The 56,090-nt window shown below is 61.4% G+C and carries 56 protein-coding genes and 2 pseudogenes (1 of these 58 running past the window's edge); 25 read left to right on the plus strand and 33 right to left on the minus strand.

The window, feature by feature from the left end; genetic code table 11:
- From EBBID32_RS05155 to EBBID32_RS05215, 14 genes and pseudogenes are all read right to left on the minus strand, one after another.
- Positions 1-256, minus strand: a pseudogene (locus EBBID32_RS05155) (hypothetical protein); the annotation flags it as partial.
- Positions 257-370: 114 nt separating this feature from the next.
- Positions 371-1,072: a hypothetical protein gene (locus EBBID32_RS05160; RefSeq protein WP_006952041.1), complete on the minus strand. Its 702-nt coding sequence runs from the start codon at positions 1,070-1,072 to the stop codon at positions 371-373.
- Positions 1,073-1,161: 89 nt separating this feature from the next.
- Positions 1,162-1,623, minus strand: a complete 462-nt coding sequence (locus tag EBBID32_RS05165; protein WP_006952044.1) for a hypothetical protein — start codon at positions 1,621-1,623, stop codon at positions 1,162-1,164.
- Positions 1,595-1,915, minus strand: coding sequence for a hypothetical protein (locus EBBID32_RS23980; RefSeq protein WP_006952045.1), 321 nt, complete (start codon positions 1,913-1,915; stop codon positions 1,595-1,597). The genes EBBID32_RS05165 and EBBID32_RS23980 overlap by 29 nt, the downstream gene beginning before the upstream one ends.
- The gene (locus tag EBBID32_RS05170; protein WP_006952046.1) at positions 1,915-2,418 is read right to left on the minus strand and encodes a hypothetical protein; all 504 of its coding nucleotides are present in this window, start codon (positions 2,416-2,418) and stop codon (positions 1,915-1,917) included. Before EBBID32_RS05170 ends, EBBID32_RS23980 begins: the two co-directional genes overlap by 1 nt.
- Positions 2,411-2,896 (minus strand): hypothetical protein, encoded by a 486-nt coding sequence (locus tag EBBID32_RS05175; protein ID WP_006952047.1) that lies wholly within the window; start codon positions 2,894-2,896, stop codon positions 2,411-2,413. The genes EBBID32_RS05170 and EBBID32_RS05175 overlap by 8 nt, the downstream gene beginning before the upstream one ends.
- Before the next feature lie 214 nt (positions 2,897-3,110).
- The gene (locus EBBID32_RS05180; protein WP_006952048.1) at positions 3,111-3,413 is read right to left on the minus strand and encodes a hypothetical protein; all 303 of its coding nucleotides are present in this window, start codon (positions 3,411-3,413) and stop codon (positions 3,111-3,113) included.
- A 111-nt stretch (positions 3,414-3,524) separates the two neighbouring features.
- The gene (locus tag EBBID32_RS05185) at positions 3,525-3,920 is read right to left on the minus strand and encodes a hypothetical protein (protein WP_006952056.1); all 396 of its coding nucleotides are present in this window, start codon (positions 3,918-3,920) and stop codon (positions 3,525-3,527) included.
- A 131-nt stretch (positions 3,921-4,051) separates the two neighbouring features.
- On the minus strand, positions 4,052-8,362 hold the full coding sequence (locus tag EBBID32_RS05190) for a strawberry notch family protein (RefSeq protein ID WP_006952057.1): 4,311 nt from the start codon (positions 8,360-8,362) through the stop codon (positions 4,052-4,054).
- Between the two features lie 139 nt (positions 8,363-8,501).
- Entirely contained in the window at positions 8,502-10,559 is a 2,058-nt protein-coding gene (locus tag EBBID32_RS05195) for a ParB/RepB/Spo0J family partition protein (RefSeq protein ID WP_006952060.1), read from the minus strand.
- A gap of 32 nt (positions 10,560-10,591) precedes the next feature.
- Entirely contained in the window at positions 10,592-11,545 is a 954-nt protein-coding gene (locus EBBID32_RS05200; RefSeq protein ID WP_037488944.1) for a DUF7146 domain-containing protein, read from the minus strand.
- Between the two features lie 207 nt (positions 11,546-11,752).
- A complete protein-coding gene (locus EBBID32_RS05205) occupies positions 11,753-13,714 on the minus strand; it encodes a DUF3732 domain-containing protein (RefSeq protein WP_006952064.1) in 1,962 nt (653 codons plus the stop codon).
- Positions 13,714-14,223, minus strand: coding sequence for a three component ABC system middle component (locus EBBID32_RS05210; RefSeq protein WP_006952066.1), 510 nt, complete (start codon positions 14,221-14,223; stop codon positions 13,714-13,716). The genes EBBID32_RS05205 and EBBID32_RS05210 overlap by 1 nt, the downstream gene beginning before the upstream one ends.
- Entirely contained in the window at positions 14,220-15,389 is a 1,170-nt protein-coding gene (locus EBBID32_RS05215; RefSeq protein ID WP_006952069.1) for an ABC-three component system protein, read from the minus strand. The genes EBBID32_RS05210 and EBBID32_RS05215 overlap by 4 nt, the downstream gene beginning before the upstream one ends.
- Before the next feature lie 332 nt (positions 15,390-15,721).
- Between EBBID32_RS05215 and EBBID32_RS05220 the strand changes: the two genes are divergently transcribed.
- From EBBID32_RS05220 to EBBID32_RS05240, 5 genes are read left to right on the plus strand one after another with little or no spacing between them, the layout of a single operon-like run.
- Entirely contained in the window at positions 15,722-16,903 is a 1,182-nt protein-coding gene (locus EBBID32_RS05220) for a Fic family protein (protein WP_081628039.1), read from the plus strand.
- Between the two features lie 13 nt (positions 16,904-16,916).
- On the plus strand, positions 16,917-18,899 hold the full coding sequence (locus tag EBBID32_RS05225) for an ATP-dependent nuclease (protein WP_006952073.1): 1,983 nt from the start codon (positions 16,917-16,919) through the stop codon (positions 18,897-18,899).
- Between the two features lie 2 nt (positions 18,900-18,901).
- Entirely contained in the window at positions 18,902-20,806 is a 1,905-nt protein-coding gene (locus EBBID32_RS05230) for a UvrD-helicase domain-containing protein (protein WP_006952075.1), read from the plus strand.
- Between the two features lie 33 nt (positions 20,807-20,839).
- A complete protein-coding gene (locus EBBID32_RS05235; RefSeq protein WP_037488947.1) occupies positions 20,840-21,085 on the plus strand; it encodes a hypothetical protein in 246 nt (81 codons plus the stop codon).
- Positions 21,078-21,287, plus strand: a complete 210-nt coding sequence (locus EBBID32_RS05240) for a hypothetical protein (RefSeq protein ID WP_037488950.1) — start codon at positions 21,078-21,080, stop codon at positions 21,285-21,287. Before EBBID32_RS05235 ends, EBBID32_RS05240 begins: the two co-directional genes overlap by 8 nt.
- Positions 21,288-21,367: 80 nt before the next feature.
- Here the strand turns inward: EBBID32_RS05240 and EBBID32_RS05245 are convergent, their stop codons facing one another.
- Positions 21,368-22,657, minus strand: a complete 1,290-nt coding sequence (locus tag EBBID32_RS05245) for a tyrosine-type recombinase/integrase (protein WP_156022466.1) — start codon at positions 22,655-22,657, stop codon at positions 21,368-21,370.
- Between the two features lie 430 nt (positions 22,658-23,087).
- Complete coding sequence (locus tag EBBID32_RS05250) at positions 23,088-23,960, minus strand: LysR family transcriptional regulator (RefSeq protein WP_006952083.1); 873 nt, start codon at positions 23,958-23,960, stop codon at positions 23,088-23,090.
- Positions 23,961-24,063: 103 nt separating this feature from the next.
- Between EBBID32_RS05250 and EBBID32_RS05255 the strand changes: the two genes are divergently transcribed.
- The 9 genes from EBBID32_RS05255 (at position 24,064) to EBBID32_RS05295 (ending at position 30,895) form a co-directional block, all read left to right on the plus strand.
- Positions 24,064-24,471 carry a DoxX family protein gene (locus tag EBBID32_RS05255; RefSeq protein ID WP_006952085.1) on the plus strand — a complete coding sequence of 136 codons (408 nt, stop codon included), beginning with the start codon at positions 24,064-24,066 and terminating at the stop codon, positions 24,469-24,471.
- Between the two features lie 5 nt (positions 24,472-24,476).
- On the plus strand, positions 24,477-25,289 hold the full coding sequence (locus tag EBBID32_RS05260) for a DODA-type extradiol aromatic ring-opening family dioxygenase (RefSeq protein ID WP_037488987.1): 813 nt from the start codon (positions 24,477-24,479) through the stop codon (positions 25,287-25,289).
- Complete coding sequence (gene wrbA, locus EBBID32_RS05265) at positions 25,286-25,885, plus strand: NAD(P)H:quinone oxidoreductase (RefSeq protein ID WP_006952089.1); 600 nt, start codon at positions 25,286-25,288, stop codon at positions 25,883-25,885. Before EBBID32_RS05260 ends, wrbA begins: the two co-directional genes overlap by 4 nt.
- Positions 25,886-25,992: 107 nt before the next feature.
- Positions 25,993-26,637 carry a trimeric intracellular cation channel family protein gene (locus EBBID32_RS05270; protein ID WP_006952091.1) on the plus strand — a complete coding sequence of 215 codons (645 nt, stop codon included), beginning with the start codon at positions 25,993-25,995 and terminating at the stop codon, positions 26,635-26,637.
- Positions 26,638-26,697: 60 nt separating this feature from the next.
- Positions 26,698-27,072: a hypothetical protein gene (locus EBBID32_RS24455; protein ID WP_051093273.1), complete on the plus strand. Its 375-nt coding sequence runs from the start codon at positions 26,698-26,700 to the stop codon at positions 27,070-27,072.
- A gap of 11 nt (positions 27,073-27,083) precedes the next feature.
- Complete coding sequence (locus EBBID32_RS05280; RefSeq protein WP_006952092.1) at positions 27,084-28,139, plus strand: efflux RND transporter periplasmic adaptor subunit; 1,056 nt, start codon at positions 27,084-27,086, stop codon at positions 28,137-28,139.
- Position 28,140: 1 nt separating this feature from the next.
- Entirely contained in the window at positions 28,141-29,346 is a 1,206-nt protein-coding gene (locus EBBID32_RS05285; protein WP_006952094.1) for an ABC transporter permease, read from the plus strand.
- The gene (locus tag EBBID32_RS05290) at positions 29,343-30,029 is read left to right on the plus strand and encodes an ABC transporter ATP-binding protein (RefSeq protein ID WP_006952096.1); all 687 of its coding nucleotides are present in this window, start codon (positions 29,343-29,345) and stop codon (positions 30,027-30,029) included. Before EBBID32_RS05285 ends, EBBID32_RS05290 begins: the two co-directional genes overlap by 4 nt.
- A 20-nt stretch (positions 30,030-30,049) precedes the next feature.
- Positions 30,050-30,895 (plus strand): MipA/OmpV family protein, encoded by an 846-nt coding sequence (locus EBBID32_RS05295; protein ID WP_051093274.1) that lies wholly within the window; start codon positions 30,050-30,052, stop codon positions 30,893-30,895.
- A 246-nt stretch (positions 30,896-31,141) separates the two neighbouring features.
- Here the strand turns inward: EBBID32_RS05295 and EBBID32_RS24760 are convergent.
- A pseudogene (locus EBBID32_RS24760) lies at positions 31,142-31,407 on the minus strand (sulfate adenylyltransferase subunit CysD); the annotation flags it as partial.
- 121 nt (positions 31,408-31,528) lie between these two features.
- Between EBBID32_RS24760 and katG the strand changes: the two are divergent.
- Complete coding sequence (gene katG, locus EBBID32_RS05300; protein WP_006952102.1) at positions 31,529-33,748, plus strand: catalase/peroxidase HPI; 2,220 nt, start codon at positions 31,529-31,531, stop codon at positions 33,746-33,748.
- 469 nt (positions 33,749-34,217) lie between these two features.
- Here katG and EBBID32_RS05305 read toward each other — a convergent pair whose 3' ends face one another.
- The 5 genes from EBBID32_RS05305 to EBBID32_RS05325 form a co-directional block, all read right to left on the minus strand.
- Positions 34,218-34,454 (minus strand): hypothetical protein, encoded by a 237-nt coding sequence (locus EBBID32_RS05305; protein ID WP_006952103.1) that lies wholly within the window; start codon positions 34,452-34,454, stop codon positions 34,218-34,220.
- 30 nt (positions 34,455-34,484) lie between these two features.
- Positions 34,485-34,886 carry a DUF302 domain-containing protein gene (locus EBBID32_RS05310; protein ID WP_006952104.1) on the minus strand — a complete coding sequence of 134 codons (402 nt, stop codon included), beginning with the start codon at positions 34,884-34,886 and terminating at the stop codon, positions 34,485-34,487.
- Positions 34,887-34,919: 33 nt separating this feature from the next.
- A complete protein-coding gene (locus EBBID32_RS05315) occupies positions 34,920-35,345 on the minus strand; it encodes an OsmC family protein (protein ID WP_006952106.1) in 426 nt (141 codons plus the stop codon).
- Positions 35,346-35,470: 125 nt separating this feature from the next.
- Positions 35,471-36,127: a DUF924 family protein gene (locus EBBID32_RS05320; protein ID WP_037488956.1), complete on the minus strand. Its 657-nt coding sequence runs from the start codon at positions 36,125-36,127 to the stop codon at positions 35,471-35,473.
- A 20-nt stretch (positions 36,128-36,147) separates the two neighbouring features.
- Positions 36,148-36,474, minus strand: coding sequence for a TraR/DksA family transcriptional regulator (locus tag EBBID32_RS05325; RefSeq protein WP_006952109.1), 327 nt, complete (start codon positions 36,472-36,474; stop codon positions 36,148-36,150).
- Positions 36,475-36,733: 259 nt separating this feature from the next.
- Here EBBID32_RS05325 and EBBID32_RS05330 point away from each other — a divergent pair, with 259 nt between their 5' ends.
- Positions 36,734-36,976 (plus strand): YdcH family protein, encoded by a 243-nt coding sequence (locus EBBID32_RS05330; protein WP_006952110.1) that lies wholly within the window; start codon positions 36,734-36,736, stop codon positions 36,974-36,976.
- Positions 36,977-37,152: 176 nt separating this feature from the next.
- On the opposite strand, the gene EBBID32_RS05335 is transcribed toward EBBID32_RS05330, so the two are convergent.
- On the minus strand, positions 37,153-37,713 hold the full coding sequence (locus EBBID32_RS05335; protein ID WP_006952112.1) for a DUF4126 domain-containing protein: 561 nt from the start codon (positions 37,711-37,713) through the stop codon (positions 37,153-37,155).
- A gap of 230 nt (positions 37,714-37,943) precedes the next feature.
- A complete protein-coding gene (locus EBBID32_RS05340; protein WP_037488959.1) occupies positions 37,944-38,282 on the minus strand; it encodes a hypothetical protein in 339 nt (112 codons plus the stop codon).
- A gap of 397 nt (positions 38,283-38,679) precedes the next feature.
- Between EBBID32_RS05340 and sciP the strand changes: the two genes are divergently transcribed.
- The 3 genes from sciP to EBBID32_RS05355 all read left to right on the plus strand — a co-directional run bounded on the left by sciP (position 38,680) and on the right by EBBID32_RS05355 (position 39,814).
- Entirely contained in the window at positions 38,680-38,979 is a 300-nt protein-coding gene (gene sciP, locus EBBID32_RS05345) for a CtrA inhibitor SciP (protein ID WP_006952114.1), read from the plus strand.
- Between the two features lie 78 nt (positions 38,980-39,057).
- Positions 39,058-39,465, plus strand: a complete 408-nt coding sequence (locus EBBID32_RS05350; protein WP_006952115.1) for a DUF4332 domain-containing protein — start codon at positions 39,058-39,060, stop codon at positions 39,463-39,465.
- A gap of 43 nt (positions 39,466-39,508) precedes the next feature.
- On the plus strand, positions 39,509-39,814 hold the full coding sequence (locus tag EBBID32_RS05355; RefSeq protein WP_006952116.1) for a hypothetical protein: 306 nt from the start codon (positions 39,509-39,511) through the stop codon (positions 39,812-39,814).
- Positions 39,815-39,948: 134 nt separating this feature from the next.
- On the opposite strand, the gene EBBID32_RS05360 is transcribed toward EBBID32_RS05355, so the two are convergent.
- Both EBBID32_RS05360 and EBBID32_RS05365 read right to left on the minus strand, forming a co-directional pair.
- Positions 39,949-40,149, minus strand: a complete 201-nt coding sequence (locus tag EBBID32_RS05360) for a dodecin family protein (RefSeq protein WP_006952117.1) — start codon at positions 40,147-40,149, stop codon at positions 39,949-39,951.
- A 48-nt stretch (positions 40,150-40,197) separates the two neighbouring features.
- Entirely contained in the window at positions 40,198-40,590 is a 393-nt protein-coding gene (locus EBBID32_RS05365) for a DUF3597 domain-containing protein (RefSeq protein WP_006952118.1), read from the minus strand.
- A 149-nt stretch (positions 40,591-40,739) separates the two neighbouring features.
- Between EBBID32_RS05365 and EBBID32_RS05370 the strand changes: the two genes are divergently transcribed.
- Genes EBBID32_RS05370 through EBBID32_RS05380 form a run of 3 tightly spaced genes read left to right on the plus strand, consistent with a single transcriptional unit; the run spans position 40,740 to position 42,421 of the window.
- Positions 40,740-41,327: a DUF937 domain-containing protein gene (locus tag EBBID32_RS05370; protein ID WP_196805593.1), complete on the plus strand. Its 588-nt coding sequence runs from the start codon at positions 40,740-40,742 to the stop codon at positions 41,325-41,327.
- A 58-nt stretch (positions 41,328-41,385) separates the two neighbouring features.
- Positions 41,386-42,141 carry an aquaporin Z gene (aqpZ, locus tag EBBID32_RS05375; protein WP_006952120.1) on the plus strand — a complete coding sequence of 252 codons (756 nt, stop codon included), beginning with the start codon at positions 41,386-41,388 and terminating at the stop codon, positions 42,139-42,141.
- A 13-nt stretch (positions 42,142-42,154) separates the two neighbouring features.
- Positions 42,155-42,421 carry a GlsB/YeaQ/YmgE family stress response membrane protein gene (locus tag EBBID32_RS05380; protein WP_006952121.1) on the plus strand — a complete coding sequence of 89 codons (267 nt, stop codon included), beginning with the start codon at positions 42,155-42,157 and terminating at the stop codon, positions 42,419-42,421.
- A 108-nt stretch (positions 42,422-42,529) separates the two neighbouring features.
- Here the strand turns inward: EBBID32_RS05380 and rnk are convergent, their stop codons facing one another.
- The 3 genes from rnk to EBBID32_RS05395 form a co-directional block, all read right to left on the minus strand.
- Positions 42,530-42,934, minus strand: a complete 405-nt coding sequence (gene rnk, locus EBBID32_RS05385) for a nucleoside diphosphate kinase regulator (protein WP_006952122.1) — start codon at positions 42,932-42,934, stop codon at positions 42,530-42,532.
- A 234-nt stretch (positions 42,935-43,168) separates the two neighbouring features.
- Positions 43,169-44,173, minus strand: a complete 1,005-nt coding sequence (locus EBBID32_RS05390) for a rod shape-determining protein (protein ID WP_006952123.1) — start codon at positions 44,171-44,173, stop codon at positions 43,169-43,171.
- A gap of 201 nt (positions 44,174-44,374) precedes the next feature.
- Positions 44,375-45,859, minus strand: a complete 1,485-nt coding sequence (locus tag EBBID32_RS05395; RefSeq protein WP_006952124.1) for an FMN-binding glutamate synthase family protein — start codon at positions 45,857-45,859, stop codon at positions 44,375-44,377.
- Between the two features lie 233 nt (positions 45,860-46,092).
- Between EBBID32_RS05395 and gdhA the strand changes: the two genes are divergently transcribed.
- Positions 46,093-47,442 carry an NADP-specific glutamate dehydrogenase gene (gene gdhA, locus EBBID32_RS05400; protein ID WP_006952125.1) on the plus strand — a complete coding sequence of 450 codons (1,350 nt, stop codon included), beginning with the start codon at positions 46,093-46,095 and terminating at the stop codon, positions 47,440-47,442.
- 156 nt (positions 47,443-47,598) lie between these two features.
- Positions 47,599-47,955, plus strand: a complete 357-nt coding sequence (locus tag EBBID32_RS25240) for a DUF5655 domain-containing protein (protein ID WP_369384539.1) — start codon at positions 47,599-47,601, stop codon at positions 47,953-47,955.
- A 136-nt stretch (positions 47,956-48,091) separates the two neighbouring features.
- Here EBBID32_RS25240 and EBBID32_RS05405 read toward each other — a convergent pair whose 3' ends face one another.
- The 4 genes from EBBID32_RS05405 to EBBID32_RS05420 all read right to left on the minus strand — a co-directional run bounded on the left by EBBID32_RS05405 (position 48,092) and on the right by EBBID32_RS05420 (position 54,740).
- Positions 48,092-50,677 (minus strand): cation-translocating P-type ATPase, encoded by a 2,586-nt coding sequence (locus EBBID32_RS05405; RefSeq protein ID WP_006952126.1) that lies wholly within the window; start codon positions 50,675-50,677, stop codon positions 48,092-48,094.
- A gap of 66 nt (positions 50,678-50,743) precedes the next feature.
- Positions 50,744-51,445: a VIT1/CCC1 transporter family protein gene (locus EBBID32_RS05410; RefSeq protein WP_006952127.1), complete on the minus strand. Its 702-nt coding sequence runs from the start codon at positions 51,443-51,445 to the stop codon at positions 50,744-50,746.
- 118 nt (positions 51,446-51,563) lie between these two features.
- Positions 51,564-53,126, minus strand: coding sequence for a L,D-transpeptidase family protein (locus EBBID32_RS05415; protein WP_231382107.1), 1,563 nt, complete (start codon positions 53,124-53,126; stop codon positions 51,564-51,566).
- 87 nt (positions 53,127-53,213) lie between these two features.
- A complete protein-coding gene (locus tag EBBID32_RS05420) occupies positions 53,214-54,740 on the minus strand; it encodes an acetyl-CoA hydrolase/transferase family protein (protein ID WP_006952129.1) in 1,527 nt (508 codons plus the stop codon).
- Positions 54,741-55,220: 480 nt separating this feature from the next.
- Between EBBID32_RS05420 and EBBID32_RS23185 the strand changes: the two genes are divergently transcribed.
- A protein-coding gene (locus tag EBBID32_RS23185; protein WP_006952130.1) for a hypothetical protein crosses the window boundary here: on the plus strand, positions 55,221-56,090 show its 5' portion. Its footprint extends 21 nt past the window's final position; the window shows 870 of its 891 coding nt (coding positions 1-870); it begins with the start codon at positions 55,221-55,223; the stop codon falls past the right edge of the window.

Genomic DNA, 56,090 nt, shown 5'->3' on the forward strand with positions numbered 1-56,090 from the left:
CCCGCACCGCCTTGCTTTCGACGATGCGGGTGGTGGCGCGGTCGGCACGCCTGCGGACGCTGTCGTGAAGTTCGGAAAGCGACAGGAAGCGTTCGTCATCGGGCCGGGAGAACCATTCTGACGAGACCCGGCTGACATTGCGGCCACGGGAGATATCGACCCGGTAACCGCCGCTGACGGGGCGATCATGAGATGGATGGGCGTGGGAGGGATGGGCGAGGACGGGTTGGTCGATGACTCGGGCAAGGCTGGCCATGAAGCTGCTCCTGAAGGTTGGAAGAAGGCAAGAGCCGGTGCATCACCGCATCCGTGCTCATCCTTATTCACCCCCTTCCCTCCACCGTCGGCAGGTCGGACGGCACAAAACCACTCAAGCGACGGCAGCTAGCCATTCATAAAGAAGATGGGCATCTGGGTCGCGCTCATGTCCGTTGGCGATCCGCACCAGACGCCCGTCGCAGGCAAAGCCCGATGCACGGGGGAAGTCGAGATAGATCTTGCCCTCAAAGATCAGGTCCGCCGAACGCACCGCCATAACCTTGCGGGTGGTCCCAAGTGCGCGGTGCCCCTCGGGCGCAGCGATGAGCTTCAAACTGTCGCCAGGTTTGAGACGTTTTTTGAAGGCCGCCAGAGAAATCAGCGGATCGACCGGGTTCGCGGGTCCGCGCCGCACCGCAAGTGCAGCCCAATAGGCGCGGCCGATACGCACCTCGTTGTAAAAAGAGCAGTTCATGAAATCCTGATAGAAATTCGAGCGGGTAAAACCAAACCGCTCGATCTGGTCGCCCAGCATGACCTCGAACGCACGCCGGGCGGTTTCGTCCGTGAGATCTGCGGGTGCATCGAGCAGCTCGATAATGACCTTGCGGCCACCGGCGAAGCTTTCGCCCCGAACCGAGAATGCCGCACCGACGACATGTGCGCCAAGATGGTGCTCGATCCGGCCACATAGTGCGGGCAAGGCCTCGCCCTGTTGGAAGAGATCGCCTTCATAGTGGAAATTGCCGCGCTCGTCGTGTTCGGTCTGGCTATAAAGGCGCGCGGATGCCGCCACCGGCAAAGCCTGTGTCATGGTGTTTTCCTTTTTCGTGAAGTTCAGGCGAGGCGCGCAGGATCAAGGCCCTGCGGGACTTTCGCCTCTGGGTTGCAGGCGGAAGCCAATCAGGCAGCTTTGGTGGCGATCTCCGCTTCGCCGACGATCTCGACATGCGCGCGGTGATAGCCATGCTGTTCGAGCCAGGCTTCTGCGGTCGTATGGTCCACAGCGACATGGAGCAGCTCGCGGTGATCGTCCCATGCCTGCACGACCAGAGCGGCTCCCGGTGGCGGGACGCTGGTCACCTCGAAGCCGCGCTGGTCTGTGACGGCGAAGACCCTGGATACTGAGAGAACGACGATGCCATCATTGCCATAGTCCCCTTCGTGCAGGGTGAAGGTCGCCGGACAGGGAAAACTCCCCGTGCCTGCAGGAGATCGCTGGGTAAGCTGCCCTGAGCTGTTGCGGTCTTTCCACGCGCTCAGCTTGCGTTTGAAGCGTTCCGGTGGGCGCGGTGTCCAATCCGTAAAGCGGATATGTGCGCCCAGCGGCGCCTCATCATAAATCGATTGTGCGGTAGTGGTCATAAGACATCTCCAGACGTGAAAAAGGCCCGGCATCGGCCGGGCCTGATGGTGGTGACGGGTAGAAAAATTCACCGGCGCGAGTTGGGATCGGCGGCGGCGGTTGAGCGACCCGGTGCAACACCGTTCCGTGGGGCAGAAGTGAAGCCTGTGTCTGCGCCTCTTCGTCCCGCGCGACGACCCAGGCCCAGTAACCGAGCCTTGTGTCGCTATTGGCGACTTCGGCTTGCCAGTCGGCGACAGGGTGATCGGGATGATCGGCCCATGGATCGTTCATGGGGAGATCAATGCTCATCAGATGATCCCGCCATCAAGCGCGCGGGAGAGGGCTTCGCCGGTAGTCTCAATCTCGATGCGATCGGCGAAAATGGCGCACCATCCGCCAGAAAATTCTCCGATCCTGGCACGTGAACAACTGCACGCCCATTCAAACCCGATCGGCGCCTCGCGTAACGTCGCCTGACAGCAACGTTGGATCAGCCCGGCAAGCGCATCAGGCTGAAAATCGGTCGTGCTGGAGAAGATTACGGTACTGACCATCGGCTGGTCGAGCGTGTTGCCGCCCTCAAAATCGACCCCGAAATTCGGGAAATCGCAATCCGGGAAGATGGCGAGAAAGCCGCTGCATGGATCGTCCGGCGAGGTCGGCGGAAACACCGCCAAAAATTCCGGCGTGAAGTCGGTCGGGGTTCTTTCATCCTGTAGGTCATAGCTCGCCTGGAAGGCTTCCTCGAGAAGCGCCATTTCCGCATGGCTGCAGGTGAAGGCGAAGCTGCCCTGGACATAGGAGTCAGCCATGACACAGCTCGCATGTCCGGACCGAGGACGCTTCGTCCTCGGCAATCGCGAACGGCGGCGGTGTGAACTCGGCGGAAACGAACCAGCGATCCACCGCTTCGGCCGAGCCAAGGGCACGGTATCCGCACCGTGTCAGAACTACCTCATCCTGTTCGGTCAGATCGAATTGAGCCGTGGGGCACTGACCCGTGAAGACCACCCGCTCGGGCCCGAAGGCTCCCGCGCAGCTGCCGGATGACCGCACGAACGGCAGCGCGTGCTGTTCGCAAAAGCTTTCGGTCTCCTGGAAAATTCCGCCAGGCAGTTCATAGGCGAAAGCCTCGAGGGTCTTGCCATCACTGACGCAGGTATCGTCCAGAGCCTCGCCTTCCCAGTCGGCACGGCCACCATCCAGTTCGATGGCGGCGATGAGGCCCGGAATGCAGGATCGCGGGATAGGCCCGCCGATGACGATGGACGCGGTTGCACGATCAGCCATATTCAATCTCCTTGTGAAATGGGTAAGCGCGGCACCTCGCCGCCGCTCCAGCCCCGAACCCCTCCCTCCCCTCCATCTGCACAAATTTTAGGCAGCCTTCCCGGCTGCGCACGAGCTCACGCCGAGGACAGCCGGGATATGGGTCAGGAATTGTCCGTCATTTTGGTGCGGTGTACGTTGATGCCGAAACGCGGTGACGGTTTGCGCTTGGCGATCAGCCTTCGGCGGCAGCGACGCCGATCAGGTGACGCAGTTTGGACCAGGCCAGTTCCTCGCCCGCGCGCAGTCCCCTGTTGAGACCCTGGCCATAGAGTCGGTAGGCGGCAGCGGTCACTTCAGGCGTGGCACTGGCCGGGAACAGCGTAACCAACTGACCTTCGTCATCGAGCATTTCGAACACATCTGCCCCCGATGAGAGTTTGGTGATCGCGATGCGGGCCGGGCTTCCCAGCTGTTCAAGGTCCGCGTTGAAGCTCTCGACAAAGAGCGGATCGAGGATGGGGTCATCTTGCGCCATGGGATTCTCCGAAAGACGCCGCCGAACCATCCGGCAGCACCCCTCACCTTCCCACTCCCCTTCCGATGTCAGGATGGTGGACCGGCTCGCAACGAGAGAAAATGGCGGCGGTCAGATTTCTGCGGGGAGCGCGAAAGCTTTGCCAATCATGATCCGTGTCGATAGCAGCGCGGTGTCGAACGCATGGCCCATAATGCCAATGCTCCTGAACCAGTCCCGGCTCTGCTTTGTACCGTTGAGCAGATCTAGCAGCAGATCCTCGTCCTGTGACATGGTTCCATCGCAGCCCACACACACCGGGCGGCGCAGCGCCATCTCGTAGAAATGCATCAGGCTGTCGATGACTGGTGCCAGCATGCCGCAGCCTTCCTGCGCGAGCGATACGAACAGATGGGGCTGGACGGAGAGCCCCGTATCGCGCGCCTCGCGCCAGCGGCGAATAGAAACCAGAATGATCGACAGGATGGAAATCGACCCGCCCTCAAGGGCCCCAGATTGAAATGTCATATGCCGCGCTCCGGTCGACTCGCTCACTATTGCGAATAGTTCGCAACTAATGCCGGATGGCGCGGTGAAGGGCAAGCCGCTTGCGCCGGCTGGAGATGAACAAACGGCAGAACCATGCGGTCTCGCAAGGCTCATGCCCGCCCCTCTGTCGGCGCCGGTAATATGGCTGCAAGAACCACTTCGGCCCGGTCCATCGGCACGAATACCCGCGTCACATAGGCGATGACTTCGGTGAAGCATCCGCGCGCCTTCAGCCATTCCCGGTCCTGGGGCAGCGCTGAGCGCAATTCGAGACGGCGGCTGTTATTGACGAAGACCGACACCAGGCGGACGCCCTCAAGACCTGGCAGCGGCACCCCTTCGTCGCTGCGCGCCGCGGCGATCAGCTCGGCAGGTGTCAACCGGACCGAGGCGGCAAGCCCGAATTCGGCTTCGAGCTTTTCGACCGCTGCAGGCATGACGATACGGCCGAGCAGAGCCTCGCCGGTGCTATCGGCGATACGCCAGACCCGAACATCGTCGGCGGGAAGCTTGTGCCACACGGGCAGGAGTAGGCCTGTGGCCAGACTGATCGTCTCGACATCGAGCGCAGCAGATGCTGCCGCAACCTCTTCGTCCCACAATTGGCGGAAGCTGTCGCGTTCGACCGGCTTCCAGTGGGTATGGCGCAAGACATCTGCGGAAAGGCGTTCATATCCCGTAGGACGGACCAGCTGGCACATCGGCACCGGCCTGCCCTCATCATCGGTGATCGACCATGATGGTACGCGCAGCGCAACCCGGCCCGAACGGCCATTGCGCAAGAATGCGATGTCGCCGGTGCCGTCCCAGATATGCATCAGATGTGCCCAGGACGTGGTGTGCGGCTTCATATGGAGTTCAAGGCGAAGCAGGCGGGTCTCTGCGCCGGTGAGCGGATCGGTGCGCAGTATCTGATCGGACAGGGGCACGATGCGTGTCGCGCGGATCGTTTCGACGCCCATGTCGAGTGTGCCAGCCTCGCGCGCCGCGTCGACCCGGGCCTGAATGAGGCCGATATATTCCTCGAAGATCGCGTTCTGGGTGGCAATGCGTAGCGCCAGGATACGGTTGAGCCAGCGCTGGATCGGCGGCAGCTTTTCGAGCAGACCGCCGCCCTGATCATCGGCCAGTTTGAGCCCGGTCATTCCCTGAAAATCCATCAAACTGGTGCTGCCTAGCTTTCCGGCATGGAGCAGGTGATACCACTGGGTCAGCGCTTCCTTGGCATAGTCGCTTTCGAGATTATCGGCAGGGTCGAACAGGTTCTGGCCGCCAGTCTGGCGCTGCCCGCGGGTCAGTGCGCCCAGACTGTCGAGGCGGCGGGCGATGGTGCTGATGAAACGCCGCTCGCCCTTGCAGTCGGTGGTGACCGGCCGGAACACCGGCGGGCTTGCCTGGTTGGTCCGGTGGGTGCGCCCCAGCCCCTGGATCGCGGTTGCCGCCTTCCAGCCCGGTTCGAGCAGGAAGTGGATACGGCGTTTGGCAGCGCTGCCGCAGGCGAGATCGGCATGATAGGATCGCCCGGTTCCGCCCGCATCGGAAAAGGCGAGGATCGGCTTGCGCCCGGCCATGAAATCGTCGCTGTCGGCCTTGCGCGCCCCCACCCCGCGTGGTTCCAGTTTCTGGTTGCCGCGCTGGTCGAGCACAATGCGCCGCGAGCGCCCGGTTACTTCGGCAACCTGATCGCTGCCGAAATGGGCAATCAGGGCATCGAGCGCGGCGGGGATCGGCGGCATACCGCAGAGCTGCTCGACCAGCGTGTCGCGCGCAGCCAGTGCTTCCTGAAAGTGAACCGGTGCGCCAGCCTCATCGACCATCATTTCCGAACGCATCGTTCCATCGCTCGCCCGGAAGGCGCGCAATTGCCGGGTCGGAAAGGCATTTTTGAGATAGTCGATGAGTGTGTCGAGCGGCGAGACCTCAACCATCAAATGCGCCCGTTCCTGCGCCGAAAGCGCTGCAAGCCGCCGTTCGAGGATCGCCGCCGCCGTGGTGACAAGCTGGACGACGGCGACATGGCCCGCAGCCAGTTCCTTCTCGATCGAGCGGATCACACTCGGTATCTTCATCGAGACCAGCACCTGGGAAAAGAACCGCTGTTTCGCGCTTTCAAATTTCGACAGCGCCGAGCCTTTGGCCTGCGCATTCAACGTATCGCCGGTCATCCGGTCGAGAATGTTGGCCGCCTTCATCGCCTCGTCGAGATTGCGGTGGATGATCGCCCAGGCATCGGCATAAGCGTCGTAGATGGCGATCTGATCCGCCGTCAGCCGGTGTTCGAGCGCCTCATATTCAACGCCCGCAAAGCTCAGTGCCCGTGCAGTATAAAGCCCCATCGCCTTCAAATCGCGGGCGACAATCTCCATCGCCGCGATCCCGCCATTGTCCATCGCCGCCATGAACGCCGCCCGGTCGCGAAACGCCGTGTCTGGCCCCCACAGGCCGAGACGCGCGGTATAGCAGAGATTGGCGGGGTCGGTGGCGCCGGTGGCCGAAACATAGAGAACCCGGGCGCGAGGCAGCGCATGTTGCAGCCGGACACCTGCCAGTCCTTGCTCGGAGCCTTTGGCAGTGCCGAACTCGGTGTCGGTGCCCGCAGCATTGGCGAGAGCATGGGCTTCGTCGAACACCAGCATGCCGTCAAAATCGTCCCCAAGCCAGGCACGGATCTGCTGGAGCCGCGATGCTTCATCATGGCGCGAAGAGCGCAGCGTCGCATAAGTGAGGAAGAGGATGCCGCTGGGCATGCCGATGGATGTCCCGAACGGAAAGGCATCGAGCGGCTGGATGTCGATGGGCACCCCGCCAAGCGCGGTCCAATCTCGGCGCGCGTCCTCGATCAACCCGGCGCTGGCCGATATCCAGACCGCCTTGCGGCGTCCCTGGTTCCACTGGTCGAGAATAGAGGCGGCAACTTCTCGCCCCTTGCCAACGCCGGTGCCGTCGCCGATGAAATAGCCGGTGCGGTAGATATGGCCCTGCGGGGTCTCGATAAGCTGATCGCCAGCATCATTGGGCAGGAAGCTGCCGGGAAGGTCGCGCGCGAAGGCCTCCCCGGCATGGATCAGGGTTTCGAGCTGGGCATCGGACAGCGCGGCAAGCGCGCGGTCTTGCAACATCGGCCGGTAGCTGGGCGCGGGCGGGAGGACCGAGGCCATGGCGACGGATTCGACCAGCTGATCGGGATGGGGTTTTCCACCTGCAATGTCGATTCGCGCGAGCCGCCAGGGGACATAAATGCCGACGGGATCGCCAGCAGGCAGCGGGGTTTCCCGAACGGTATAGTCGAGCAGGCGCGGGACATCGTCGATGCGCGGTTCGCGTTTGGGTGCCTGGATGCGCGGGCCTGACAGCTTGGCGAAGAGCGAGGCTGGTGATCGTATCGGAGCTGGCCGCATCCGGACTTGCGCCATGGCAGGTGCGGGCGGCGGAGTGCTTGATAGATCGAGCCGGGGAGGCAGACCCAGCACGATCAGCAGTGCCGCTTCGATATCGGACACGCAGTGACGCGCAGGTTCTCCGGTCCAGCCCTTGTCGTAGATCAGCAGCCGTACCGCGATGCTGGTGCCGTGCTTGGCATAAGGATTGCCGAGGATAGTGATCTCGGCGCGCGGCGGAACGATTTCGGCAACCGTCGCATAGCCGGTAGTGCCGCTGCCATCGGGTGCGAAACTCGGCGGCATGATCGCGACGCAGCGCCCGCCATGGCCCATACGCAGCAAGGCGGAGCGCAAATGCCGGGCTCCGGCATGGCGATCACGGCCGCGACCCTCGCTGCGGCTGAACGGCGGGTTGATCAGGACAACGCTGGGAACAAGGGCGGGCGGCAGTTTGTCGTGAATGAACTCGGCATCATGGGTGGTGACGTCATGACCCATCGCGACACCCAACAGTGCGGCGCGCTGGTCATCGCGTTCGTTGAGCAGCAGCCGTGCCCCTGCCCTCAAAGCATGGGCGGCAAGCATCCCGGTTCCTGCCGAGGGTTCGAGCACAAGGTCTGACGGGGTGATCTGCGCGGCGCGGGCAGCAAGCCAGGCCAGTGCGAGCGGCGTGCTGAACTGCTGGAGATCGACCTGATGCTCGGAGCGGTAGCTCTGCGTTGGCAAGCTGTTCTGGAAGGCGAGCAGCGCGGCGAAGATTTCGCCCGGATCGGTCCGCTGTCCGATCGGTCCATCATCGCGGCCCAACAGCAGCACCTGCGCGGTTTCCAGCGCGTCATAGGCATCGCGCATCGACCATGCGCCGTCCGCGTCTGATGCTCCAAATGCCGGCATCATCTGCCGCGTGAGATACTGGCGGGTGACGCCGCCGGCATGAACAAGCGCCTCGGCGACATTCCGAGCGACACAATGGAGTTTGTCGGGCTTGCCGTCTGCAATGGCGAAATCGAGTTTGGCGAGTTTGAGCAGGGTCAAGTTCATGGGGCGCTATCCTTGGGAAGTCGGGCGGCCTTCCGCCCCGTCGCCAATCGCCCTCCCCCTTCCTCCCCGTGGCCGGGGAATGAAGAAACGGGGCCACGGCACGACACCGCAGCCCCGTCAGGAGAGCAGATCAGGCAGGTCAGGCGGCGGCGGCGAGGTCGTCCATACCGCTGTCGACATCGGCACCCGGGTCGGTGTCGGCATCGCTGGACATCACGTCTGCGGCTTCGCCCATCTCATCGTCCACGCCATTGTCCTCGATCGGTTCGCCCACCTCGTCGGCCACAGGCTGGAAGCGCATGGCGTCGGGCAGCCACGAAAGCGCGCGTTCCTTCACTCCGGCTTCGACCAGTATGTCGCCCGCGAAGAGTCGCTGCGCCGATGCGGCCAGATCGTGCTTCTTGGACGCGCCGTAACGGTGCCGCAGTTCACCGCCACCGACCATCTCGAACAGCGTCAGGATCGAGGGCTTGGTGATCCGGTCGAAGTAGTTCTTCGCCGTTGGCCGCCACCAGGCCGCGACGTCGATCCCGAGCTTGACGCCCAGATGATCCAGGAAGTGGCTGCCGGTCTTGCCCGCTGGCACGGCGTCGATCGTGCGGGCGATTGCCCAGCCGAGCCAGGCCGCCCGCACATCGTCGCCCAGCGCACAAAACGCGTCATAGCGCGCACTGACATCACCGTGATCGATCCAGCTGCGGTCGAGCGCGGCATCGAGCTTGGCCCATTCTTCCGCCGCCAGTGTGCCACTCTCGAACCCGGTAACGCGCTGGGCAGGCGCATTGGCCCTGAGTTCGCTCGCCAGATCGCTGCTGCCGTAACGCCGCAGTGCCGCATCCACCATCGTGAAGGTGCCGAGATCGAGCGCGAATGCCGGATCGCTTGCGACATGGACGGCAAGCAGTTCGGTTTTCATCATCGCCAGTTCGTCGGCAAGGCGCTGGCTGACGACGGGCTTGCCCGCACCTTCGGCTTCATCGCCGTGATCCGCATCATCGTCGCCATCGCCGACTCCATCTTCATCGACCGGCATTTCGACCGGCGCGATGTAGAGCTGCTCATGGATGCGGGGCTGACCATCGCGGCCGATGACGACATAGGCGAGCGCCGAAGCCTTCTGTTCGTCGGTCAGGATGGGGCTGCGCGACTGGATCGCCTCATACTCGGCTTCGAGTGCCTGGGTCCGTGCCTCGTCGTCAGCGGTGTAGCCCTCACCGTTTTCGTCCGCCGCAGCGTCCTCGATCGCTCCAAGTTCGTCCTGGATCAGCTCACACCGGGCTTCTTCCTCGTCCGTGAGCGGAGGAAGTTCACCCTGCACCTGCCGAAGGCCATAGGTCTCGGTGTAGGGAATGTGCGGTGCGGCGACGCTGCGGATTTCGGCGAAGCCTTCGCGCTGACGGATCGCCTCGGCGGCAGCGGCAAGCTTTTCGTCGGCAAGGTGATCAAGGATATCGCCGTCGATCCACATTTCGGTGGCGTCATCACTGAAGAGGTCACTTTCGATCCGGCCACCTGCGGCGACATAGTCGTCACGTCCGACCAGCAGCGCCTTGGGGTCGCTGCCGCGGTATGCACTCGAAGCCAGCTGGCGCCGGATTTCGCCGACATTGGCGCGGTAATAGCCCTGGCTGAGCTGCTCGAACACCGACGCCTGGCGCGTGGTATCGGACGTGCTGGCATAAGCCATGGCGATATCGAGCGTGACCGACCCGTCGCGCAGCGCCTCGAACACTGGCTCGGCGAGACCCGCCAGTCGCAGGCGGCCCTGCACGAAGCGTTCGGTGAGGCCAAAGCGCTTGGCAACATCGGCGGGCGTCTTGTTCTCGGTCTCGATGATGTCCTGGAACGCCCGGCAGGCGTCGGCGGGGTTCATCGCCAGCTTGAAGAAGTTCTCGGACAGGCTGATCTCGACTGCGTTATTGGCATCGGCGACGACCATCACCGGCAGTTCGAAATCGGCAGACAGATCGCCCTTCTCGATGGCGCGGTGAACGGCATCGAGGCGGCGGCCGCCGGCGGTGATGCGATATTGCCCCTTCTTGCGCGCGACCGGCAGGCCAATCAGGTTCTGGAGGACGCCATGCGCGAGAATGCTGGCTTCCAGTTGAGCATCGGCTTCGGCATCGCTGCTCTTGCGCACATTGGTCGGCGATTTGGCAAGTTTTGCCGCCGAGACGAGTATGATGGGCTGGGACATGCTGGTTCTCCTGGCGGACCGGGCCAGACCATTCAGGCCGCTTGCCGCATCCAGTCTCCCACCCCCTTCCCTCCTGCCCGGAGCGCGTCATTCCAGTCGTTGAAGCCTTGCGGCGGCCACAGCACCTCGATTGTTCTGCCGGGCATCGCATAGGCATCGGTCGCCTTGGCAGCACCGATCCGTCCACCACGATCATTGTCGGGGAGCAGGATCAGGCGGGTGACGGTGTCCGGAATGGCGATGTGTGCGAGGCGTTCGTTGCCGAGCGTCGCCCAAACCGGAATGTCGAGCAGGAGGATCGCCGACAGGGCCGTCTCGATTCCTTCCGCGAGCCCGAGCGTATCGTTTGCTGGTGCCAGGATGACCGCGCCTTGGCCGGGGCGACCCAGCATGCGCCGTGGATTGGCGAGGTCGCGGGCGCGACGCGGCTCGTCAGGTTCAAGAAATGTCCGCTGGAGTGCGACTAGGCGTTCCCGCTCATGTAGCGCCGCGAGCATGGCGGGTCTGAACACCGCGCGCCGCCCTCTGCCAAGCGGCGTGCGTCGGTGGAAACGCAAAGCGGATGGTGACAGGATAATCGAGCGACGCCGCAGATACTGCTCGGCCGGTGTTCCTATGACAGGGAACGCACCATCCCATAGGTCCAGTGCTCGCTGCCTCAGCCATGCGGGGCTGAGAGATGTCTGCGATGTCGAAAATGCCGGCGCGCCATTCAATGGAATATTGCGATCGAGCCGTCTGATCGCCCGGATGACGTCAAGCGTGTCACAACCGGCAAAGCATTTGAACAGCAGCGCTTTCTCGCCAACGCGAACGGATAGGCTGGGCGTGCGGTCATGATGGGCCGGGCATCGGCACATCGCGCCATTCGGCGACCATGTGCCCCCAAGGCGTTTGACGAGATCGGCTGCATGTGTTTCCAGGTCGCAATGGACCGCAGGATTGTCGAGATTGGATTTGGAGCGAAGAGTAGACGTTCTGGGCATATGGCCTCCCGATCAACACCGCCTGATTCCCTCTTCTCTTCCCAAACGGACGCCACACAGATGCGGGAAGCAGCGCGCTGGCACGACCGTTTTCGTGCGGCGCCATCTCCATTGTCAGAATAGCGGTTCGCGCTCTTCGAAGCGGTACCAACAAAACGGCAATGGCTCTCCAGCCTCGCCTCAAGATTGCCTATTCAAACCCGCTTCTCAAGCTGAGAGCCATTCATAGGGAACCAGTGCGTGGTCACGCCAGTGTTCTGCCAAAACAACACCGGCAAGATCGCCCCAGACATCCTCATCGGCATGATCCAGGACGACGATCTGCAATCGGCCGTTGGCCGCAGCCGCCTGTTCGCCGAGCAATTGGAATACCTTGCGGACCGCGACAACGTCCTCGTCTCGCCATGCGACTGGATCGGTGGCCTCATCGCCAGCAGCACGACGAGGGAAATATACCTGGCTCGGCTGATCATAGATCAGTAGGCCGGGAACGGGATGATGAGGCAATTCCAGGAAGAAGGTCTGCAGCGCAAGCGTTAGCGCGACATGATAGGCCAGCCAGTTTGCGCCGCTACCGATCTCCCAGAGATAGTCATCGCGCGTTCCCCTGATGACCTTGACCGTCAAGTCTGCGACCATCAGGCGCACCGGTGCATCTGGCCATTCCGCGTCCAGTCGGGGAATCAACCGGCCAGTCGTTGCCTCGATACCGTCCAGGGCGTTACGCATCTTGCGCTCAATTTCGTTCTCAGACACTCGGCGCCGAAGCTCTCCCATCTGCGACTTGATTGCATCGATCTCCTGGCGAAGCCCCGCCGACTGGTCGGTGCGATCATAGAGCAGGAGGGCCTGTTCAAGACGGCCAAGGAAGCGCTCCATCCGATCGAAACGGTCAATGGTCTGTTTCGCCTGCTGCGAATTGCGCTCCAGCATGCCGATTTCCCGGCGAATCTCGTTCAGACGGGCAAGCAGCACTTCCGCATCACCCCGCAGGCGCAGGATTTCCTTGTCGAGCGTGTCGGACACGCTGGGATGTGTGCGCAGCCGGACCTCAATTGCCGCAAGCGCATCGCTTAGCTGCTCAACTTTTTCACGGCCGCCGTCGCCCAGGATCGCCACGGCGTCATCCCGCCTGTCATCGGGCATAAGTTCCTTGAGCCAGTCTGACAGGGCCAGGCGGTCGCGCTGGATGCGCAGCGCGCTGCCATAGGCATCGCTGCTCTCGATAAGCCGCCGCAGTTCACTCAATCGTTGCCGGTGTTGGGTAAGATTGACCGCGACAGCGCTTTCCTCGGTGCGCAATTCCTGAAGCCGGCCGAGAGCAGCGTCGATCCCTGCGATATTGGGATGAGCCGCTTCGCTGTTCGCTTCGACGACGCCGCGCAGCATGTCGACTATGTCAGGCCAGTCGCTTGGAATCGCTTGATCGGATGGCAGCAGGCCGAACTCGATCGCTTGCCTCAGCCAGGACTGCGCTTCCATCCGCCAAGCATTTCCGGCAGCCATTAGCGCCCGAAGTTCGCTTTCGCGTCGCCGCAGGAGTCGGCCCAAACGATCGAGTTCATAGCGTGCCTGCAGAACCTCGGCGGTGACAGCCTGCAGAATATAGGGGAAGATGGTCTTCAGCTTCTCGCGATGCTCGGTCGTGTCGGCCTTGAAGAACATGACGTCGGGGTTGGCGACGATATTCTGGGGTTGAAAGGTGAAGGCCATGAGATCTCGGAAACTCGGCCGAGACTTGAAGCCCCCTTCTGCTTCAGGTTCGAAGTCGAGATTGGTGAGGCCCGCAAGCCGGTTCAGCATGGCCTTCACGTTCGAGGCGGACGTCCCCTTGCCATCGATGCGCTGCGGAACCTCGACCTCATCCCCCTCAATGAGCACCATGTCCCCTGTAGTCTGCTGATCACCAGGTTCACGTCGGGCGAGCAGTTTCTGCCCTTCGACCGTATCGATCACGACGCCGAACCAGCTGCAATTCTCTCGAATGACGCCGACCGGAATCGCGCACTTGTCCGAGGCAAGGCAATAGTCGATGATCGGGATGACCGCTGATTTACCCGTTTTCGACGCACCACTGATGACGTTGACCACGCCGGGATGGAAATCGACGATGCGTGGTTGGCCGTCGTGACGGGGCCAAAGGATCAATTTACGCAGCTGGAAATACATCAGAAATCGATCCTTAAGGTCGAAGCGATTTGCGGAATGCCAAGCTTGGAAAACCAATAGCCCAACTTATCGGCAGCGCCGGCAAACCCCTTCAGTCGCTCTGGGATAACGGGCTTCCTGACGCCGATCAGATCGAGCGGATAGCCGTGCAGCGCAGCATTCTCATAGTCGATCTTGATCAGTCGCGACGTCGCCGCCATGCCAACTGATTGCAGGCTTAGCGGTCGTAGTTGGAGCGCACGGCCGTGCAGTTCCATCAGCACTTCGCGCTCTTTATCGAACTTGGCCGCAAACAACCACAAACCTGATGACTTGCGGGTCGAGACTACCGCATCGAATGTCGGACGATGGAGCAGCATCGGCAGAATGAGGAAGGCTAGCGGGAGCGGCACGGCTTCGGCACCGTCTTCCTGATAGCCGAGAGTGAAATGCCAGATCAAAAAGGCGCCGATCGCGGGATTCTGGACGATATCGAGTTCGCTGAGGTCGACTGCCGAGGTGATCGTCACCCTGCATCACCATCAAGCAGAGTCTCATAGTCCGTATGCCAGCCGATGCGTCGACGATCGGCGAGATCGTTAAAACTGCCATGGACGAAATGCCCCGGCACCACCCGTCCATCCAGCGGGGCCTGGTGTTGCGCACATTGACGATAAACGAGACGCCCCTGAACCTCCGCAGCCTTGTGCCCATGCAGATCCGCGACATCGCCGCGGGCCATGCCGTGCCGGCGCACAAGGTCATCGTCCCAACCATCCAGGCTTCCTGAAAATACCAGGCCGCGCTCCGCCCATTCGGCCTTGTCGGCCGAGGTGCGCAGGAAATCGCTGACCGCTCGCAGACGATCCTCGTCGCTCGCCTGGACCAGTTCGAGTTGCCTGATGAAGATAGGGCGTGTTGAGGCGATGTCCGCCACGAGCGCATCGCTGGGTGCCTCAGCCAGCGATGTCAGCAGGCCGGGCAGGTTGTTCTGCCGGATAAATGCCTGGAAATCCTTTCGGAACGCGTCGGCATCAAGCATCTGCACTTCGCCGCGCTGGATGAGGCGGTCGAGCGCCTGCTTGGCCTGCCCAATTCCAGACTTGACCAATATGTCGACATGGTTCTCGGCAATGGTGGGCAGGAGTACCGCACGGATGGCATCGAGTGGGTCCGAGGCGTTAGTCTCCAGCTCGAAATGTCCGACTATGGCGGCTTGCTGTCCCTTTGATGCGTCTAGAAACGGCTGGAGGTGAGCGGCGCAGGCGGGAGGGGTCTTCTGCTTTGCGAGTCTCGCCCGGATCATCGTCAGAACGGCTTCGACGTCATCAGCGTTCGCGGCACCTGCCAGCGCCTCGGCGAACGCCCCCTTCTTTGCAGGTGTGACGTACAGGCGAAAACGCGTAGCCTCGGCCTTGCATTCCTTCGCCTCAAGCATCGTCAGCCAGTTGTGGAAGGCCTTCCACAGATCGATTGCCCAGTCCGAAATGGGATTCTGCTTCAGCGCACTTTTGGTCTGTTCGAGACAAAGGCTGCCATCGGCATAATGGATGGCGACGTCGTCCTGTAATTCGAGCGATACCTTGGCCCCTTTAGGGCAAGTAAGAAGATGATAGAAGACCCGGACTGGCTGAAGAGCAAAACCGAGATATTGTCCGGGTGCACTGTGCTTCGCAGGTTTAATTTCGGCATTCATACATGCGCCCCCTCTGATGAATGCTGAGCGACCAGCCTTTCTCGGTCAAGAGACAACATAAGCCCTGGTCATGGCAACCTTTTGTGGTGCGACCGATCACAGCGGGAAGCGCTGATCGCGTCAGGCGTTGCTTGCCATCTTCGGTAGAACCGCCCAAACTATCTGGCTCACATATCAAAAGGCGGTAGTCGGCCTCGGAATATACTCCAGCGGCACCCATCAGGTAGCCCATGGCGGTGTCACCTCTTATTTAAGAGCGCTTACCTTAGCTCATTTGCTATTTAAGCCAAGAGGGCATTGCTTAAATAAGACCGTACCGTCATATTGGACTCATGTCTGAACCTGCCCCCAATCTCCGGCTAGGCCACTATGTCGAAACCCTTGTTGCGGGAGAGATGGTGCGCGCGTTCGTGCCGCCGCCCTTGCCACCGGAACCGCCGATTGACGTGCTTGCTCTGCTGGAGCGGTTGAGCCTGGCGGAACGAGCATTGGGGCGTCTGGACGGCATCACCATGCTGCTGCCGCGCCAGGAACTGTTCCTCTACATGTATGTGCGGAAGGAAGCCGTCCTCTCATCCCAGATCGAGGGCACGCAATCGACGCTTTCGGATCTGCTCCGTTTCGAGACCGAGGCGCAAGCTGGCCAACCGGTCGACGATATTCGCGAAGTTTCGAACTACGTCGATGCCATGATGTATGGCCTGGAGCGGCTGGAAGACTTGCCCCTGTCATTGCGTCTAATCCGGGAGATGCACGCGCGACTGCTGCAAAGCGGGCGTGGCGGCACGAAGAGCCCCGGCGAATTCCGGCGTTCGCAGAATTGGATCGGCGGCACACGTCCCGGAAATGCGCTCTTCGTACCGCCGCCACCGACCGAGATGGATGGCTGTCTCGATGCGCTTGAACGCTTCATGCACGAGGAAGGGTCACGGCTACCCGCACTGATCAAGGCCGGCCTGCTGCACGTTCAGTTCGAGACCATCCATCCGTTCCTGGACGGCAATGGCAGGATCGGCCGGTTGCTGGTCACGCTTTATCTCTGCGTCAACGGGGTGCTGCGCAAGCCGTTGCTCTATCTGAGCCTTTATCTCAAAACCCACCGCGCTGACTATTACCGCCTGCTTCAGGAGGTGCGCGAGCATGGCGCGTGGGAAGCCTGGCTCGACTTCTTCCTCACGGGCGTCGCGGACACCGCCAATCAGGCATTCGATGCCGCCACCCGGATCGTCGAACTGTTCAAGGAAGATCGCGAACGCATCACGGCGGAGAGTGACCGGGCTGGTTCAGTGCTTCGTATACACGATCACTTTCAACAGAACCCGTTCCTGACGGCCAATCAGCTCGTCCTGCACACGGGCCTCTCCGCCCCCACGGTCAATGCAGCGCTCGCCGATCTGGAACAGTTCGGTATCGTCGAGGAAATCACTGGCCGCAAAAGAGGCCGCGTTTTCAGTTACCGGCGGTATCTCGCAATCCTGAGTGAGGGCACCGACCCGCTCCCCGCTGCGACCTGACGGAAGGAAGCCTGTGCGTATCGAATCTGTAACCCTGTCGGGCTTCCGTTGTTTCAGCCCCGATCCGATCACAGTGCCGATTTCATCGGAGATCACGGCCGTTGTCGGCCCGAATGCGGCGGGCAAGACCGCGCTCCTGCACGCACTGTCGAAGCTGTTTGGCGTATCGCGCGCGCAGCGCACCGTTCAGCGTTCAGATTTTCACCTTAGCGCAGACAACCATCCGGATGATCGCGAACCCAAGGATTTGTTCATCGACGTGCTGATCGGTTTGCCCGAACTGGCCGATGGCACCGCGACACCGGAGACGATCGCCCCCTCGTTCCGGCACATGCAGATCGAACGAGAGGGCAAATCGCCAGTCTGCCGTCTGCGCCTCGTGGCGCGATGGGAAGACGACGGGACGGTCGAAGGTGAGGTTTCGCAGGAACTCTTTTGGGTCGATACGCTCGATGACGATCCGACCGAAGACAAGTGTCACCCTGTTTCGGCGGCGGATCGTGGCCTCATCCAACTCTATTATACGCCTGCCAGCCGGGACGCGGCGGCCCAGATTAGGGCAACGACGGGCGCACTAGCCGCTCGCCTGCTCCGCGCTATCGAATGGTCGTCCGAGACCGAGGAGGCTGTTCAGAAAGCCACTGAGAATCTGGCCACGGCATTCGAGAGCGAGTCGGCGATTGCCGCGATCGGCAAAGCCGTGCAGGCGCGCTGGTCAGGCCTTCACGACGATGTTGTCGATACGAAGCCCAGGCTCAGCCTGGTCAGCCGCCGGTTTGAGGATGTCGTCAACAAAATCGCCGTCATCTTCGAGCAGGGACCGGACGGTCAGGAACGCGGTCTCGACGCTCTGAGTGATGGGCAGCAATCCCTATTCTATTTCGCGCTGGCCGCAGCCGTTTTCGATCTGGAGCGCGAGGTTGTCGCCGGCACGGTCGAGGGGTTCCGCGACGATACTCTGCGCATTCCCGCCCTCACGATCTTCGCGGTGGAAGAGCCGGAAAACCATCTCTCCCCTTATTTCCTGGCGCGCATCATCCGTCAGGTCCGCTCGCTGACCGATGCCGGTGGCGCTCAGGCCATCGTCACCAGTCATTCGCCCGCGGTTTTGAGCCGCGTCAATCCGCGGGAGGTTCGCTACTGCCGCTGCGATCCGGAGACGCGCATCTCGTCGGTCAAGACGATCAAGATGCCAGCAGGTGTCGATGAGGCAGCCAAATTCGTTCGCGGTGCCGTACTCGCCTATCCAGAACTCTACTTCGCCCGGTTCGTGCTGCTCGTCGAAGGAGATTCGGAGCGAATCGTCTTGCCGCCTCTGGCTGAGGCGCTCGACCTCCTGATCGATCCTGCCTTCGTCGCCATCGTGCCACTAGGCGGGCGGCATGTGCAGCACTTCTGGCGGTTATTGAAGCATCTGGGCATCCCTCACGCGACCCTCCTGGATCTCGATCTGGGTCGCGAAGGTGGCGGCTTTGGCCGAGTGAAGACGGCGATCGAGAATCTCATCGAATTTGGCGTGCCAAAAGCCAAACTCCTAGAAATTGAAGGTGGCTTGTTGTCCGACGAGAGACTCTCAACAATGCACACATGGCAGGACGTGGAAGATCGGAAGATTCTGAAGGGATGGCTCGATCGCCTCAAGTTGCATGGAGTCTACTTCTCCGCGCCTCTCGACCTCGATCTTGCCATGCTTGAAGCCTTCCCGGAGGCATACGAAGCGATCATTCCCAAGGGCGGCGGACCAAAGATGACCGCTGACAAAGCGGCGGAAGTAGTTCTCGGGACGGCTGGACCAGGGCTCACGCTCTACACGGGGGCATTCAAGGACTATCCAGACCTACTGCCAGCCTACCGCTATCACTTTCTTACACATAGCAAGCCGGCAACCCATCTCGCGGCGCTGTCGCACATCAAACCCAAGGCGTTGCGCGAAGATATGCCTTCTGTTCTGGCCGAAGTTCTCAAGCACATCGCCAAGTCATTGCGGCGGGACTAGCCATGGCGGTGCTGTCGCGACGGGTTCGCCCGGATGATTGGAAGCCGGTCGGCGTGGACGCGCTCGAAGCGAATGCGTTGAAGGTTGTCCGGTCGGCAGACAATCGATCCGTCATCGCCGGCCCCGGTGCAGGCAAGACGGAATTGCTCGCGCAACGCGCCGCCTATCTCCTCCAGACGGGCACCGCACCTCCGCCAGGGCGTATTCTGGCCATCAGCTTCAAGCGCGATGCCGCAACGAACCTCGCCGCGCGGGTCCGTCAACGATGCCACCGCATTCATGCCGGGCGCTTCGACTCCATGACGTTCGACGCCTTTGCGAAGGGGCTGATCGACCGCTTTGGTCAGGCATTACCCGAACTCTGGCGACCCACGCCCGACTATGAAATCATGTTCCCCAATGATCGAGATTATCGGGATTTCCTTCAGCAGCAACTCGGTGCCCCTCCGACATCGGTCGGCATCTACGCCGACATTCAAGCGATAACAGTGAAAGCGTTCGAACGCCGTCATCTGGTGGGATTGCCGCTCCCGTTGGAAGGCTGGCCAAATCCGACGCCGTGTCAATGGGCAGCCGATCGCTACTGGCAAACGTCGCTTCGCAGTGGCAAGACGAGCGGCCTGTCGTTTCCCATGATCGGGCGCCTTGTCGAACTACTGTTGCGGGTTAATCCGATGGCGCGCGACGCGCTGCGACTGACCTACTCGCACCTGTTCATGGACGAGTTTCAGGATACGACTCAAATCCAATACGATCTGGTTCGCACAATCTTCCTCGGCACCGACACTGTGATCACCGCCGTGGGGGACAACAAGCAGCAGATCATGCGCTGGGCCATGGCGATGGATGATCCGTTCACGGCTTTTGACGCCGACTTCGCCGCGAAGCGAACACCTCTCTACAACAATTATCGTTCGTCGCCCGAGCTGGTGCGTATCCAGCATGTTCTGGCCCAAGCCTTAGACGCGCGCGCCGTGGCACCGGTATCGAAAACGGTGGGCACGATCGCAGGGGACAGTTGCGCAATCTGGGATTTCTCGACGCCGGAGGTCGAGGCGGACCGCCTGGCGGCATTCGTTGCCGCCGAGATGAAGACCCAAAAGCTCGGCCCACGCGATTTCGTTCTGCTTGTCCGCCAGAAGGCCGTCGACTACGCGGCTGTCCTCGAACCGGCCTTCGCGGCCGCCGGTATTCCCCTGCGCAACGAGGCCGGGACCGTCGGCACGGTCATGCTGCAAGAACTGCTGGCGGAAGAAGCATCGGAACTGGTCGTCGCCATTCTGCACCTCGCGATGACCAAGCGGGCCGGCCGATATTGGACGGACTGTCAGGAGGCGCTAGCTGCACTCCGTGGCGTCGCGCCCGATGAAGAGGCCGCGCAGACCAAACTTGCCCGCGAACTGGACGCATACGTGATCAAGCTCAGCGCCGCACATCCCAATCCACCAAAAACAAAGGCAATAGCGCAATCCATCGTGGACGACATTCTGGCCTTCATCGGCCGGGAACGGCTGATCGCCGTTCATCCCGCCTACGGCCAGGGCAGCTGGCTCGAAAAGGTTCTTGATGCGGTCGCGGTGCATCTGCTGGTGTCGTCGGCTGACGGCATCGATTGGTCATCGGCTCTTGACGCCTATGAAGGCATCCATGCGATCCCGCTGATGACAATCCATAAAAGCAAAGGACTCGAATACCACAGCGTTATATTCGTCGGCTTGGACGATGGCGCATGGTGGAGTTTCTCCAACGATCAGGTCGAGGCTACTGCGGGTTTCTTTGTTGCATTCACTCGCGCCAAACAGCGTGTCGTTTTCACCTATTGCGCTCGTCGTGGCTCACGAACCAAGATCGCGACACTGTATGAGCTTCTGAGTAAGGCAGGGGTGCAGAGTGTGCGCGTTGCTTAATTTAGGTGATGCAGGGCATCGAGGAGAATATATGTGACCATTACCTTCGAGGTTCATGGAGAAGACGGCCTCTTCTCCTATCCCGATGGCCACGATGACATCCAGCAGCAGTTCGACAATCTGCTGGATGAACGCGATGCCGGGAATCTCAGCCGAACCAATTACGTCGGCAGGCTCAAGGAACTTGTTGCTGCCGATCCGACCTTCATCGACGGGCAAGACGCCCGACGCCATCGCCTTTCTTCGCTGGCTTCATACCCATCCCAAGGTGATGGCTGAACGGGCAGCCTACCTCGAAGGCCGCGAAGCGTTGTTGTGGAACCATGACGTCGAAGAGCGTCGCGCCATCCTGGTGCAGGAAGATGCCATCGTTCATGATATCGACGATCGGCTATCGGACGTGATCGTGCAGTCCCGCACCGACCGTGGCGGTTCGTCCGTGGTTCCCTGGAATTATACAAAGAAACGCGATCGTTTCTGATTGCCAGAGGACGGATCTCTGCCTGCCCATAGGAAACACGCCATTCCGACTAACTATGAAGAACTCCGCTTTCCTGATTTTTATGAAATCACCCTGGTCGAAAGCAAATCCGCCCAATCGCAAAGCGCCTTTTTGCGAGCGTCAAGCATCTCGGATTTGTTGTAGACGCGCATGATCTTCGACCGCGTCGCGGTCGCGACGTGGTTCAATATCCGATCCGCAACATGGGGCGGCACACTCAGAATCTCGCAGGCGTGCGTATTGAAGGTCGTTCGCAGATCATGAACGGTCCAGTGCGGCATGTGCTCAACGGTTTCCAGATCGATCCCCGCCTGTTCCGCCTCCTTGATCCGGGCACCCCGGACTGCCTTGTCAATCCGGCGCTTGGCTTTCGTGAAACCCGAGACCGATGTTTCACCAGTGGTCGAAAAGAGTAGCTTCGACTCCTTCGGCCGCTCCTTGTGGTTGAGCGCCTCGATAATGATGGACCGAGCCAATGGCGAAAGCGGGACACGCAGGGCCTTCGCGTTCTTCGTTCGGCCAGCGGGAAGTACCCATATTCCCTGATCCGGCGTGTCGTCATCCCCGACAGTCAGATCCGCGATCGGCATGGCCGATATTTCTTCCCGCCGCATCGGCAGCACTATCAGCAAACGGTATAGCTGCTCGAATGGATATCCAAGGCCAGTGGTTGCAGCCCAAACCTCGCGTAGTTCTTCAAGGGTGTGAAACCGGTCGCGCTCGTTTTCCTTGGCCGGCTTGCGGATGTTTTTTGCGGGAGAATCGGTGAGGATTTCCTCTTCGACGCACCAGTTGAAGAAGGCCGACGCATAAGCGAGCTTCCGGTTGGCCGATATCGGTGCCTGCCGGGCATGCTTCTTGACGAGATCGCTGATCTCGGCGCGGGTTATCGAGGCCGGCTTCCGGTTGGCGAGGGTCGTCATCAGACCCTTTTTGCCGTCAAGTGCACGCCGGGTCTGAGCACCGCGACGGTGCTGCGCGAGAATGAGTTCCTCATACAGGTCCAGTACGTCCTTGAGGGTTGTTCTGGTCCGTATCTCAAGAGCTGCTTCGCGTGCTGCAACCCGCTTCTCCTCGTTGAGGTCATGGCCCTGGACGACCTTGGCCCGCGCCTCCTGTGCTGCCGCTCGCGCCTCGGCAATACCCATACCGGGCCAGGATCCGAGCTTGATACGCGTGGGTTGACCATTTTTCAGCCGCCCCCAATACGACCAGCTTGCGGATCGTTGACCCGCGCGGATGCGCAGGCCCGGCTCGCGATCATCGCGGAGTTCGAGTTGCCCAGAGGCACCATTCTTGGCCCTCAGGATCAGGGCCTCAATTCCGTTTTTTGTAAGTGAGGCCGCCACTCGAACACTCCTTGACCCAAAAATTAGGTTGCATATAGGTTGCACCAGAGCCCCGACTGACTGGAGTTTCCGCAAGCCAACGACGGACACCCGAGGACGAGACCCTGTGAAATTTCTATTATATATCAGTATGTTGGAGATTCAAAATCGGACGCCGGAGGACATTGGGGGACGTGTCAGGACGTTCAAAAAATCGCCCCCGGACGCCTCTTAATCAGCGGGTCCTAGGTTCGAGCCCTAGTGCGTCCACCAAATTCTCCATATATTTCAACGTATTAAATGGCCCTTGGGCCAACCGGATTTCCGCTCGCAGATCGCTAGGTAGCTCTCTAGGTAGCAGCGGATCCGGCGACGGTTGATCAAGGTATTGCGACGAAAAGCTGGCTCCAGCGTGTGCTCGAGCCTGTCTTGCTCTATCAACACCTGGGGTTCAGTGACCCGGATTGAGAATCGCGGCGTTTTTCCGCAGTGCTTCGACAACTGTATCGGTTACTGCCCGCACTCTCGGCATGTGGCGCATGTCCACATGCACACCTATCCAGATGTCTCGAACAAGGTCAGGTCTGTCGGGGTACAGGCGAATTAGCCCGGGCTCCCCATCGGCACGATAGCGGGCGAGCGCGGCAACCCCGGCCCCTGCAAGAGTCGCGTGAACCTGCACTTCGCGGCTGTTGGAGCGAAAACCGATAAGCGCATCGGGAAAGGCATCCCGCAGCCATTTGGCCTCCGGCAAATGCGCCTGATCGTCGAGCACCGTTACGAGGCGGGCTTGCCCCTCCTCGATGGGCCGGGCCATATCCGGGGCTGAGTACAGTCCCATGGCGAGCGCGCCGACGCGTCGGGCTGCCACCTCGTTCCCCTCAAAGCGTGACATGCGCAGCGCGATATCGGCCTCCCGCTTGGACAGGCTGAGCGAACGCGTGTCGGGAACCAGTTCGACAACGATGCCCGGATGCTTGGCTTGCAGGGTGACGAGCGCCGGGGTGACGATCCGCGCTGCAAGCGTGTCGACCGTGGTCAGCCTGACTAGGCCTTCGAGCGCCACGTCCTTGCCGGTGATGGCGCGTTCGGCGGCCAGTACCTCCGCTTCCACGCGTTCGGCATTGCCCAGCACAGTCTCCCCAAGGGGAGTCAACGCATAGCCACCGGGCAGGCGCTGCAGCAACCGCGCACCCGTCCGTGACTCCATCGCAGTGAGCCGGCGCCCCATCGTCGGCTGCGTCACTCCGAGCGCACGTGCCGCAGCAGACAGTGTCCCGTGCCGGGCAATGGCGAGGAATGTGCGAAGATCGTCCCAGTCCATGCAACTTCATACGAAAACGCATGGCCACTAGTCAAACTTCACGAATGGCATGCACTCATAAAACTACGTACCTGAGGGTCAACGAGACAAAGGACGATTGACCATGACCCAGACAGCTTCGACTTCGCAGGCGATTGCCTTGCTCCGCGTGACCAGCGGCGCCCTCCTCCTCACGCATGGACTGATCAAGCTCCTGGTGTTCACGCCCGCCGGAACGGCCGGTTTCTTCGAAAGCATCAGCTTTCCCGGTATTCTGGCCTATCCGGTCATGGCCGGCGAGATCGGGCTTGGCCTTGCCCTGATTCTCGGCTTCATGACGCGTTGGGCAGCACTGGCGGCGCTGCCGATCATGATCGGGGCAATCGTGCCGCACGCCGCCAATGGCTTCACCTTTTCCAATACCGGTGGTGGTTGGGAATATCCGGTGTTCTGGGCCATCGCCCTGGCCGTTCAGGCGATGCTCGGCGACGGTGCCTATGCCATCGGCAACCCGCTGAAGCAGAAGGTGTGAGCGAAATGCTCCGCCCACTGTTCCTCTCGCATGGCGCGCCGACGCTGCCCTTCGAGGATGTCGCCGCCCGCGACTTCCTCAAGCACCTCCCGGCCGCCCTGCCGCGACCCCGCGCGATCCTGGTGGTTTCCGCACACTGGGAAACGCGCGTCCCCACCGTCAATGCCGTCGAAAGCAATCGGACGATCCACGACTTCGCGGGCTTTCCGGAGGCGCTCTATCAGCTGACCTATCCCGCACCGGGTGACCCGCAGCTTGCCGACCGGATCGTCGATCTCCTCGCCGAGGCGGGACTTCCATCGGCCACGGATACCGCAAGGGGTCTCGATCACGGAGCCTGGGTGCCATTGATGCTCGCCTGGCCGGACGCCGACATCCCGGTGGTGCAACTGTCCGTGCAAAGCCAGCTCGGTCCCGGCCATCACCTGGAAGTCGGCCGAGCAATCGCGCCGCTTGTTGAGGAAGGCGTGCTGATCGTCGCCAGCGGCAGCTTCACGCACGACCTGTCGAGCTGGCGCGGCCAGGCAGGCATGGCAGAGCCCGAATGGGTTACGGAGTTTGCAGACTGGTTCGACGCAGCGCTGGGTGAAGGACGCACCTGCGATCTGCTGGCCTATCGCCGCCTCGCCCCGCACGCGCAGCGTAACCATCCAACCGAGGAGCATCTCCTGCCCCTGTTCGTTGCGCTGGGTGCGGCGGGATCCGGCGCTCCCGTGCAACGGCTCCATGCCAGCAATACTTACGGCGTCCTTCGCATGGATGCCTATGCCTTTGGCGCCTCAACTATTTCGACCAATCAAAAAGGAAAGCAGTCATGAGCAAGGTTCTCGTCCTCTATTATTCGACCTATGGCCATATCGAGACGATGGCGCAGGCCATCGCGGAAGGTGCGCGTGAAGCGGGCGCCACGGTCGATATCAAGCGCGTGCCCGAAACCGTGCCCGAGGAGGTGGCAAAGGCAAGCCACTTCAAACTTGACCAGGCTGCTCCCGTCGCGACCGTGGCCGAGCTTGAGAACTATGACGCCATCGTCATCGGCACGGGCACGCGGTTTGGCCGGATTTCTTCGCAGATGGCTGCGTTTCTCGACCAGGCTGGCGGGCTGTGGGCGCGCGGCGCGCTCAACGGCAAGGTCGGCGCGGCCTTCACCTCAACTGCCACGCAGCATGGCGGGCAGGAAACGACACTGTTTTCGCTCATCACCAACATGCTCCATTTCGGCATGACCATTGTCGGGCTCGATTACGGCTTCGCCGGACAGTCGGGTCATGACAAGGTCCGTGGCGGCGCACCGTATGGCGCCACGACCATTGCCGGCGGCGATGGCAGCCGCCAGCCCGACGAGGATGAACTCGCCGGGGCCCGCTATCTCGGTGCGCGCGTCGCCAGGACTGCCAGCAAGCTATTCGGCTGATCTCGAGCGGCAGGGCGCCGTCACACGAGGATGGCGCCCTGCCCGTCAACGCACACCAAGACCGACTGCACGGCCAGGCGAATGGCACAGAGAGATAGGGGGATAGCATGTTCGAGAGCACCGTGACCTTCCTCGACTGGCTCGGGATTGTGGTTTTCTCGCTGACTGGCGCGCTGGTCGCGTCACGAAAGCAGATGGATGTTGTCGGCTTCGTCCTGCTGGGCACCGTGACCGGGATTGGCGGCGGAACGCTCCGCGATCTTCTGCTCGACCTCCATCCGGTCCTGTGGATCGAACAGCCCCTCTATGTGGTCGTCTGCGCACTCGTCTCGACAATCGCGTTCTTCACGGCCCACCTCGTGCACTCGCGCTACCAGCTCATCCTTTGGCTCGATGCAGCCGGGTTAGCCCTGTTTGCCGCGACCGGTGCCGAACGGGCGATCGGCGTCGGTGCAGGCCCGGTCGTCGCCGTCATCATGGGTATGATCACGGCATGCTTCGGCGGCATCATTCGTGACACCTTAAGCCAGGAGCGGTCGATCATTTTTTCCTACGAGATCTATGTGACCGCGGCGTTGGCTGCTGCAATCACCCTCGTTTGCGCCAACGCGCTGGGCATTGACCGGCAAGTCGGTGTGTCTGCAGCATTCGGGGTAGGCTTCGCGCTGCGCGGAGGCGCGATCATGTTTGGCTGGTCTCTGCCGCGCTACCGATCACGCCAAGGCCGAGCGCATGAAAACGCAGTTTGCTGAAGGGCATCCGCCGGACAGGTTGCGAAGCCAAACGATCGACATCGGTCAGAGGAGTTCCACATGAGCAAGAGCGAAGATTTCAGCGACAGGGTCAGCTCGAGGGTGCACATCGAGTATCCCGATTTCGCAACGCTACCTGCGCACGTGAAAGATAAGTTCGAGAACCTGCCCACCAAGGTCAATTTCTTCCGGATGATGGGCTACAGCCCGGATTACCACAAGGAACTGGTGGTGCTGAGTGCCGCCGCCTGTGCCGATGCGACCTACGAATGGGAGCAGCATGTCTCTGCCAGCAGGTGGACGACGGCCTGGAGATCGCCTTCCGTACGCACCCTACCGCATCGGCATCTTTGTCATCGGGGGCGCCCTGTAATTTGCTCCCACACACCGGAACTCGCGAGCCAGCACCTATCTCGATCTGTAATTCATGGGTAGAGCCGGAGCTGATGAAGATAAGCACACGGCAATCTATTTTCGCAGGGCTGGCCTTAATTCTTCTGGCGCTGGCGGGATACTGGCTGCTCGTACCCCGCACAAAGGAAGTGGTCACATTCGTCTCCCAAGTGGCACCTGCGGAGCGGGTCCTCGCGGTCAATGGGCGGATCAGGCCGCGCTTGCAGGTAGATATACGTCCTGCACTCGGCGGTGAACTCATCGCCTTGCCCTTTAATGTCGGCGACCGGGTTACAAGGGGACAGATTCTCGCACGGATCGATGACGCGCCTGAAACGGCGGCGATTGCCGAGGCGGAAGCATCCGTCCAGACTCAGCAGGCAACGCTCGCGCAGGCGCGGCGGGACCTCGCCCGTTTCGTCGCGCTGGGCCAGTTTGCGACGAAGCGTGAAGTGGAGCAACGGCGCCTCACGGTGCTGGAAGGCGAGCGGGAACTGAGCCGCCGCCGAGCCAGCGTGGTGCGGGTCCGCGAATTGCGCGACCGCCGGGTGCTGCGCGCGCCCTTTGGCGGTGTAATCCTCGAGCGCCCCGTCGATCCCGGGCAGACAGTCGGTCTGGAGAGCGTCATCTACCGTCTGGCCGATCTTTCCAGTCCGGAAGTCAACCTCGAGGTCGATGAGATTTATGCTGCGGAGATCCGTCCGGGAATGGAGGCAATGGTAAGTCTGCCCGGGCGAACCCGCCATCTCAGGGCAATTGTGGCGCATGTCGAGCCGCGTGTCGATCCCGCGACTGGCGCGCGCGATGTCCGGCTGAGCCTGGTTGACGCTGCTGTCGACGTTCCTTCAGGTCTGACCGTCACGGTGAATCTGGTCATGGAAAAGCGGGATCGCGCAATCAGTGTGCCGCGCAGCGCCGTCATCCAGTCCAGCAGCGGGGCGAAGGTCAGGATCGTCGGCACGGATGATGTCGTGATCGAACGCGAGATAGGCTTTGTCGATTGGCCTGCGGAAAAGGTGATCGTCACCAGCGGCATCAGGGCGGGCGAACGCATCCTTGCCAATCCGGAATCCGCAGCGCCGGGTGAAGAAGTCCGGGTAGCGAAATAGGATGAGCCCCTATGCCGTAAAGCTCGCCATCCGGCATCTGCTGTCCCATCCGGGGCAGACGGCGCTGCTGATGGCCGGCGTGGCGCTGGGCGTCAGCGTGTTCATTTTCATGAGCGCGCTGATTGGCGGATTGGCGACCCTGCTGACCTTGAGAACGGTAGGCAGCATCCCCCACATCGTGATGGAAATGCCTGATCGCGATCCCGCCATCCTGTCCCCGGATGGTCACGCGCAAGTGGTGCTGCAAAAAGACCTCAGCCGCCGTGATCAGATTGCGATCTGGCAGCCTGTCATCCCCATCATCGAAAAGACGCCCGGCATTTCTGCCGTATCGCCGCAAATCCGGGGATCCGCCTTTATTGAACGTGGGCAGACTGTGGCGCCTGTGGGCGTCATCGGCGTCATGCCGGGCAAGCTGTCCGAAATTGCCAATATCGACGCAGCCATGGTGGATGGCAGCAGCAACTTGCCCGCCGACGGTATCCTGATCGGCAGCAGGCTGGCGCGCGATCTTGGCCTCAGGGTCGGGCAAGTGGTCCGCTTGAGTTCCGATCGCGGGCGGGCACGCAGTTTCCGAATTGGCGGCGTCTTCACGCTGGGCATTGCCAGCGCCGACCGACAGGCGGTCTACATGAACTTCACCACCGCCCGCGCCTTGTTCGACCTGTCGACCGGGATTTCCCGGATCGAAATCAGGGTGGTGCCTGCTACCGATGCGGCCGCCATCGCTGAACGTCTGCGCCGGTCCACCGGACTCAAGGCCACGTCATGGACAGAAGACAATAGCCAGTTGTTCGAGGGCCTGGATGCACAGGCCCGTACTGGCATCATCATCAAGGCGTTTTCGCTGGTCACCATCATCGTTGGCATCGCCAGCGCCATGCTATTGTCCATTGTCCGGCGCCAATCGGAAATCGGCATCATGCGCGCGATGGGTGCCAGCAAGGGGCTGGTGATTTCGATCTTCGTTCTGGAAGGTACGCTGATCGGCCTTGTCGGGGCAATCGTCGGCGCGGTGATCGCATGGCTCGCGCTGTTGCCGCTGCCGCCGGTGACCGAGGTACGCAGCGGCGGGTTGCCGATTGACCGGGCGCACGGTGATTTCCTGCTGGCGATTACGTTGACCACTTTGGCTGCGATGCTGGCGTCAATCCTGCCCGCCCGCAACGCCGCCCGGATCGATCCGGTCGAGGCTATCGGGGCATGAGCGCGGAAGCGATTTTTTCCGTGAGCGGCCTGACCAAGCGCTTCGGCGAAGGCGAGGCCGAGGTGCTCGTTCTCAAGGGTATCGACCTGTCGATGGCGGCCGGCGAAATGGCCGCGCTGCTCGGTCCGTCCGGTTCGGGCAAGAGCACATTGCTGACGATCCTGGGGACGCTGATGCGCGCTAGCGGCGGCACCCACGACATGCTGGGCGTGGACCTTATGCAAGCGAGCGAGGGTCAGCGCACCAAATTCCGCAGCAAGCACTTGGGCTTCGTGTTTCAGTTCCATCATCTGCTGCCCGATCTATCGGCACTGGAGAATGTGATGATGCCTGCGGCCTGTGCTGCCGGACGCGAAACGCGCGCGATGCGCGAACGGGCGACGGAACTGCTCGATGCCGTGGGGCTTGCCGACCGCAGGGATTACCGGCCATCGGCAATGTCGGGCGGCCAGCGCCAGCGTGTTGCGGTGGCGCGCGCGCTTATCAACAATCCGGTGCTGGTGCTGGCAGACGAGCCGACCGGCAATCTTGATCGGCAATCGGCAGACCATGTGATGGACCTGATCCGCTCGATCAACCAGACGATGGCTACCAGCTTCCTGATCTCGACCCACGACGAGCATATCGCGGGCCAGTGCCCGCGCCGGATCGAACTTCTTGATGGCCGGATTGTCCGGTCATGACCCTTCACAGGAGCCCACGCATGCAGCGCGCCCTTCCCGCCCTTCTGGTTCTTTGGGCCGCAGCAGCGGCGCCGTCCGCGCACGCCCAAGGCGGGCCGCCGCCGGGAGCTGGCCGTCCGCCACAAGGAGACACCGTAACTGTCGGCATCGGCATTGGTGTGACGACATCCTACGACGGGGCCAGCGATTACAAGTTCATTCCAGGTGGCACGTTACGGGGGACAGCTAAGGGCCACGATTTTCAGCTCAACGGCCTGCAGCTTTTCGTCAATGCCGTTCCGAACGATCCGCGCAGGAAGATCGACATCGAGTTCGGTCCGGTGGCCGGCGTTCGCTTCAACCGAACGGGTGACGTCAGCGATTCCAGGATCGCCGCCCTCGGCGAACTCGATACCGCGATTGAACTGGGCGCGCGCGGATCAGTGGGCATGCGCGGTGTAATCAACCGCACGGACAAGCTCGCGCTGGCCGTTACCGGGGTGTGGGATGTTGCCGGCGCGCATGGCAGCCATGTGATCAGCCCCTCAGTCGAATACAGTACGCTGGCAGGCAAGCGCATGTTCCTGCGCATGGCGATCAACACCGAGTTCGTGGGCAAGGGCTATGCCGACTACTACTTCGGGATCAACACCGCCGGATCGGCTGCCAGCGGCCTTTCCACTTACAATCCCGACGGGGGCTTTGCCAGCATCGGCGGCAATGTCCTTGCCACCTACTCGCTGAGCGGCAAACGGACCGGATGGTCCTTGTTCGGTATCGCCAGTTACAAACGCCTTCAGGGGGACGTTGCCGTCAGCCCCATCGTGCGTGACACGGGTTCACCCAATCAGGTCTTCGCCTCCATCGGGCTGGGATACACTTTCTAGAGCCTGGTTGAGCCGCGGCGGCGCCTGAAGAAACGCCCCGGCCGGGAGCCGCTACTGGTGCCGGGTCTCACGCACGATTGACCAGTCATATCCCAGTTCCTCTACCCGGTGGCGCAACATCGTCTACGGCTTCGGGAGGCCGTGGATCGCGCGACAGGATCCACAGGTAGCGCCCTGAGAGCTCGCCCACGATCGACGATTGGTCGTCATTTGTATGACGAAGCGGCTTCTATTGGAACACTCCGTTCAGAAATATCCGGCCTGCTTCTTCTTCTCCATCGAGGCGACTTCATCATTGTCGACGGCGCGGCCTTGGCGCTCTGAGGTCGTCACCAGCAGCATTTCCTGGATGACCTGGGTCAGGTTCTGCGGCGTGCTCTCGGCCGCACCCGTCAGCGAGTAGCAGCCGACTTGCGGAACCGAACGTGCCGCTGCGTGATGACGTCATCCAGTGTGAGCCGCATCCGTTGGTCATCTACAACCAGCAGCATGCCGTCCCGCTCGATGGTGGGCAGCTCTTCCAGCAAGGTATCCGACACACGCTATGCGATTTCTATCACTTGAACCAATTAGGAGTCCGGGACATCTTCGCTTAATTCGCGGGGCGAATCCCGGTTGATCAGGAGACAAATAATGGGTGCCAAGAGTGGATCGACCGTAGGCGATGGCTGCCCATTTCAGCAGCAGGACGGCGGCGTACGCGCTCTGCTGGGTCGCACCAATCGTGACTGGTGGCCCGATGCCCTGGCCGTCGATATCCTCTCGCCCAATGGCGCGGCAGACCCGATGGGCGCTGACTTCGACTATGCCGAAGCCTTCAACGCGCTCGATTACAATGCGCTCAAGGCTGACCTGACCGCGCTGATGACCGACAGTCAGCCCTGGTGGCCGGCTGACTATGGCCACTACGGCCCGTTCTTCATTCGCATGGCCTGGCACGCTGCCGGCACCTATCGCACTGGCGACGGGCGCGGCGGCGCCAACAGCGGCCAGCAGCGCTTTGCCCCGCTCAATTCCTGGCCAGATAACGGCAACCTCGACAAGGCCCGCCGCCTGCTGTGGCCGGTCAAGCAGAAGTACGGCAAGCACATCTCCTGGGCTGACCTGTTCATCCTGGCCGGCAATGTCGCGATAGAATCGATGGGCGGCCCGGTGTTCGGCTTCGGCGGCGGCCGCGCCGACGTGTTCGAGCCCGAAAAGGACATCTACTGGGGTGCCGAGGATAAGTGGGTCAACGAAGGCGTCCAGACCCGCATCGATCCCGATCGCGGCCTGCAGGAACTCGATGGGCCGCTCGCCGCGATCCAGATGGGCCTGATCTACGTCAACCCCGAAGGGCCGGGCGGTAACCCCGATCCGTTGCTCTCGGCGCGCGACATGAAGGCGACGTTCGAGCGCATGGCGATGAACCCCGAAGAAACTGTCGCGCTCACCGCTGGTGGCCACACCTTCGGCAAGGCCCACGGCAATGGCGATCCGTCGCTGCTCGGCGCGGCACCGGCCGGCGGCGATATCGCCTTGCTCGGCTTCGGCTGGACCAGCAGCGCCGAACATGGCGGGATTGGCGAGCACACCGTGACCAGCGGCATCGAAGGTTCGTGGGTCAACACCCCCACCGAATGGTCGGAGAACTACTTCCGCCTGCTGCTCGATTACGATTACGAGCTGGTTCACTCGCCGGCCGGTGCGCAGCAGTGGCAGCCGATCAACCAGCGCGAAGAAGACATGGCCCCGGCCGCCTGGGATCCCAGCGTCAAGGTTCCGACCATGATGACCACGGCCGACATGGCGTTGAAGATGGATCCGGAATTCCGCGCGGTCTCGGAAAAGTTCCGCAACGATCACGAGGCGTTCAAGGATGCCTTCGCCCGCGCCTGGTTCAAGCTGTGCCACCGCGACATGGGCCCCAAGGCGCGTTACCTTGGCCCCGAAGTGCCGGCGGAAGACCTGATCTGGCAGGACCCGGTCCCGGCCGGGACCATGCCGAGTGACGCCGATGTTCAGGCGATGAAGGCGAAGATCGCGGGCAGCGGCTTGACCGTCAGCCAGTTGGTCAAGACCGCCTGGGCCTCGGCCAGCACCTATCGCAAGTCGGACCACCGCGGCGGCGCCAATGGTGCGCGCATCCGGCTGGCCCCGCAGCGTGACTGGGACGTCAACGAACCGGCCGAACTGGCCAAGGTCCTCACCAAGTATGAGGAACTGCGCGCTGGCACCACCTTCTCGATGGCTGACACCATCGTGCTGGGCGGAGTCGTGGGCCTTGAGCAGGCGATCAAGGCGGCGGGCTTCAACGTGGCTGTGCCCTTCACCGGCGGCCGCGGTGACGCGACCGAAGCGCAGACCGATGCCGAAAGCTTCGCTGTGCTCGAGCCGCAGGCCGATGCATTCCGCAACTATCTGCCGAAGAAGCTGCGTGTGAAGACCGAGGAAATGATGCTCGATCGCGCCGCGCTGCTGGGCCTGTCGGTACCGGAAATGACCGTGCTGATCGGCGGCCTGCGCGTGCTGGGTACCAACCATGGCCAGCGCGGCCATGGCAGCTTCACGCATCGTCCTGGCCAACTGACCACCGACTTCTTCGTCAACCTGCTCGACATGACTCATGCCTGGAAGTCGGTCGAAGGCAGCGACGAGGAAGAGTTTGTTGCCACCGATCGCAGCAACGGCGGTGAGAGCTGGCGCGCCACCCGGGCAGACCTAGTTTTCGGCTCCAACTCAGAATTGCGAGCCGTCGCCGAGGTCTATGCCGAGCGCGGCTGCGAAGAGAAATTCGTCCGCGACTTCGTCAGGGCCTGGACCAAGGTGATGACCGCCGACCGGTTTGACGTGGCCAAGGGCATCCACGCCTGAACGGGTCTACAATGGCACAAGGCTCCGTCTCCGACACCAGCCGGGGATGAATTTATGTAATAGAGTGGTTTCCGCTCATTCCTGTAATGGCCACATGATTTTAAGTAGTTGGTGCATCCGCCGCACTGGACGATATCGACAAGCCTATGGTCAGCACGGCTGGGCAAGAGTGAGCAATTTTCGCATGGTCTACGCCTATCGTGCTGGAGCGGGCGCCAGTCAATATTGGCGTTCGCGCAGAAAGGATGCATCGATCGCAATCGTCGAAAACAATTAGGGAAAGCCCCAGCACTGATCCTCACGACAAAGAACCGAAAAGGATCAGCCAATAAATTGAAAATTAGCAAATTCCGCCTCGCCAGCGCCTGAGGCACCCTCCTTGGTTCGCGAACGGATCGCCGACGCGTCTGCCGTCTCGGTGCACATAGGCCCGACTTGGCAAGGATCTGTCTATACGTTGAATTGAAACTCAGAGCGCCTTCTTCAGCCGCTCGTAGGACGCACGCAGTTCGTCGCCAAGAATCTCCAGGGCAGACTTGATGTTCTGCCCGCTGTCGTGAAGGCGCGATTCGGCCACGAAATGGTTCCATTTGGCTTCCGCCGCCTCCCATTCCTGCTGGGCTTCCATGCTGCCCAGATGGGCTTGCACCTTGGCCTCATCGCGCAACGCGGCGAGTTCCGACTTCAGGTTTTCCAATGCGCTCATTTTCTTCCTCCTCTGCTGATTTTCGATGGTCTAAATTTCGGATTGCCGCAGCCGGTCGATCGCGCGCTCGAGCTTGTCTCGGACTACCGCGGCCGCCTTTACCAATTCAGGATTGCTGATGGCCTGCATGGACGCCACCGGGTCAATCGCCGCGACTTCAACTTCGGCCGAACCTGACTGCTGCACGATGACATTGCAGGGCAGCATCAGGCCGACCTTGTCTTCCAGTTGCAGCGCCTCGTGCGCCAATGTCGGGTTGCACGCCCCAAGGATCGTATAGGGGCGGAAGTCGACGTCGATCTTGGACTTGAGGGTCTGCTGGATATCGATCCGGCTGATTACGCCGAACCCTTCCGTCTTCAGTGCAGCCTCTGCGCGCGCGATGGCGTCATCGAAGGGCACCTTCAACCTGGCTGAAATATAGTAGCTCATCGCCTGCCTTCTCCTGTCGGGGTGCGGGTTTCGTCAGCTTGCCGCAACCGTAGTGATCACCGGCGTGCCCTCCAGCGTGCGCTGTACCGGGCAGCGTGCCGCGACCGTGATCAGCTTTTCCCGCTGCTCATCGGACAGATCCTCGCCAATGACACGGATCGTCTTGGTGAAATGATCCGATTTCATCGACTTCCCCTCGACCGTGCCCTTGGCATGCGTGAGGGTGACTTCCACGCGTTCGAGCGGCCAGCTCTGCTGACGGGCATACCAGCGCACCGTCATGGCCGTGCATTCGCCCAGTGCGGCCAGCAACAGGTCATAGGGCGCCGGTCCCAGGTCCCCGCCACCCTGTTCGACCGGCTCGTCGCCGATGAGGTGATAGCCGGACACATCAATGCTGACGGCAAAAGCACTTTCACCGGTCTCGGCGATGTGCGCTGTTGTCGTGCCTGTACTCAAAGAACGTCCCCCCTCATGCTGTGGCCCATGCTGGGACCATAACAGGTCATTTCTCGAACTGTCTGACAAAATGCCACTTGCTTGGCGTGAAGGTTGCCGGGGTCGAGAACAGTGCGGGCCTGCCGTCACAGGCGTTCTGGTTGAAATGCGCGCAGGTGCGGGAAATCGCCCTTTCCAAGGTACTCCTGTTCCGCAGGCATCGATTGCCTGCCAAGGATCTCATTGCGGTGCGGGTGACGACCAAATGTTGCAACGACCTGGCGGACGTCTTCGGCCTGTTTCATCAGGGATCGATAGATCGACTGCAAGTGTTCCGGGGCGGTGGAAGCAATTTCTCCGCGCAGGCGGATGAGGAGGTCGATGCGCTCGAGGTGGTCGGGGCCTTCGCAGTGACCGAGTGGCTGGGTGAAGGCGATCTTGAACCACGGCGTATCGAGAGCTTCATAGTGGCCAGTTGCCAAGCCCGTCAGCGCCAGTTTCAGTGCGGCAGCATCCTGCGCGAATGCCCGCGTCGTGCCCCGCCAGAGTGACCGTGAAAACTGATCCAGCAGAATGATCAGTGAGAGGCGTCCCTCCGGATCGCTTGCCCAGTGATCGAGCCCGCCCTGCGCTCCACGCACCGTCAGTTCTGAAAACCGGGCGACGATCGCCTCATCTGCACCGCCCTGCATTCGCCAGAACCAATGCTTGCGATGAGTTTCTGCGTCCACATCAACGTTGCGCCCTTCCGGAAACCAGAAGTCCAGAACGTCGTGCGACGGCTGAGCAGGGCTTTCGGTCATGCGCTTTCAATCGGACGAGGTCATTGCTCGCTGCTTGCGCAGGAAATGCAGAGTGCTGCTTCCGGGCGCGCCTCAAGACGCTTGGGAGCGATGGCATCGCCGCAGCGCACGCATTCGCCGTAGGTGCTATTTTCGATGCGCAACAAGGCCCGGTTTACCGACGCGATTTCGCGGGCGACCAGCGCGGCCTGCGCTTCGAGAGAGGCGTCATCCTCCATCTCGACCGCCTGCTCGGACGAGTCCGGGTTCAAGGGCTCCGCAAGATCCTGAGCGAGGCGCTGCTGCCGGCCTTCGAGCTCGGCGAGTTGTTGCGTTAGGCGCGCCCTGGCGGCATCGGCATTCGGCATGGACAATAATCCTTTCAAGTCTTCTGCCCTTTGGTAGCAAGTGCCCCCGCTGTCTGACAACGAGAAGTCCTTCGGCACAAAGCTGGCAGGCAAGAATTCATTGTCTGTGCCAGACTGCTGGATTTGTTCCGGCCTGCAAGCGAAGTCGACAGTTGTGCTCACCATCCCTAGTGATAGGGAACGGCCAGCACCGGCGCGGCGCGAGGGACTCTTCTTGCCGCATTTGAAACCGGGCCGTGATTGCGATTGGAGAATTTGAATGTCGAATACCCCCCACACTCTGGGCGATGAATTTCCTGATCAGATGGACCAGATCCACGCTCTGAAGGTGTCGAGCACCCGGTTCGCCAAGCTCCTGGTGGACTATGACGCAGTTAACGACGAGATCCATCGCGCGGAAACCAACATCGCGCCGGTGTCGCAGGATCGCGAAACCGAACTGCGCAAACAGCGCCTCGCGCTCAAGGATCAGATTGCCCAGGCTCTGGCCGAAAACGCCTGATCCTGGTTTGAAAGTTCTCCTCCCGCACCGCCACGGGCATGATGCAGGAGGCGAACCACTCCCTTTTGCTTTAGGCATGCGTCCCGGGATGCCTGAAAGTCTCGCTTCAGAAAAATCTGCGGTAATCAGCTCACGGCCATGGGCGCTTCAAGACGCCGGCCGACCAGATCCGCTTCTCAGCAAGCGGCGCAGCCAGACCAGGATGAGAATCGTGCTTGCCAGCAACGCGATTGCAATGAGGCCCGCGCCATCGGGCTGGCCAAAGTTGCGATCAAGGCGCCGCCTGTCACGACATCCTCCCCGCTCGAAACAACGATATTGCTGACCGGCTCGGGGCTCGTATTGACGAGCGCCCTGGTCCCCACCTTGGCTCCATGCGCAAGCAGGGTGGCTCCTCCGCCAAGGAGCAGGATGACGATCTGCCAGACCGGATTTCCGGCATCGACAATCGCGAGGGCAAGCAAGGCTCCGCCCAAGGGACGAACAAGCGTGTGGACCATATCCCAGGCGCTATCGAGCCAGCTTATCTTGTCCGCGAAGAATTCGACGATTGCGCCGGCCCCGGCAATTCCGAGGACCCAATAGCTGGCCAGTGCATCGAGAGACTGGAGGTGCCCCGGCATGGCGATCCACCCTAGTCGCATGCCCAGTCCCACGGCGAAAATGCAGAGATAGAGCCGCCAACCGGCAAGCAGGCTGATGCTTGCGGCAATGCTGATGATTTCTACTGCACTCATCCCGGTCATCCCTGCTTGGGCTCGAAGAGAGGGATCAGCCCGCCATTGCTAGATTAAGGTTCATGCCCGTTTGCAGAACGGCCTCGCAGAGAAATACCATGGCAATCGCAAGGTGATGGGGCGATTCAGCATCGTCACCGCAGGACGATTATCTCAAAGCCATCGTCCAGTCTCCGCGCTCGGGCGGCGCGGGGACTGGTATGCGGCAAGCCAGCGCGTGCAGCCCTGCATCACATTGCTGATGCGAGAGGCCCTTTGCCTTCCTCGGTATAAATCCGGTAAGTTTCACCTCCGGTGCAGTTCGCGACGATTGTGCCATCGCTGGCCTGACGTTCCGCCTTCGCTATGCCGTCGCACTTCTGGCCGCTAGCCGTGATGACCTCACGCGCGATGCGCGAGGGCAATCCTTCAGGAGCCGGCTTCATCGCCGCAGCGGGCGCGGCAGGTGCGGTCATGTTGGCTGTCGTTTGTGCCGTCTCTGTAACAGCATCTGCAGGCTCTTCCGGTTTGGAGTTGCAGGCAGCCAAGATCAAGCTGAGGGCAAGCACAGTTGTGGCTGGTGCTTTCATGACGTTCTCCTGTTCTTTTGTCTTATGGGACCTCCAGCGTAGATCGTCGGGGATGCAGGTCAACTGTCGATGAACCGTCGAGCCACTCCGCCAGGGTTCGTGGTGCGACGACGGCCATCAAGAGCCTGCACCATGGAATGGCGGCACCGTTGTTGACCTTGGTTATGCCGCTCTTGTTCGCCCCGCTGAGGAACACGGGATTGTCAGCAGGCCCCGTTCACCTCGCGCCATCCCAACAGCCCACGGGCTTCCAGCATCCGGGACAGCGGGCGCATGATGTTCCCAAAGCCCCGTTCTCTCACGCAATGTTAACCTCCTCCCGGCCATTATCGACGATCACACATTGCTGACAGAGGAGGCGACGCCAGCGCTTGCGGCTAGGCGATCGACATGCGTAATGATTGAAAATCAGAAATTCCGTCCCGCCGCGGTCATCGGACCGCTCGGTGAGCCGCTCACCCTCGCTTCGCTGCCGCCAAGAGACACCCGACGCTGGGTCGTGAGGCGTAAGGCCGAAGTCGTTGCTGCCGTCAACGGTGGGCTGCTCACCGTCGACGAAGCCTGCGAGCGCTATGACCTGACCATCGAGGAGTTTGCCGCCTGGCAGCGCGCCGTCGACCGGTCTGGTATGCAGGGGCTGCGGGTCACGAGGCTGCAACACTACCGTGACCTTTATGAGCGCCAGCAGAAATATTGACCGGCGTTTGCATGGCCTGATCTGTCTGGTTAGGCTGTCAGTCGCAAAATAGACAAGGCGTAATGCAAGGAGTGGATGATGGCGTACAAGATCGATGAAATCGAAGGCATTGGAGCGAAGTACGCCGAACCCCTGCAGGCAGCGGGCATCAAGACCACGGACGATTTGCTCAGCGCCTGCGGCAGCCGCAAAGGCCGCGACGACGTTGCCACGCAAACCGGATTTTCTGCCAGCCGGCTGCTCAAGTGGGCCAACATGGCCGACCTGATGCGGATTTCAGGCGTGGGCGAAGAGTACTCCGAACTGCTCGAGGCCGCCGGCGTTGACACGGTCAAGGAACTGGCCACCCGCAATGCCGAGAATCTGGCAGCGAAGATGAAAGAGGTGAACGAGGCGAATAAACTCACCCGGGCAGTGCCTGCTGCATCGCAGGTCCAGAAATGGGTCGATCAGGCCAAGACCATGGATCCCGCGATCAGCCATTGATCGAGGGGCATTGCATCCGGACACAAGGAAATCGGGAGAGGCCATGAGCGAGAATCCGGCTCAAAAGCAAAGTGTCGAACGCCTGCCTGACCAGCGGTCCTCGTTGATCACGGACGAACTGAACAAGATCCTTGCCATGCTGCAGGGCGCATGCCCCGAAGGCGCGATCATCAGCTTCGATTTCGATGGCAGGCTACATGTTCATGTCGACGTACACAGCTTCGAAGACCTGCTCAAAGTCGAGGGGATCCTGCCGATCCTGGGCGGCGGCACCTTTCACGACCTGACGCGCGGGGAAACGCCGCACCGCCCCTTCCACCATCGGCTGAGCGCGATCGTCGATCGTTGAAGGCGAACTCCGCCTCGCCCCTACGCAGACAAGCCGGCAATATATGAACAAAGCCGAGGGCCTGCAGGGCAGATCCTCGGCTTTATCGTGCATCATCGCCAACCGTCGTCAGCGGCGACAGTATCCAAGGTGCGTCATTTGACGATGAAGGTGATCGACAGGATCACCCGCCATTCACTGACTTTGCCATCGTTGACGGTGACCTTGGTGTCCTTGACCCAGGCGCCTTCGATGTTGTCGATGGTCTCTGCCGCCTTGGCGATGCCGCTGGAAACCGCATCCTCAAAACCCGTCGTCGAACTGGAAATCACTTCGATTACTTTGGCGATAGCCATGGTGTTTCTCCTGAAAATCCCCCGTATGGGTCGCCCCCAGCCTGACGATCAATCCAGAAGTTCGGCCGGAACCTTGCCGCCATTGGCCGCCAGTTCCCGCATGACCTGCTTGTGCAGCCAGATGTTCATTTCAGCGCTACCGTCGAGGGCGCCGGTGTAACCGAGTTCCTGGGCGAGGCCCTTGCGCTCGGTGAGGCTGGAATCGATGCCGAGCAGCTTCATCAGGTCGACAATCGAGGTTCGCCAGTTGAGTTTCTGGTCGGACTTTGCCGCAAGGCCACTGAGGATGGCTTCCACGTCGACTTCGGAAACCGGCTGCGGTGCGACTGGTGTCGGTGCCGCGGGAGCCGCCGCCGTGGTCTGTGCGGGTGCGGGTGCAGCCGGAGCCGCCTCCGCCTTCTTGCCGAAAATGGCGTCCTTGATCTTACCGAAAAAACTCATCGCGCTTCTCCTTACTCTCTGACATCATCCCGAAACGAGTGTGTGGGAGCCATGTTGCTTTGGCAAGTCATGGGCGATGATCATGACGTCTGTCGGACACGTCTGGCGTCGTTTAAGAACAGGAGGCCGCTGTGAATATTGCAGACATCATGAAACAGACTGGGGCGCTTGATTCCATATCACGTGAACTGGGTGTCGACCCCGCAACAGCTCGTACCGGAGCAGAGGCGCTGCTTCCCGCCATCCTCGGCGGCTTCAAGAAGCAGGCGCAGCCCGCGCCGGGCGGTCTTGGCGGACTGATCGACATGCTGGGCGGTGCCGGCGGCGGCGGCCTGCTGGAGGCAGTGACCGGCAGTGCTCCGACCCCCGCAGCACCTGGCAATGAAATCCTGGGCCAGATCTTTGGCTCGAAGGAGGTCAGCCGGACTGTTGCTGGCCAGGCCTCGCAATCGACCGGCATCGATCCTGCGCTGCTCAAGAAGATGCTGCCGCTGCTGGCCATGGCCGTCACCGGGTATCTGGCCAGCCAGAAAGCGGGCGGCGGGGCCAGTGACACCGGACAGGGCGGCGGCCTTGGGGGCATGCTGGGCCAGGTACTCGGCGGCGTGATGGGCGGCGGTCAAGGCGGAGCGGCGCAAAGCGGCGGTCTTGGTGGTCTTGCGTCGCTGATCGACCTCGACGGCGATGGCAATCCACTCGACGACATTCTGGGCATGGCAGGACGGCTCGGCCGCTGACACGGGCGGCGCAGCCTACTGGTCTCATGGCGCCACACAAGCGAAAGGGGGAGAGCCAATGATACGCAAATTCGCAGCCGAATTCGTCGGCACATTCTGGCTGGTATTCGGAGGCTGCGGTTCGGCCGTCCTGGCCGCCGGATTTCCGGAGCTCGGCATCGGGTTCACCGGTGTCTCGCTGGCCTTCGGCCTGACGGTCCTGACAATGGCCTATGCAGTCGGCGGGATTTCCGGCGGCCATTTCAATCCCGCGGTTTCGCTCGGGCTGGCGCTGGCCAATCGGTTCTCGTGGAAGGAGCTGATCCCGTACTGGATTGCTCAGGTGGTAGGCGCGGTTGCCGCCGCAGTCGTGCTCTACGCCACCGCCTCGGGCAAGACCGGGTGGAGCGCCGGCGGTTTTGCATCGAACGGCTTTGGCGACCTGTCCCCCGGCGGCTACTCGATGCAGGCAGCCCTGCTGATCGAGATCGTTCTGACGGCAGGGTTCCTGATCGTCATTTTGGGGGCGACATCAAAGGCGGCCCCTTCAGGCTTTGCGCCGATCGCGATCGGCTTGGCGCTGACCCTGATCCACCTGATCTCGATCCCCGTCACCAATACCTCGGTCAATCCGGCCCGGTCCACAGGCGTGGCCATCTTCGCCGACACCGCGGCCCTGGGCCAATTGTGGCTGTTCTGGGTCGCCCCTCTTGTGGGTGCGGCGATCGGCGCCTTGATCTGGCGGGTCATGCTGTCACCTGGCGAAGCACCGGAAAACATCGGCAACGATCAATTCGTGGACGTCAGCGTGACGCACCTGGAAATCCGCAACTGAGGAGGAAGAGACTATGGGTTGGATCATTGCACTGATCGTGGGCGGCATCGCCGGCTGGCTCGCCAGCAAGGTGATGAACCGTGATGCCTCGATGGGCATTTTCTGGAATATCGTTGTCGGCTGCATCGGCTCGCTGATCGGCAATGCGGTTGCCGGACCACTGCTCGGCATCAGCGGCAGTGTGCAGGAATTTTCTCTGACCGGGCTGATCATTGCCTTCGTCGGCGCCGTGATCCTGCTCGGGATCGTCAACATGGTGCAGCGCAGGAATATCCGCTGAACCAGGCGGACTTTCGGGTGGGGTGCGCCTCACCCGAACATCCGTCACGTTTTCCGGCTGAGCCCGAATGCCTGCGATTGTGCGGGTGGGCGATGTGCCGCCCTTACCTTATTCCTGATTTACTTCCATGATCCGCAAGGCCCGCTGCTTTCCGGCACGATCGGGCCATGAAATTGACTGCCCCGGTCTCAGGCCGAGCAATCCAGCCCCAACCAGCGACAGGATCGAAATGCGTCCCGCTTCGATGTCGGCAGCTTGAGGGTAGACAAGTTGCAGCGTGCGCTCGGCGTCACTCGCCTCGTCAACAAACTTAACGATCGATTGCATGGCGACGACATCCCCCGGCAGCCGGGAATCCTGCACAACCTTGGCGCGGTTGATCTCGGCGAGGAGCAGTTCGGCCACCTGCGGCAGCCGTTCCTCCGCCTCGATGGCAAGATTTCCGATCCGTTCAGCGTCGGTTTCACGAATCTGGATCGGTGGCCGGGCCCGGGCCTTGCGATGGGTGGTCATGGTGTTCTCCGTCAGCGCCGGTTATGCAGGCGCGGTGCGCTGGAAAAGCGCGATGTAAAGGTGATGGTCGGTTTTGCCCCGGACTGCGCCGGACGTGGCTCTCGCTGTCCGGGGCTATTGGCCCACGAGAAGCGAACTCGCATGGCAGCGCTGACGCTGACGTGTGGCAATCCGGAACATGACACGATGATGGCCGCAAGCGATCTTCAAGTCAAACTAGGTGTCACGCCCCGATCAGTGCAGGAGCGCCTTTTGCAGGCCGCTTGCCACGCAATAAGCGCTGTTCGAAGCAAGGGCGACATGCAGCCCGGTGGCCTGGGCCAATGCCGGCCGGACAAGATTGATGGCTGCACTGCCGCCGGTCAGGACAATGCCGTCATCGTGGATATCGCGGCTCAGTTCGGGCGATATCTGGCCCAGCAGGTTCACAACCATCCTGGTGATGCCGGCAATATGCTTTTCGACCACGGGGAGCAGATCACCTATCGGCAGTTCCAGGGCTGCGGGCAATCCGTTCACGAGGTCGCGCCCCTTCAACCGGACCGTGGCGGCAGGGGCTGCCTGATCCTGGAGCATCCTGACGATGTCGCGTTTCGCGTGTTCAGCAGTGTTCATGCCGATAAGGAACTTGTGCTGAAAATGGAGATGATCGGCAATCGCGCGATCAAGCGCATCGCCTCCACCGCGTAGGGATGCGGTCGCGCAGGTTCCGCCCAGTGACAGGACGGCCGCCTCCGTCGTACCGGCACCGCATTCCACGATCATGGAGCCGCGGGGATGATCGACATGAAGGCCTGCTCCCCACGCGGCAGCCAAGGGTTCCGTCAACAGTTCGACAGCTCCCAGACCAGCATCGCTTGCCGCGGTGAGCAGCGCGCCACGCTCTGCGTTGGTAGCGTCAGCTGGCACTCCGATGATTGCGCGAAAGGAGCGGAGCCTGCGCTGGCCGACACTCGATCGCACGGCATAGGCCAGATAGTCGCGGGCCGCCGCGATATCGCAAAGCACTCCGCGATGCAGAGGGCGCACGATCCGCAGGTCTCCGGATGCACGCTCCTGCATGGGGCCAACGGCAGCTCCGGCAGTGACCAGTTCACCGGCATCGACGCGCCCCGCGAAGCAGCAGAGCGACGGTTCATCGAACAGGACACCGCCATCAGCCGACACCACCCGCGTATTGGCCGTGCCAAAATCAATCGCGAAATCGGCCTTGCCAGCGCCGGGAAACAGTCTTCTCATCTCGGCCCGATAGCAGTTGCTCCAGGGGAAGTCTCCCGAGAGCTTCCAACCTCCTGTTGCGGGCTCCGAGATCCAATCCTACCCCTGCCTTCAGCCTCCTTCAGGCCACTGCAAAGCCGTTCGGCCAGCTTGATTTGACATACGTGAACCCAGTGGCCGGACTATCAATTATCCAGGCTTCACGCCGCGCCGGAAAAGATGTCACAACAACTCGAAGCTGTCGGCACGAGCTATGTCCCACACGTTCTTGTAGAAACTGGAGTGACAGCTTCCGCTTAGCAATTCTCCTTCGGCCAGGAAGGTATGAAGTTGCGAAAACAGGCGGACCTCGGTCTGACTGACCCGACGCACCAAGTGATGCGGACCGATCTGGCTGGGATGATCGAGGCCTGCGGCGGCCAGCATTTCCGCCAGCGCATGAAGCGTATTCCTGTGAAAATTAAACACGCGTTCGGCCTTTTCGGGCACCACCAGGGCGCGCTGGAGCAGCGGATCCTGCGTCGCGACGCCGACGGGACAACGGTTGGTATTACAGGACAGCGATTGAATGCACCCCAGAGCGAACATGAACCCTCGCGCGGCATTCACCCAGTCGGCTCCCAGGGCTCGCGTCGCAGCGATGTCGAAGGCGCTGACTATCTTTCCCGCAGCGCCGATCCTGATCCTGTCGCGCAGGCCCGTGCCGACCAAGGTGTTGTGCACAAAGAGCAGGCCTTCCCGCATGGGCATGCCGAGATGATCTGAAAACTCGAGAGGCGACGCGCCTGTCCCGCCCTCTGCACCATCGACCACGACGAAATCAGGCAGGATGCCTGTGTCCATCATGGCCTTGACCATACCCATGAATTCCCACGGCTGGCCAATGCACAGCTTGAACCCGACAGGCTTGCCGCCGGAAAGCTGCCTGAGCTCCGCGATGAAGGCCATCAACTCGTTCGGCGTGGAAAAGGCACTGTGCCGGGCAGGAGAAACGCAGTCCTGGCCCATTGGCACACCGCGGGTCTGGGCGATTTCTTCGGTGATCTTGCTGGCCGGCAGAATTCCGCCGTGGCCAGGTTTGGCGCCCTGGCTGAGCTTGATCTCGATCATCCTGACCTGTGGATCCGTGGCTTTCTCCTCAAAGGCTCGTGGGTCAAAACCACCATCGGCGCTCCTGCATCCGAAATACCCGCTGCCGATTTCCCAGATCAGATCGCCGCCATGGTGCCTGTGGTGCGGACTGATACTCCCCTCGCCGGTGTCATGGGCAAAGCCCCCCAGCTTTGCGCCTTGGTTCAAGGCCAGGATGGCGTTGGCACTCAGCGCCCCGAAGCTCATCGCCGAGATGTTCAGGATTGATGCTCGGTAGGGTTGCCTGCAATCGCCGCCACCAATGTCGACCCGGAACGTAGCGGGATCACCGGGGGGCACCGGGCGGTTCGAATGCCCGATAAATTCATAGCCGCTTTCATAAACATCGAGTTGGGTGCCAAACGCGCGCTCGCTGCTTTCGTTCTTTGACCGCGCGTAGACCAATGACCGCTGGCTCCGGGAAAACGGCAGCTGCTCATAGTCATCCTCGATCAGATACTGGCGTATCTCCGGACGAATATCCTCGAAAAACCAGCGCATCCGACCAATGATCGGGTAATTGCGCCGGATCGAATGGACCGGCTGCGCGAGGTCAAACAGGCCGATCAGCGCCAAGACCCCCGAAATTGCGAAAACGGAGACGGCCCAAGCCGCAGGGAGAAAAGCACCAGAGACAACAGCCGCAAGAAGGGCGCAGCCAAAGACCGAGAAACGTTTTAAGAACAATGCAAAGCTCCGTCAGCACGACCACAATTGCCAGCACGGTAGCACGTCTATCGAAAAGTCGGTCACTCTCGCTTATGCACGCAAGCAGTAGCCCACCCCAGCGTCGGACCCAGGAAATTTCAATGACCAAGATTGATGAAAAGCTTGAACCCATGCTCGCTGAGGTGCTGCGCCGCAATGCCGGCGAAACCGAGTTTCACCAAGCCGTCATCGAGGTGCTGGAAAGTCTCGGGCGCGTGATCGCCAAGAAGCCCTATTATGCCGATCATGCCCTGATAGAGCGTCTGTGCGAGCCTGAACGTCAGATCATTTTCCGCGTGCCATGGGTTGACGATCAGGGCCAGGTGCAGATCAATCGTGGCTTTCGCGTCCAATTCAACTCCGCGCTCGGCCCCTACAAGGGTGGCCTGCGGTTCCACCCTTCGGTCAACCTCGGGATCATCAAGTTCCTTGGGTTCGAGCAGATCTTCAAGAATGCGCTTACAGGACTGCCGATTGGTGGTGGCAAGGGCGGCTCGGATTTTAATCCTCGTGGACGCTCCGATGGCGAGGTCATGCGTTTTTGCCAGTCATTCATGACTGAATTGCAACGACATCTGGGCGAATACACCGATGTGCCTGCTGGCGACATAGGCGTTGGCGGGCGCGAGATCGGTTACCTCTTTGGCCAGTTCAAGCGCTTGACCAATCGGTACGAAGCCGGGGTGCTGACCGGCAAGGGGCTGGTCTACGGCGGCTCACGGGCGCGGACCGAAGCCACCGGGTTCGGGGCAACCTATTTCGTCTCGAGCATGCTCGCCACTAAGGGCATGGATTTCGAAGGCCGCAAATGCGTGGTGTCCGGATCCGGCAACGTGGCGATCTACACGATTGAAAAGATCCGGCAGTTCGGCGGCATTGTCATCGCCTGCTCGGACTCCAATGGGTACATTGTCGATGAAAATGGCATCGATCTCGATCTGGTCAAAGAGATCAAGGAGATTCGCCGCGAACGGATCTCGCAGTATGCGCGCAGCAAAGGCAACGGCACCCATTACATTGAGGGCGGTTCGATCTGGGATGTTCCGTGCGATGTTGCCATGCCATCGGCCACGCAGAACGAGTTGACCGGCAAGGATGCGCGCGCATTGGTCAACAACGGGGTGGTGGCTGTGGGCGAAGGGGCGAACATGCCCTGTACGCCCGATGCCGTCCGCGTCTTCCAGGGCGCGGGAGTGCTGTTTGGGCCGGGCAAGGCGGCCAATGCCGGCGGAGTTGCGACTTCAGCCCTGGAAATGCAGCAGAATGCCTCGCGCGATAGCTGGAGCTTCGAGAAAACCGAGGAACGCCTCGCCGCCATCATGCGCAACATTCATGATACCTGTGCCGAGACCGCCGAGGAATACGGCGCCCCTGGCGACTATGTTCTGGGTGCAAATATCGCAGGGTTTGAGCGTGTAGCAGCTGCCATGACAGCCTTTGGCGTCATCTAGGTTCAGGATGACTCATTGATGATGGGGTTGCAGCTGAGCTCGCCGGTGTTGCAGCATTCAGGGGGCGATGGTCGCTAGCAATATGTGTTAGCAACCTACTGGAGAAATCCCCGCTCTGCCACGAATTGAGAGGAAGGGGTTGCAGGGTCTTTTTGCTTGAATGAGAGCGACTATCTTGGGTCGGACGCGCGCGCCCGCTCGATATTCTCCGCAATCGACTCTGCGGTGAGAGCAGTTGGCGAAGCGGAACGGCGCGTATCGAAAAGTCAGATCGGGTTTTATCGGAAGTACCCATTTGCCGCTGTTTGGCGGCCGAACCAATATCTCAGCGGAAGCCATCCACCGCTGGTTTTGAGCATTTTCCTACAGCGAAGAGACCGATCTCTGCGCTGGAAGGAAATAGTCGAGCCCGAGCCAGGTCGCTTCACTCATCACCTGGAGATCAATGGCGCAACAGAAGTCGACCACCAGGTTCGGGAGTGGCTGCGGGAGGCATGGACATCTGCTACGTGACTGATCAGAGCCAGAAGATGACAGTTGCGGTGATGCATATGGCGGACTGAGCCGAAGCGGGGTCGGATCTGATCGTAACATTTTGTAGGGTGACCTGCTAAGTCCGGTTTTGCCATGACCGGGGTCAAAACCCAACCTATTCCAGCAATCGGCTACCCCACAGCGGCTTCAGCCGTTCGAGGACGAACAGCATGACAATGCTGGCGAGCGCAATGATCCCTATTTCCTCAGGAGCGACGCGCGCAAAATTGAACAAGTCGGCAATCGGAGGAATAAACTGTGTTGCCAGCAAGATCGCGGCCACTAACCCAAGCACTACGCTGAGCGCCGGATTAAACCTGCGAAGCGCCGCCATGATCGAAGAGCTGAAGCGGCGGTTGATCAGGATCAGGCTGGTGATACCGAGAACGAGCGTGAGAAAGGCGGTGGAACGGAGCTGTTCCTCGCCCATGCCCAAACTCCAAAAATAGAATGTGAGCCCCCCTGTCACGCCAAATGCCAGGCTACCCTGGATAACCGACCAACCCACCAGCCAGCGCGAAAACAATGATGTATCCGGTCTGCGTGGCGGCCTGGCCATGACGTTGCGCTCGTCCTCCTCGGCCTCGAAGGCGAGCGAACAGACAGGATCGATGATCATCTCCAGGAAGGCGATGTGGATGGGGCCCAGCAACAAGGGCATGCCGGTCAGCAGCGGCAGCAGCGCGAGGCCAGCGATCGGAATGTGCACCGCAACGATGAAGCCCATTGCCTTGCGCAGATTGTCATAGATTCGCCGTCCCATACGGATGGCCTTGACGATCGAGCCGAAGTCATCATCGAGCAGCACGATGGCCGACGCCTCGCGGGCAACATCGGTGCCGCGTCCGCCCATGGCGATGCCGATATGTGCCGCCTTGAGCGAAGGCGCATCGTTTACGCCGTCGCCCGTCATGGCGACGATTTCTCCCGATGCCTTCAACGCCTCGACGAGACGTAGTTTCTGTTCCGGCATGATGCGCGCACAGACGTTGACCGAGCCGATGCGCTGCCTGAGGTCGTCTTCAGACATGGCCGCCAGGTCTTCGCCCGTCAGCACATTGTCGGCATCTATCCCTGCCTGCCGCGCGATGGCGCGGGCAGTCTGCGGGTAATCGCCGGTGATCATGATGATGCGGATGCCGGCCTCGCGGCAGTGGCGCACGGCATCGGGGACCGAAGCGCGCAGGGGATCGGCAAGGCCGACCAGGCCACGGAAAGTGAAGCTGAAGGCTCGCTGTGATTTCGGCAGTTCAGCGCCGGACCAGCGCGCATCGGCAACGCCCAGCACCCGCAATCCCTTGCTGGCCATGGCATCGATGGTGTCCTTCAGCCTCGCCTTCTCGTTTCCGGTCATACCGCAAAGTTCGGCGACCGCTTCAGGCGCGCCTTTCGTGGCGATGATCCGTTCCTCGGCCGTATCCGGGTTGCCCCACACATGCGACATCGCCAGCAGGGCGGGGTCGAGCGGATAGTGATGGTCCAGTGTCCAGCCAGCGTTCTGGCGCACCCTCACGGTTTCCGGCGCGTGTTCATCACCGAGTTCGTGGAAGGCCACTTCCATGGGGTCCAGCGGCTGCTGGGCGCTGGCCAGAATGCCGAACTCGGCGAGAAGGTGGAATTCGTCCTCCAGCAGGAGTTTCTGCTGATCGTCATGCAGCAGGATGCGGCCGTCAGGGAGACGCAGTTCGGCTATCCGCATCCGGTTCTGCGTCAGCGTGCCGGTCTTGTCGGTGCAAAGGGTCGTGGCAGCACCCAGTGTCTCGATCGCTGCCGCCCGGCGGGTCAGCACCCGGTTGCGAGACATGCGCATGGCGCCCATCGCCATGAAGATGGTGAGCACCACCGGGAATTCCTCGGGCAGCATCGACATGCCGAGCGCTATCCCGGCCAGTGCGGCCTCCAGCCAGCTCCCGCGAAACAGTCCGTAAAGAAGGACAACGAGCACGCTGGCCGCAGCGCCCGTCGCCGCAAACCACAACACCAACCGGCGCGTCTGCTGCCTGAGGCGGGGCGCTTCGGTTTCAAGCGTGGAGAGAACACGGCCGATGCGACCGATCTCGCTGGCAAGACCTGTTGCGGTGACGGCGCAAAGCCCCGTCCCGCGCACGACCAGCGATCCCGAATAGACGAACGGCAGGTCGTCTCCACCCGGACGCGCCATGGCCGTTGGCGCATCAGCCCCGCAGGCGGTCTTGCGGACGGCAACGGATTCCCCGGTCAGCAGCGATTCGTCGAGATGAAGCCCGTCATTTTGCGTGATCCATCCGTCGGCGGGCACCCGATCGCCTTCGGCCAGCACCACGAGATCGCCACGCGCCACCTCCCGCCCGGCGATGCGCTTCCTTGCCCCATCGCGGATGACGAGAGCCCGCGGACTGGTCAGATCGCGCAGAGCTTCGAGCGCCCGTTCGGTGCGGGTTTCCTGGACGACAGTGATGAGGATCGAAAGCCCGGCGAACGCAACCAGGATCAGGGCTTCCTGAAGGTCGCCCAGGGCCATGTATATGAGGCCCGCCCCGATCAGCATCGCCAGCATGGGTTCGCGCAGGACATCAAGGATAATGCGCGCAAATGTGCGCTGCCCGGTACGCGGCAGTTCATTGTAACCTTCCGTCCTCAGGCGCTCGGCGGCCTCGGCGTCGCTCAATCCGGAGAGCGAAGCCTGGCTTGGCTGTTGCCCCGAGATTTCAGGATTCGTCATAACTCTCGGGCCTTGCTTGCAACCGGAATTGCCGGACTTGATCTGGGTTGCGATTCCTCAAGACGATCAGACCACCGTCCCGAAGATCGTTCCGATGCCTGCCGTCAATGCCATGGCTAGAGCGCCCCAGAAGGTTACGCGCAGGGTGGCCCTCACGACCTTGGCTCCGCCAGCGCGCGCGCCGATGCCCCCGAGAAGAGCCAGAAAAATCAGCGAGGCAATCGAGACGCCCGCCACCAGCAGGGAGCGCGGCATCAGCAAGACCATGGCGAGCGGCATGGCAGCGCCAGCGGCGAATGTCGCTGCAGAGGTTAGCGCCGCCTGGATCGGGCGAGCTGCGGTCATCTCCGAAATGCCAAGTTCGTCGCGCGCATGGGCACCGAGCGAGTCCTTTGCCATCAGCTGGATAGCCACCTGTCGGGCGAGGTCTGCATCGACACCACGGTCCATGTAGATGCGTGTCAGTTCCTCGCATTCGTAATCCGGCTGGCCGGCTAGCTCTGCCTGCTCGCGGGCGAGATCGGCTTGTTCGGTGTCCGATTGGGAACTGACGGAAACATATTCGCCCGCAGCCATGGACATGGCCCCGGCGACGAGGCCGGCGACGCCTGCGATCAGAACCTCGGAGGTGGCGGTGGATGCCGCTGCCACGCCTACGATTAGACTGGCCGTCGAAACGATCCCGTCATTGGCCCCGAGAACAGCCGCCCGCAACCAGCCGATGCGCGAGACGAGATGGCTTTCCGGGTGTAGGTGAAGTCGGGACACCGGTGTTTCTCCTGACATTGACGTTAAACTTAATTGCAAAATATTGATCGGTATCCGGTAGATTGAATCGTGTCCGCCCTGAACAATCCGAATAGAAAGGCAGAGGCGGCACGAGACATCACGGCCCGATGTCGTCTACATCGCTCCTGAACTGCTTGCCGGCATCTTTGCCAAAGCCAAGCGCCTCTGCAACGGCAACATTCCAGCCGTAGGGATCTGTCCGGTACGTCACCTGGTTGGCCTGGCTCACATAGACGGTGCGATAGAGCAGCCTGACGGGTATCGCTTCGGGGAACCTGACGTAAGCGATCTTGCCGCTCGCACGCGCCCTGGACCATTGGTCGGCGATACCCTGCTGTTCAGCGAGCATTTGGGCAAAACCCAGCGCGTCACTGACGCGGACGCAACCATGGCTCAATTGACGCTGGTGCTTGTCGAACAGCGTTTTTGCGGGCGTGTCGTGCAGATAGATTGCCAGGCTGTTTTGCAGGTCGAACTTGACGAGGCCAAGCGAGTTGCGGGGCCCGGGCCCTTGAACGATCCAGCCGTTGCGCCAGCTCATGTTGTTGCGCCGGAAATAGGCTGCACTTTTTCCGGCCAATTCCCCCCTCTGGATCGATTTCGGCACCGTCCATGTGGGATTGGCAACGAGGCGGAACATGGAAGTGGATATTTGCGGCGTTTCCTTGCCCGGCTTGCCGACGACGACGTTGCGCTGATCGACCAGTTCGCCATCGCGGAAATAGCTCAGTTCAGCCGCCGCAGTATTCACGTCGATGCGTGTCGCCGGTGGCTCGCGTGTGAGCCAGCGCAATCGTTCCATCGCCACCGCAATCGACCGCGCATGGTCGCCAGGCCGCACATTGAGAATGGATAACGTATCGACGCCGATGACACCGTCATCCCTGATGTCGTAGTCGTGCTGGAAGGCCTTCACGGCCCTTACGATACCTACGGTGTAAAGGGTGCCATCTACGGGCTGCGATGGCGAGGCCTCGGTCGTCACCGGCATAGCCAGGTAGCGATGTTCCACGAGCGCCGTCACGATCTGGGGGATCCGTGGATCCCGGTCGCCTGGATGGATCAGGTCTCCGCTGGCAATCTGCGCGACGTTCTCCTGGGACGCTGCCTTTTGCTGCTGCAGGTAGGTGTCCGCCAAAGCGCGATACTCAGGGGTATCCGGCGCGAGGCTATCCAGCCACGCATCCACCCGGCCAGCCCGAACCGCTGTGGCCAATCCTGATGCGAGATCTACCTCAGGGCGAGGATGGGTGTATATGGTGTGGAGCTTCGCTGGATCAGCGACACCGCGAGCCAGCGCGCCTGCGAACATCAGGGCAGCACTGGTCAGGGCAATCTCGCGCGCTGGGGCGGATAGCTTCGATAATTCCGGGTGAAAATGCACGCGGTCCAGGCCGTGGTCCGCCCGCTTTCCAAGCGCGGCCCTCAATGCCTGCTCTGCACGCGGCGACCAAATGGCCGCCCAGTCGGCCTTTTCGTAGAACTCGCGGACTTGTGTGTCCTGCGCCTCTGCCTGCAATTCCGCAGCTGGAATGCTCGGGGGGAGCTCAGAAAGTTCTGATTGAGCCTCAGGTTCCCTTGTTTTGCTTACCTCTGGACCGCTGCAACCGGCAGTCAGCACAAGGACCACCGGAAAAATATGTTTTAGTTTCAAAGGCACGGGCGGTCATCTTCCAAGCTTGATGGCGTAAGCGCCGATACATCCGTGCTCTACCTCGCCAGTTCAATTGATGCGCTTATTGGAACCTCACTGTCCCGAAAAGAATTGCATGGAGCCAGTCGCGATGAAGCGTTGGTGCCAGGATAGGGCTTCGCCCAGCAAGGCGGGCGAGTGCTTACCATAGGAATCGCGCAGTGCCCGCTCGTAATAATCGGCGAGCATTGCCCTATAGTCAGGGTGAACGCATTTCTCGATAACGAGCCGGGCACGCTGCTTTGGCGCAAGCCCGCGCAAATCGGCCAGGCCACGTTCAGTCACGATCACCTGCACATCCTGATTGATGTGATCGACATGGCTGACTTGCGGCACAATCGTCGAGATCGCTCCGCCCTTGGCGGTCGAGGGCGCCATGAAGATCGAGATATAGGCATTGCGGGCAAAATCGCCCGAGCCGCCGATGCCGTTCTGGATCGCCGATCCCATGACATGGGTGGAATTGACGTTGCCATAGATATCCGCCTCGATCATGCCGTTCATGGCGATGCAGCCGAGCCGGCGGATCAATTCGGGATGATTGCTCATTTCCTGCGGGCGCAGGATGATCCGTGTCCGGTAGCGGTCCATATCCGCATTGAGCGCGTGTGCCGCCTCCGGGCTTAGCGAAAACGCGGTCGACGAGGCCATGCGCAGCTTGCCCGAGGTGAGCAGGTCCAGCATTCCGTCCTGCAAGACCTCGGTATAGGCGGTCATGTTCTCGAACGGGCTGTCGATCAGGCCGGTCAGCACGGCATTGGCGATATTGCCGACGCCCGATTGCAGCGGCAGCAGGTTGGCCGGAAGCCGCCCCTTCGCCACTTCATGCGCGAAGAATTCCATCAGGTGGCCGGCGATCAGCAGTGCGCTCTGGTCGGGCGCCTTGAACGCCTGGTTGCGATCGGGCGTGTCGGTTTCGACAATGGCGACGATCTTGGCAGGATCGCAGCGGAAGGTCGGCTGGCCGATCCGGTCATCAGGCCTGATCAGCGGGATCGGCACGCGGTGCGGCGGCAGCGCCGTGCCGTAATAGATGTCGTGCATCCCCTCCAGCGCGGGGTTCTGCCAGCGATTGACCTCCAGGATGATCTGGTTTGCCCGGTCCAGCCAGGTCTTGTTGTTGCCCACCGACGAGGCGGGCACCAGCGAGCCATCGGGCAGGATCGCCGTCACTTCGACCAGCGCGGTATCCAGCGGGCCAAGGAAGCCCTGCCACGCCATCGGCGCGACCTGGCTAAGGTGCATATCGAAATAGTTCATCTCGCCGCGGTTGATCTGCCCGCGGGCAATCGGATCGGAATTGTAGGGCAGGCGAAATTCGATGCCCTTGGCCTTGGCCAATGCGCCGTCCAGTTCAGGCCCGGTCGAAGCGCCGGTCCACACGCTGATGGAGAACGGATCGCCGGCATCGTGCGCCGCCTCGATCCGCCGCGCCAGCGCCAGCGGCACCGCCTTGGGGTAGCCGGAGCCAGTAAAGCCGCTCATGCCGACCGTCGTTCCCGGTGCGATGAGCGCTGCGGCCGCCTCGGCATCCATGACCCGCGATTGGAGCGCGACATTCGCAATGCGTGAACTGGTCAATTCGCAATCTCCGTTGTTGCTGGTCAAGCGCAGCTGCGTAGGTGGCAGTTCATGGTCGATCAACGCCGTTTTCAGATGGCGCAGGGCAAGCCAGCAAAGTTGGGAAAGTCCGCGTTAGAGCCCGTCGCTAAATAGATCGATCGATCGGGGATTCGCGATCAGCTCTTTTGAATATGATGCCACGATATGGACTTCTGACGGAATGATAAAGCGTGATGGGCATCGAACGATGAGCGAAAAGCCGGCGGCTTCATCGGTTTGGCGCCGGGCCAGTGCCCGGGCAATTCGCAGATTGCGCTGGATATATTGAATGGTGGCCTGCTACCGCAAAGCAGCGGCACAATGCTTCCGTCATGCGAGGTCTCCTGGAAGCCCATGAAAATGCTGCTTTGGCGATGACATGCCTTGCACACTCGGCGTCTGTCGGGGATGCAACGCGCCTTACAGGTTTGCCGACACCTCACATGCATGGATGCCCGGATGCAAAACCTTCTTCCGATCATCATTTCCGCAATGCTTCTGGGCGCTTGTGATCGTCAGGAAGATGCCAGGAACGGCAGCAGCGCCTCGGCAGCAGATGAACGGCGTTCGGACTCACCAACGATTGCTGCCGCGAAGCGCCCGGACGCGCATTGGGTCTTGCAGGCAAACGCTGAGGCCACCGTGCTGGTCCTGCAAACGCAAGCCGGCCACCCGATCCTGTCGCTTACCTGCCCCTCGGAGGAAAAACGGCTACAGGTCAATGTACCCGGCTTCACGCCGATCGGCAGCGAGGACCGGCTGTCGATCGGCAGTGCCGGCGAAGTGGAAGCGCTTGTTGCCGATTTCCGTGGCGATCGCCAGCTTGGCGGCGTCACTGCGACGGGAGCGGTGCCGTCCAACCTCGCGGCGCTCGTGGGCGGCCCGGTCTCGGCAAGCTATGGCTCCCAGACCAGCGGTCCCCATCCTGCTGTGCCCCAGGACGTTGTCAGGTCGTTCGTCGCCGGCTGCCGCAACCGGCCAGCAGCGGGGACGCCGCACGCGGGAATGCCAGGCCGACTGGTCAGCCCCTGCCTCGTTCAGGACGGCCGGGAACTTTCGGCACAGCCCATGCGCGCAATCGGCACCGAACCGTTCTGGGCCGCGCGAATCGAAGGTCGCTGCGTAACTTATTCCCACCCGGAGGATCAGCCCGGCACCCGGCTCTGGACCCGGTACACGGCAACGCAGCATGGTGGCATGTGGACGGGCGCGCTTGACGGTCGACCGTTCGTATTGCGGACCCGTAAGGCACCCAGCTGTTCGGACGGCATGTCGGACAAGAGCTACCCTGTGGCCGTTGAGCTTATGGTCCATGACGAGCGGCGGAAG

The organism is Sphingobium indicum BiD32, from assembly GCF_000382885.1.
In the GTDB taxonomy this organism is placed as follows: domain Bacteria; phylum Pseudomonadota; class Alphaproteobacteria; order Sphingomonadales; family Sphingomonadaceae; genus Sphingobium; species Sphingobium japonicum_C.

Excerpts from the sequence above, each read along its gene's own strand:
- EBBID32_RS05185 (WP_006952056.1), bottom strand. The coding sequence starts at position 3,920 with ATGACATTTCAATCTGGGGCCCTTGAGGGCGGGTCGATTTCCATCCTG.
- EBBID32_RS05350 (WP_006952115.1), top strand. The coding sequence starts at position 39,058 with ATGGCGTACAAGATCGATGAAATCGAAGGCATTGGAGCGAAGTACGCC.
- EBBID32_RS05360 (WP_006952117.1), bottom strand. The coding sequence starts at position 40,149 with ATGGCTATCGCCAAAGTAATCGAAGTGATTTCCAGTTCGACGACGGGT.
- EBBID32_RS05205 (WP_006952064.1), bottom strand. The coding sequence starts at position 13,714 with ATGTATTTCCAGCTGCGTAAATTGATCCTTTGGCCCCGTCACGACGGC.
- aqpZ (WP_006952120.1), top strand. The coding sequence starts at position 41,386 with ATGATACGCAAATTCGCAGCCGAATTCGTCGGCACATTCTGGCTGGTA.
- EBBID32_RS05325 (WP_006952109.1), bottom strand. The coding sequence starts at position 36,474 with ATGCCGAATGCCGATGCCGCCAGGGCGCGCCTAACGCAACAACTCGCC.
- EBBID32_RS05190 (WP_006952057.1), bottom strand. The coding sequence starts at position 8,362 with ATGAACTTGACCCTGCTCAAACTCGCCAAACTCGATTTCGCCATTGCA.
- EBBID32_RS05255 (WP_006952085.1), top strand. The coding sequence starts at position 24,064 with ATGACCCAGACAGCTTCGACTTCGCAGGCGATTGCCTTGCTCCGCGTG.
- EBBID32_RS05305 (WP_006952103.1), bottom strand. The coding sequence starts at position 34,454 with ATGAGCGCATTGGAAAACCTGAAGTCGGAACTCGCCGCGTTGCGCGAT.
- EBBID32_RS05195 (WP_006952060.1), bottom strand. The coding sequence starts at position 10,559 with ATGTCCCAGCCCATCATACTCGTCTCGGCGGCAAAACTTGCCAAATCG.
- EBBID32_RS05260 (WP_037488987.1), top strand. The coding sequence starts at position 24,477 with ATGCTCCGCCCACTGTTCCTCTCGCATGGCGCGCCGACGCTGCCCTTC.
- EBBID32_RS05335 (WP_006952112.1), bottom strand. The coding sequence starts at position 37,713 with ATGAGTGCAGTAGAAATCATCAGCATTGCCGCAAGCATCAGCCTGCTT.
- EBBID32_RS05270 (WP_006952091.1), top strand. The coding sequence starts at position 25,993 with ATGTTCGAGAGCACCGTGACCTTCCTCGACTGGCTCGGGATTGTGGTT.
- EBBID32_RS05290 (WP_006952096.1), top strand. The coding sequence starts at position 29,343 with ATGAGCGCGGAAGCGATTTTTTCCGTGAGCGGCCTGACCAAGCGCTTC.
- EBBID32_RS05355 (WP_006952116.1), top strand. The coding sequence starts at position 39,509 with ATGAGCGAGAATCCGGCTCAAAAGCAAAGTGTCGAACGCCTGCCTGAC.
- rnk (WP_006952122.1), bottom strand. The coding sequence starts at position 42,934 with ATGACCACCCATCGCAAGGCCCGGGCCCGGCCACCGATCCAGATTCGT.
- EBBID32_RS05370 (WP_196805593.1), top strand. The coding sequence starts at position 40,740 with ATGAAACAGACTGGGGCGCTTGATTCCATATCACGTGAACTGGGTGTC.
- sciP (WP_006952114.1), top strand. The coding sequence starts at position 38,680 with ATGATTGAAAATCAGAAATTCCGTCCCGCCGCGGTCATCGGACCGCTC.
- EBBID32_RS05310 (WP_006952104.1), bottom strand. The coding sequence starts at position 34,886 with ATGAGCTACTATATTTCAGCCAGGTTGAAGGTGCCCTTCGATGACGCC.
- EBBID32_RS24455 (WP_051093273.1), top strand. The coding sequence starts at position 26,698 with ATGAGCAAGAGCGAAGATTTCAGCGACAGGGTCAGCTCGAGGGTGCAC.
- EBBID32_RS05215 (WP_006952069.1), bottom strand. The coding sequence starts at position 15,389 with ATGAATGCCGAAATTAAACCTGCGAAGCACAGTGCACCCGGACAATAT.
- katG (WP_006952102.1), top strand. The coding sequence starts at position 31,529 with ATGGGTGCCAAGAGTGGATCGACCGTAGGCGATGGCTGCCCATTTCAG.
- EBBID32_RS05295 (WP_051093274.1), top strand. The coding sequence starts at position 30,050 with ATGCAGCGCGCCCTTCCCGCCCTTCTGGTTCTTTGGGCCGCAGCAGCG.
- EBBID32_RS05285 (WP_006952094.1), top strand. The coding sequence starts at position 28,141 with ATGAGCCCCTATGCCGTAAAGCTCGCCATCCGGCATCTGCTGTCCCAT.
- EBBID32_RS05405 (WP_006952126.1), bottom strand. The coding sequence starts at position 50,677 with ATGACGAATCCTGAAATCTCGGGGCAACAGCCAAGCCAGGCTTCGCTC.
- EBBID32_RS05380 (WP_006952121.1), top strand. The coding sequence starts at position 42,155 with ATGGGTTGGATCATTGCACTGATCGTGGGCGGCATCGCCGGCTGGCTC.
- EBBID32_RS05170 (WP_006952046.1), bottom strand. The coding sequence starts at position 2,418 with ATGGCTGACTCCTATGTCCAGGGCAGCTTCGCCTTCACCTGCAGCCAT.
- EBBID32_RS05250 (WP_006952083.1), bottom strand. The coding sequence starts at position 23,960 with ATGGACTGGGACGATCTTCGCACATTCCTCGCCATTGCCCGGCACGGG.
- EBBID32_RS05330 (WP_006952110.1), top strand. The coding sequence starts at position 36,734 with ATGTCGAATACCCCCCACACTCTGGGCGATGAATTTCCTGATCAGATG.
- EBBID32_RS05365 (WP_006952118.1), bottom strand. The coding sequence starts at position 40,590 with ATGAGTTTTTTCGGTAAGATCAAGGACGCCATTTTCGGCAAGAAGGCG.
- EBBID32_RS05240 (WP_037488950.1), top strand. The coding sequence starts at position 21,078 with ATGGCTGAACGGGCAGCCTACCTCGAAGGCCGCGAAGCGTTGTTGTGG.
- EBBID32_RS05165 (WP_006952044.1), bottom strand. The coding sequence starts at position 1,623 with ATGACCACTACCGCACAATCGATTTATGATGAGGCGCCGCTGGGCGCA.
- EBBID32_RS23980 (WP_006952045.1), bottom strand. The coding sequence starts at position 1,915 with ATGAGCATTGATCTCCCCATGAACGATCCATGGGCCGATCATCCCGAT.
- EBBID32_RS05320 (WP_037488956.1), bottom strand. The coding sequence starts at position 36,127 with ATGACCGAAAGCCCTGCTCAGCCGTCGCACGACGTTCTGGACTTCTGG.
- EBBID32_RS05180 (WP_006952048.1), bottom strand. The coding sequence starts at position 3,413 with ATGGCGCAAGATGACCCCATCCTCGATCCGCTCTTTGTCGAGAGCTTC.
- EBBID32_RS05230 (WP_006952075.1), top strand. The coding sequence starts at position 18,902 with ATGGCGGTGCTGTCGCGACGGGTTCGCCCGGATGATTGGAAGCCGGTC.
- EBBID32_RS05340 (WP_037488959.1), bottom strand. The coding sequence starts at position 38,282 with ATGAAAGCACCAGCCACAACTGTGCTTGCCCTCAGCTTGATCTTGGCT.
- EBBID32_RS05390 (WP_006952123.1), bottom strand. The coding sequence starts at position 44,173 with ATGAGAAGACTGTTTCCCGGCGCTGGCAAGGCCGATTTCGCGATTGAT.
- gdhA (WP_006952125.1), top strand. The coding sequence starts at position 46,093 with ATGACCAAGATTGATGAAAAGCTTGAACCCATGCTCGCTGAGGTGCTG.
- EBBID32_RS05200 (WP_037488944.1), bottom strand. The coding sequence starts at position 11,545 with ATGCCCAGAACGTCTACTCTTCGCTCCAAATCCAATCTCGACAATCCT.
- wrbA (WP_006952089.1), top strand. The coding sequence starts at position 25,286 with ATGAGCAAGGTTCTCGTCCTCTATTATTCGACCTATGGCCATATCGAG.
- EBBID32_RS05160 (WP_006952041.1), bottom strand. The coding sequence starts at position 1,072 with ATGACACAGGCTTTGCCGGTGGCGGCATCCGCGCGCCTTTATAGCCAG.
- EBBID32_RS05220 (WP_081628039.1), top strand. The coding sequence starts at position 15,722 with ATGTCTGAACCTGCCCCCAATCTCCGGCTAGGCCACTATGTCGAAACC.
- EBBID32_RS05280 (WP_006952092.1), top strand. The coding sequence starts at position 27,084 with ATGAAGATAAGCACACGGCAATCTATTTTCGCAGGGCTGGCCTTAATT.
- EBBID32_RS05175 (WP_006952047.1), bottom strand. The coding sequence starts at position 2,896 with ATGGCTGATCGTGCAACCGCGTCCATCGTCATCGGCGGGCCTATCCCG.